At 40.4% G+C, this 54,361-nt stretch carries 44 protein-coding genes, 2 pseudogenes and 1 riboswitch; of the genes and pseudogenes, 26 read left to right on the top strand and 20 right to left on the bottom strand.

Annotation, left to right across the window (positions count from 1 at the left end):
* The first annotated feature begins 340 nt into the window (after nucleotides 1-340).
* Together ftsH and ACE1B6_RS13620 are read left to right on the top strand one after the other, a co-directional pair.
* Complete coding sequence (gene ftsH, locus ACE1B6_RS13625; RefSeq protein WP_413257782.1) at nucleotides 341-2,245, top strand: ATP-dependent zinc metalloprotease FtsH; 1,905 nt, start codon at nucleotides 341-343, stop codon at nucleotides 2,243-2,245.
* Between the two features lie 121 nt (nucleotides 2,246-2,366).
* Nucleotides 2,367-3,383 carry a tetratricopeptide repeat protein gene (locus ACE1B6_RS13620; RefSeq protein WP_413257781.1) on the top strand — a complete coding sequence of 339 codons (1,017 nt, stop codon included), beginning with the start codon at nucleotides 2,367-2,369 and terminating at the stop codon, nucleotides 3,381-3,383.
* Nucleotides 3,384-3,448: 65 nt separating this feature from the next.
* On the opposite strand, the gene ACE1B6_RS13615 is transcribed toward ACE1B6_RS13620, so the two are convergent.
* On the bottom strand, nucleotides 3,449-4,438 hold the full coding sequence (locus ACE1B6_RS13615) for a glycerophosphodiester phosphodiesterase (RefSeq protein ID WP_413257780.1): 990 nt from the start codon (nucleotides 4,436-4,438) through the stop codon (nucleotides 3,449-3,451).
* Between the two features lie 6 nt (nucleotides 4,439-4,444).
* The gene (locus ACE1B6_RS13610; protein ID WP_413257779.1) at nucleotides 4,445-6,178 is read right to left on the bottom strand and encodes a serine/threonine protein kinase; all 1,734 of its coding nucleotides are present in this window, start codon (nucleotides 6,176-6,178) and stop codon (nucleotides 4,445-4,447) included.
* A 222-nt stretch (nucleotides 6,179-6,400) separates the two neighbouring features.
* On the opposite strand from ACE1B6_RS13610, the gene ACE1B6_RS13605 reads away from it, so the two are divergent.
* A complete protein-coding gene (locus tag ACE1B6_RS13605; RefSeq protein ID WP_413257778.1) occupies nucleotides 6,401-8,296 on the top strand; it encodes a glycoside hydrolase 5 family protein in 1,896 nt (631 codons plus the stop codon).
* Between the two features lie 6 nt (nucleotides 8,297-8,302).
* Here ACE1B6_RS13605 and ACE1B6_RS13600 read toward each other — a convergent pair whose 3' ends face one another.
* From ACE1B6_RS13600 to ACE1B6_RS13590, 3 genes are all read right to left on the bottom strand, one after another.
* Nucleotides 8,303-9,910 carry a peptide ligase PGM1-related protein gene (locus ACE1B6_RS13600; protein WP_413257777.1) on the bottom strand — a complete coding sequence of 536 codons (1,608 nt, stop codon included), beginning with the start codon at nucleotides 9,908-9,910 and terminating at the stop codon, nucleotides 8,303-8,305.
* A gap of 267 nt (nucleotides 9,911-10,177) precedes the next feature.
* A complete protein-coding gene (locus ACE1B6_RS13595; RefSeq protein ID WP_459563025.1) occupies nucleotides 10,178-10,732 on the bottom strand; it encodes a DUF421 domain-containing protein in 555 nt (184 codons plus the stop codon).
* Between the two features lie 14 nt (nucleotides 10,733-10,746).
* Nucleotides 10,747-12,036: an aminopeptidase P N-terminal domain-containing protein gene (locus ACE1B6_RS13590; RefSeq protein ID WP_413257775.1), complete on the bottom strand. Its 1,290-nt coding sequence runs from the start codon at nucleotides 12,034-12,036 to the stop codon at nucleotides 10,747-10,749.
* A gap of 134 nt (nucleotides 12,037-12,170) precedes the next feature.
* Between ACE1B6_RS13590 and ACE1B6_RS13585 the strand changes: the two genes are divergently transcribed.
* The gene (locus ACE1B6_RS13585) at nucleotides 12,171-13,352 is read left to right on the top strand and encodes an acyltransferase family protein (protein ID WP_413257774.1); all 1,182 of its coding nucleotides are present in this window, start codon (nucleotides 12,171-12,173) and stop codon (nucleotides 13,350-13,352) included.
* A gap of 75 nt (nucleotides 13,353-13,427) precedes the next feature.
* Here ACE1B6_RS13585 and ACE1B6_RS13580 read toward each other — a convergent pair whose 3' ends face one another.
* Together ACE1B6_RS13580 and ACE1B6_RS13575 are read right to left on the bottom strand one after the other, a co-directional pair.
* Nucleotides 13,428-14,243 (bottom strand): MBL fold metallo-hydrolase, encoded by an 816-nt coding sequence (locus ACE1B6_RS13580; protein ID WP_413257773.1) that lies wholly within the window; start codon nucleotides 14,241-14,243, stop codon nucleotides 13,428-13,430.
* Nucleotides 14,244-14,404: 161 nt separating this feature from the next.
* The gene (locus ACE1B6_RS13575) at nucleotides 14,405-17,539 is read right to left on the bottom strand and encodes an MFS transporter (protein ID WP_413257772.1); all 3,135 of its coding nucleotides are present in this window, start codon (nucleotides 17,537-17,539) and stop codon (nucleotides 14,405-14,407) included.
* A 387-nt stretch (nucleotides 17,540-17,926) separates the two neighbouring features.
* Here ACE1B6_RS13575 and ACE1B6_RS13570 point away from each other — a divergent pair, with 387 nt between their 5' ends.
* Complete coding sequence (locus tag ACE1B6_RS13570) at nucleotides 17,927-18,130, top strand: chlorophyll a/b-binding protein (RefSeq protein WP_413257771.1); 204 nt, start codon at nucleotides 17,927-17,929, stop codon at nucleotides 18,128-18,130.
* Nucleotides 18,131-18,344: 214 nt separating this feature from the next.
* On the top strand, nucleotides 18,345-18,551 hold the full coding sequence (locus tag ACE1B6_RS13565; protein WP_413257770.1) for a hypothetical protein: 207 nt from the start codon (nucleotides 18,345-18,347) through the stop codon (nucleotides 18,549-18,551).
* Nucleotides 18,552-18,565: 14 nt separating this feature from the next.
* Here ACE1B6_RS13565 and ACE1B6_RS13560 read toward each other — a convergent pair whose 3' ends face one another.
* Together ACE1B6_RS13560 and ACE1B6_RS13555 are read right to left on the bottom strand one after the other, a co-directional pair.
* Nucleotides 18,566-19,903 (bottom strand): ArsB/NhaD family transporter, encoded by a 1,338-nt coding sequence (locus tag ACE1B6_RS13560; RefSeq protein WP_413257769.1) that lies wholly within the window; start codon nucleotides 19,901-19,903, stop codon nucleotides 18,566-18,568.
* A 105-nt stretch (nucleotides 19,904-20,008) separates the two neighbouring features.
* The gene (locus tag ACE1B6_RS13555) at nucleotides 20,009-20,710 is read right to left on the bottom strand and encodes a universal stress protein (RefSeq protein ID WP_413257768.1); all 702 of its coding nucleotides are present in this window, start codon (nucleotides 20,708-20,710) and stop codon (nucleotides 20,009-20,011) included.
* 479 nt (nucleotides 20,711-21,189) lie between these two features.
* Nucleotides 21,190-21,347: riboswitch (cyclic di-AMP (ydaO/yuaA leader) on the bottom strand.
* A gap of 267 nt (nucleotides 21,348-21,614) precedes the next feature.
* On the opposite strand from ACE1B6_RS13555, the gene ACE1B6_RS13550 reads away from it, so the two are divergent.
* Nucleotides 21,615-21,872: a DUF1830 domain-containing protein gene (locus tag ACE1B6_RS13550; protein ID WP_413257767.1), complete on the top strand. Its 258-nt coding sequence runs from the start codon at nucleotides 21,615-21,617 to the stop codon at nucleotides 21,870-21,872.
* A gap of 569 nt (nucleotides 21,873-22,441) precedes the next feature.
* On the opposite strand, the gene ACE1B6_RS13545 is transcribed toward ACE1B6_RS13550, so the two are convergent.
* The 4 genes and pseudogenes from ACE1B6_RS13545 to ACE1B6_RS13530 form a co-directional block, all read right to left on the bottom strand.
* A complete protein-coding gene (locus tag ACE1B6_RS13545) occupies nucleotides 22,442-23,110 on the bottom strand; it encodes a response regulator transcription factor (RefSeq protein WP_413257766.1) in 669 nt (222 codons plus the stop codon).
* A gap of 19 nt (nucleotides 23,111-23,129) precedes the next feature.
* Nucleotides 23,130-23,369: pseudogene (locus tag ACE1B6_RS13540) on the bottom strand (putative dsRNA-binding protein); the annotation flags it as partial.
* Between the two features lie 81 nt (nucleotides 23,370-23,450).
* Entirely contained in the window at nucleotides 23,451-24,035 is a 585-nt protein-coding gene (locus ACE1B6_RS13535; RefSeq protein WP_413257765.1) for a Uma2 family endonuclease, read from the bottom strand.
* A 35-nt stretch (nucleotides 24,036-24,070) separates the two neighbouring features.
* Entirely contained in the window at nucleotides 24,071-25,498 is a 1,428-nt protein-coding gene (locus tag ACE1B6_RS13530; protein ID WP_413257764.1) for a sensor histidine kinase, read from the bottom strand.
* Between the two features lie 267 nt (nucleotides 25,499-25,765).
* Between ACE1B6_RS13530 and bchD the strand changes: the two genes are divergently transcribed.
* From bchD to ACE1B6_RS13490, 8 genes and pseudogenes are all read left to right on the top strand, one after another.
* On the top strand, nucleotides 25,766-27,742 hold the full coding sequence (gene bchD / locus ACE1B6_RS13525; RefSeq protein ID WP_413257763.1) for a magnesium chelatase ATPase subunit D: 1,977 nt from the start codon (nucleotides 25,766-25,768) through the stop codon (nucleotides 27,740-27,742).
* 84 nt (nucleotides 27,743-27,826) lie between these two features.
* A pseudogene (locus tag ACE1B6_RS13520) lies at nucleotides 27,827-28,036 on the top strand (amino acid ABC transporter permease); the annotation flags it as partial.
* Between the two features lie 102 nt (nucleotides 28,037-28,138).
* A complete protein-coding gene (locus ACE1B6_RS13515) occupies nucleotides 28,139-30,574 on the top strand; it encodes an McrB family protein (RefSeq protein ID WP_413257762.1) in 2,436 nt (811 codons plus the stop codon).
* The gene (locus ACE1B6_RS13510; protein WP_413257761.1) at nucleotides 30,552-32,147 is read left to right on the top strand and encodes a DUF2357 domain-containing protein; all 1,596 of its coding nucleotides are present in this window, start codon (nucleotides 30,552-30,554) and stop codon (nucleotides 32,145-32,147) included. The genes ACE1B6_RS13515 and ACE1B6_RS13510 overlap by 23 nt, the downstream gene beginning before the upstream one ends.
* On the top strand, nucleotides 32,148-32,330 hold the full coding sequence (locus tag ACE1B6_RS13505; RefSeq protein ID WP_413257760.1) for a hypothetical protein: 183 nt from the start codon (nucleotides 32,148-32,150) through the stop codon (nucleotides 32,328-32,330).
* A 22-nt stretch (nucleotides 32,331-32,352) separates the two neighbouring features.
* Nucleotides 32,353-32,823, top strand: coding sequence for a GNAT family N-acetyltransferase (locus tag ACE1B6_RS13500; RefSeq protein ID WP_413257759.1), 471 nt, complete (start codon nucleotides 32,353-32,355; stop codon nucleotides 32,821-32,823).
* A gap of 281 nt (nucleotides 32,824-33,104) precedes the next feature.
* Complete coding sequence (locus ACE1B6_RS13495) at nucleotides 33,105-34,103, top strand: coiled-coil domain-containing protein (protein WP_413257758.1); 999 nt, start codon at nucleotides 33,105-33,107, stop codon at nucleotides 34,101-34,103.
* Nucleotides 34,104-34,206: 103 nt separating this feature from the next.
* Entirely contained in the window at nucleotides 34,207-35,292 is a 1,086-nt protein-coding gene (locus tag ACE1B6_RS13490; RefSeq protein ID WP_413257757.1) for a coiled-coil domain-containing protein, read from the top strand.
* 38 nt (nucleotides 35,293-35,330) lie between these two features.
* On the opposite strand, the gene ACE1B6_RS13485 is transcribed toward ACE1B6_RS13490, so the two are convergent.
* Nucleotides 35,331-36,116, bottom strand: coding sequence for an RNA polymerase sigma factor SigF (locus tag ACE1B6_RS13485; RefSeq protein WP_413257756.1), 786 nt, complete (start codon nucleotides 36,114-36,116; stop codon nucleotides 35,331-35,333).
* Between the two features lie 332 nt (nucleotides 36,117-36,448).
* On the opposite strand from ACE1B6_RS13485, the gene ACE1B6_RS13480 reads away from it, so the two are divergent.
* The 6 genes from ACE1B6_RS13480 (at nucleotide 36,449) to ACE1B6_RS13455 (ending at nucleotide 40,872) form a co-directional block, all read left to right on the top strand.
* The gene (locus ACE1B6_RS13480; protein ID WP_413257755.1) at nucleotides 36,449-37,177 is read left to right on the top strand and encodes a Bax inhibitor-1/YccA family protein; all 729 of its coding nucleotides are present in this window, start codon (nucleotides 36,449-36,451) and stop codon (nucleotides 37,175-37,177) included.
* A 134-nt stretch (nucleotides 37,178-37,311) separates the two neighbouring features.
* A protein-coding gene (prfB, locus tag ACE1B6_RS13475; RefSeq protein WP_413257754.1) for a peptide chain release factor 2 occupies nucleotides 37,312-38,437 on the top strand; the annotation gives its coding sequence in 2 pieces (ribosomal slippage) (nucleotides 37,312-37,386 and nucleotides 37,388-38,437; 1,125 coding nt in all).
* 338 nt (nucleotides 38,438-38,775) lie between these two features.
* A complete protein-coding gene (locus tag ACE1B6_RS13470; RefSeq protein ID WP_413257753.1) occupies nucleotides 38,776-38,991 on the top strand; it encodes a DUF3285 domain-containing protein in 216 nt (71 codons plus the stop codon).
* Nucleotides 38,992-39,037: 46 nt separating this feature from the next.
* Nucleotides 39,038-39,529, top strand: a complete 492-nt coding sequence (gene ybeY, locus ACE1B6_RS13465) for an rRNA maturation RNase YbeY (RefSeq protein ID WP_413257752.1) — start codon at nucleotides 39,038-39,040, stop codon at nucleotides 39,527-39,529.
* A gap of 81 nt (nucleotides 39,530-39,610) precedes the next feature.
* On the top strand, nucleotides 39,611-40,162 hold the full coding sequence (locus ACE1B6_RS13460) for a diacylglycerol kinase (protein ID WP_413257751.1): 552 nt from the start codon (nucleotides 39,611-39,613) through the stop codon (nucleotides 40,160-40,162).
* Nucleotides 40,163-40,284: 122 nt separating this feature from the next.
* Complete coding sequence (locus ACE1B6_RS13455) at nucleotides 40,285-40,872, top strand: anthranilate synthase component II (RefSeq protein WP_413257750.1); 588 nt, start codon at nucleotides 40,285-40,287, stop codon at nucleotides 40,870-40,872.
* A gap of 166 nt (nucleotides 40,873-41,038) precedes the next feature.
* Here the strand turns inward: ACE1B6_RS13455 and ACE1B6_RS13450 are convergent, their stop codons facing one another.
* Nucleotides 41,039-41,605, bottom strand: coding sequence for a PEP-CTERM sorting domain-containing protein (locus tag ACE1B6_RS13450; RefSeq protein ID WP_413257749.1), 567 nt, complete (start codon nucleotides 41,603-41,605; stop codon nucleotides 41,039-41,041).
* A gap of 277 nt (nucleotides 41,606-41,882) precedes the next feature.
* Between ACE1B6_RS13450 and ACE1B6_RS13445 the strand changes: the two genes are divergently transcribed.
* A complete protein-coding gene (locus tag ACE1B6_RS13445; protein WP_413257748.1) occupies nucleotides 41,883-42,491 on the top strand; it encodes a nucleotidyltransferase family protein in 609 nt (202 codons plus the stop codon).
* Between the two features lie 128 nt (nucleotides 42,492-42,619).
* On the opposite strand, the gene ilvD is transcribed toward ACE1B6_RS13445, so the two are convergent.
* Nucleotides 42,620-44,293, bottom strand: coding sequence for a dihydroxy-acid dehydratase (ilvD, locus tag ACE1B6_RS13440; protein ID WP_413257747.1), 1,674 nt, complete (start codon nucleotides 44,291-44,293; stop codon nucleotides 42,620-42,622).
* Between the two features lie 399 nt (nucleotides 44,294-44,692).
* Here ilvD and ACE1B6_RS13435 point away from each other — a divergent pair, with 399 nt between their 5' ends.
* Nucleotides 44,693-45,529 carry a pentapeptide repeat-containing protein gene (locus ACE1B6_RS13435; RefSeq protein ID WP_413257746.1) on the top strand — a complete coding sequence of 279 codons (837 nt, stop codon included), beginning with the start codon at nucleotides 44,693-44,695 and terminating at the stop codon, nucleotides 45,527-45,529.
* Between the two features lie 213 nt (nucleotides 45,530-45,742).
* Here the strand turns inward: ACE1B6_RS13435 and sir are convergent, their stop codons facing one another.
* Nucleotides 45,743-47,773 (bottom strand): sulfite reductase, ferredoxin dependent, encoded by a 2,031-nt coding sequence (gene sir / locus ACE1B6_RS13430; protein ID WP_413257745.1) that lies wholly within the window; start codon nucleotides 47,771-47,773, stop codon nucleotides 45,743-45,745.
* Nucleotides 47,774-48,276: 503 nt separating this feature from the next.
* Between sir and ACE1B6_RS13425 the strand changes: the two genes are divergently transcribed.
* On the top strand, nucleotides 48,277-48,861 hold the full coding sequence (locus ACE1B6_RS13425) for a hypothetical protein (RefSeq protein WP_413257744.1): 585 nt from the start codon (nucleotides 48,277-48,279) through the stop codon (nucleotides 48,859-48,861).
* A 131-nt stretch (nucleotides 48,862-48,992) separates the two neighbouring features.
* Here ACE1B6_RS13425 and ACE1B6_RS13420 read toward each other — a convergent pair whose 3' ends face one another.
* From ACE1B6_RS13420 to ACE1B6_RS13410, 3 genes are all read right to left on the bottom strand, one after another.
* On the bottom strand, nucleotides 48,993-50,063 hold the full coding sequence (locus tag ACE1B6_RS13420; RefSeq protein WP_413257743.1) for a tetratricopeptide repeat protein: 1,071 nt from the start codon (nucleotides 50,061-50,063) through the stop codon (nucleotides 48,993-48,995).
* A 33-nt stretch (nucleotides 50,064-50,096) separates the two neighbouring features.
* Nucleotides 50,097-50,813, bottom strand: a complete 717-nt coding sequence (locus ACE1B6_RS13415; RefSeq protein ID WP_413257742.1) for a 16S rRNA (uracil(1498)-N(3))-methyltransferase — start codon at nucleotides 50,811-50,813, stop codon at nucleotides 50,097-50,099.
* Nucleotides 50,814-50,957: 144 nt separating this feature from the next.
* Nucleotides 50,958-51,413, bottom strand: coding sequence for an NADAR family protein (locus tag ACE1B6_RS13410; RefSeq protein WP_413257783.1), 456 nt, complete (start codon nucleotides 51,411-51,413; stop codon nucleotides 50,958-50,960).
* Between the two features lie 260 nt (nucleotides 51,414-51,673).
* Between ACE1B6_RS13410 and ACE1B6_RS13405 the strand changes: the two genes are divergently transcribed.
* Complete coding sequence (locus ACE1B6_RS13405) at nucleotides 51,674-51,790, top strand: photosystem II reaction center protein I (RefSeq protein WP_413257741.1); 117 nt, start codon at nucleotides 51,674-51,676, stop codon at nucleotides 51,788-51,790.
* A gap of 115 nt (nucleotides 51,791-51,905) precedes the next feature.
* Complete coding sequence (locus ACE1B6_RS13400; protein ID WP_413257740.1) at nucleotides 51,906-54,179, top strand: DUF3769 domain-containing protein; 2,274 nt, start codon at nucleotides 51,906-51,908, stop codon at nucleotides 54,177-54,179.
* Nucleotides 54,180-54,361 lie beyond the last annotated feature (182 nt).

The following is a 54,361-nucleotide window of genomic DNA, read 5'->3' as shown; positions in this document are numbered from 1 at the left end:
ATAAGATCGCAAACTGGTGTAGAAAGTTTTGATTTTTGAGTGAGGGAGAGTTTTGAGTTATTTGCTTGCCCCCTGCCCCTCCGCCCCACTGCCCCCCTGCCCCCCTGCCCCTCTGCCCCCCTGCCCCCCTGCCCCCCTGCCCCCCTGCCCCTCTGCCCCTCTGCCCCCCTGCCCCCCTGCCCCTCTGCCCCTCTGCCCCTCTGCCCCCCTGCCCCTCTGCCCCCCTGCCCCCCTGCCCCCTGGAGTGTCGTTGCTTGGTTACACTGGATGAAGAAGTATCTTTTCTTAAATTACTCAGAGGTAATCTGGGTAATCACAGCAACAAAAGGGCTAGCGCATTATGAAAAATTCCTGGATGAAAAAGTCGAGCAGGCAGCACCCAAAAAAAAATGTGTTTTTGACGGGAGCGATTACGGCTAGTTGGTTATTATTACAAAGTGCGTTGCCAGGAGTTCCTCCTGTTCTAGCTTCTGACCAGCAGGAAACGATAAGTTATAATGAGTTGCTGAAGAAAATAGATGCAGGCAAAGTTACGAGAGTTGATATTGATCCGACGCAGCGGACTGCCCGGGTGGAGTTGCGGGGCGCGGAAGCAGAGTCTCCGGTAACAGTAAATTTGTTTGAGGATAATCGGGAGTTAATTGAAAGGTTGCGATCGCAGCAAGTGAAATTTGCTGTTGAGCCAACTACAGATAACAGTGCGGCTTTAGGCTTTGTTGTCAATTTACTTTTGGTTGTCCTGTTAATTTCCGGCTTGTTGATGATCGTGCGACGGTCTGCTAATGCTTCTAATCAAGCGATGAATTTTGGTAAATCTCGTGCGCGTTTCCAAATGGAAGCGAAGACGGGGATTAAGTTTGACGATGTAGCTGGGATTGAGGAAGCGAAAGAGGAACTGCAAGAGGTTGTCACTTTCTTGAAACAGCCGGAACGGTTTACGGCGGTGGGTGCGAAAATTCCTAAAGGTGTATTATTAGTTGGCCCTCCGGGAACGGGAAAAACTTTGTTAGCGAAAGCTATTGCTGGGGAAGCGGCTGTTCCTTTCTTCAGTATTTCTGGTTCTGAGTTTGTGGAAATGTTTGTGGGTGTGGGTGCTTCCCGTGTCCGCGATTTGTTTAAGAAGGCAAAGGAAAATGCTCCCTGTTTGGTGTTTATTGATGAAATTGATGCGGTTGGGAGAATGCGGGGAACGGGGATTGGTGGCGGAAATGACGAACGGGAGCAAACTTTAAATCAGTTACTCACCGAAATGGATGGTTTTGAGGGAAATTCGGGAATTATTATTATTGCGGCTACTAACCGTCCTGATGTTCTGGATGCGGCTTTGTTGCGACCTGGACGTTTTGACAGACAGGTGATTGTTGATGCACCGGATCTTAAGGGTCGTTTGGAAATTCTGAAAGTTCATGCCCGGAATAAGAAGGTGTCCGATGAGGTGTCGCTGGAAACGATCGCGCGTCGCACTCCCGGTTTTACTGGTGCAGATTTGGCGAATTTGCTGAATGAAGCGGCGATTTTGACTGCTAGACGGCGCAAAGATGCGATTACGATGGCGGAAGTTAATGATGCTGTTGACCGGGTGGTAGCGGGAATGGAAGGTACGCCTTTGGTGGATAGCAAGAAGAAGCGGTTAATTGCTTATCATGAGGTGGGTCATGCGATCGTCGGGACTTTGATGAAGGGTCACGATCCTGTGGAAAAGGTGACTTTGATTCCTCGCGGTCAAGCGTTGGGTCTGACTTGGTTTACTCCTAATGAGGAACGGGGTTTAATTTCTAAAGCACAGTTAATTGGAATGATTTGCGATGCTTTAGGTGGTCGGGCTGCGGAAGATGTGATTTTCGGGGATGCGGAAATTACCACGGGTGCGGGTGGCGACTTGGAGCACGTCACTAATTTAGCAAGGCAAATGGTGACTCGATTCGGAATGTCGGAGTTGGGTCTGTTGGCTTTGGAAAATCAAGGTAATGAGGTGTTTTTGGGTCGTGATTTGGCGAATCGTTCGGAATATTCGGAGGCGATCGCGGCTCATGTGGATCAACAGGTAAGATTGATTGTGGCGAAGTGCTACGAAGATGCCAAAGCGATTATTGCTGGAAATCGCACTTTGATCGATCGGTTGGTGGATTTATTGATTGACAAAGAAACCATTGATGGTGATGAGTTGCGAAAAATTGTTTCCGAGTATACTGAGTTACCTGAATCACAAGTTAAGAATGATTGGTCTGTTGTCAGTAGTTCCTAACTATTTACCGTCTTAAAAATTAGATTTGCGATTGCCGGAGCAATTTTTGGCGATCGCAAATCTAATTTTTAGTATAAGGTTTGTATTAGGGGATTTAGTCCTAAATTAACCTGTTTAATATATGACTAAGAATAATAAGCAAGTAAAGGAAATTAACGAAGCAATTTCTCAATTGCTAGCGGCGATCGAAGATGATGATTTACGAGGCAATCTAGAAGGAAAAGCGGTTAAATTACATCAATTAGGGATTCTGAAGGCTAATCAGGGTAGGTTTGATGATGCGATCGCTTTTTATTCCCAATGTCAGGAAGTTTATCAAACTTTGGATGATTGGGAAGGGGTAGCTACGATTCTCTACCAAATAGCGGTAATTAAAACTAATCAGGGAGAAATTTCTCAAGCAGTGCCTTTGTTTGAGGAAGCTTTAAAAATCGCAGAAAGTATAGATGATTTGGCAACTCAAGGGGAAAGTTTGTACTCTTTAGGGATGATTAAAGCTAGTCAAGGTTTGGTAACGGATGCGATCGCTTTATGCGAAAAGTCTTTAGAACTAAAAGATAAATTAGCAGATGTAGAGGGAAAAAGTAAAATTATCCAACAATTAGCGATTATTAAAGCGAATCAAGGAGAACTTTTGCCAGCAGTTCAATTATTAAAACAGTCTTTATCGTTGAAAGAAACTTGTAATGATTTATCGGGTAAAGCTAATATTTTGCATTATTTAGGTGTGATTTATGCTGAATTAGGTGACGGAGAAGCGGCAATTTTATCTTATCAAGAATCCCTAAAAATTAAAGAAAAAATAGGTGATATTCAAGGTAAAGCTGCTACTTTACATCAGTTAGGTGATTTATATCAGAAACTCGATCGAATTGAGGAAGCGATCGAACTTTACCAAGAATCTGCCCAAATTAAAGAACAAGGTAACGATTCAGAAAGTAAAGCGGCAACGATGGGAATGTTGGGACAACTATTAGTTAAGAAAGGAGATTTTAAATTAGCTTTAACTTATTTACATGAAGCTTTAGAAATATTTGAAAAATTACAATCTCCAAATACCACAACAGTCAAACAAATCATTTCCGAAGCCCGCCATTTACAACAAGCAGAAACTAAACAAAAAAGAAAATGGCTGTAGCCCGCCTGGGAATCAATTCGCAGGCTAATAACTCAATTCTACTGAAGTGGACTGAAAGCTTTTGATTAAAATTTCCGTAGTCCTCTTAATGCAGTATCAGGAAAATCACTAAAAACACCATCTACACCTAAGCTAAAAAACTGCTCATATTCTGCTTCAGGATTATGGTTGTAATCAGGTGCTAAATATTGATTTTCGTTGCGAAAAGTGTAAGGATGAACTAATAAACCTGCGGCATGGGCATCAGCAATTAAAGAAGTAGGAGATAGTAATTTTCCGTCACTATCTACCGGAATAATCATTTGTTTATTAGGGCCAATTCCGGTGGCGTATTTTGCGATTTTAGCTAATTCTGGAGGTGTGGTTAAGTCTTTGTAGGTGCGTCGATCGCCATTCATTAACAGATCGAAAGGTTGCCCAAAATTTTCTAGTAACTGAATCAATGGTAAATCGGTTAATTGACTAAGTTTTTGTAAATTTCCCGTTTCAAAAGATTGTATAAAAATCGGATCGGTGGCAGATTTATATCCGTTATTATGGAGAATTTCAATTAATGGTTTTTCTAAAGGTAAACCAATAGAAGCAAAATAAGTTGGATGTTTTGTTTCTGGGTAAATTCCGATCGATCGCCCCATTTCGTTGCTTTTAAGTTTGACTAAATCAATAATTTCCTGAAAAGTCGGAATTGAGAATTGGTTGTTAAAAGATCGATCGCGAAAAGGCAAGCGTTCTTTAGCTTTTAAAGTTTTAATTTCACTTAAGGTAAAGTCTTCCGTAAACCAACCTGTAACTGATTTGCCGTCGATTAATTTAGTGGTTTGGCGATCGACAAATTCGGGACATTCGGCAATATTAGTAGTAGTAGAAATTTCATTTTCGTGACGGGCAATTAATATCCCATCTTTGGTAGAAACTAAATCCGGTTCAATATAATCAGCATTTAAGGCGATCGCTAATTCATAAGATGCTAAAGTATGTTCGGGGCGAAAACCGCTTGCGCCTCGATGGGCAATAATTATCGGTAGAGATGAATTAAGTTGTAAGTAATTTTTCATTTTCCCTTAACGCCAACCCAACATTCGCAAAACAGGTACAACAAAAAAGTGAGTTACGCTTAACCAAAAGCCGATCGCAATTCCCATAGTACTAAAAAATCCCAAGCTAAAAATAAAATTTGTCCAATTAAAGCTGTAAAGAAAAGTACCAGAAATTCCTAAAACACCGTTTAAGGGTACAAAAATTTTCATAATTAAAGCTAATAAACCTGCAAAAAAACTGGCTGTACCTACGGTATTTACTAAAGCATAAACTATTTGATGGCTTGGTAAACCTAAACCTAAAGTTAATAACCCACTTACTACTCCGGTCATTAACACTAAATCTTCTGGTAAAATAGCATTTGAGGGAACTTTTTGTACTAGAAAACAACCTAAACCATAACTAATTATTCCCATGATTGTTGCCATGAAATAACGCTGTTGTTGACCGATTTTTCCAGCTACCATTAAGCCTAAAGCAGTAGCTAACCCAGCGCAAGTAAATAAGATAATTGCTGAGTTTACGAACAGTGGCATTGCAGTTATTCGAGGCAAAGTGCGAGAAAGAAAATAGCCTAAATCTTGACCAAAAACAGTTTTGTAAGCTAACCAATAACCAATTATTGCGCCAAAAGCACCGCCTATTCCGCCTAAAGTCATTTGCCATACAGTACTTAAAAAGGCTGTGGTTAGGTGTGCGATCGTCTGAAAAAATAAAACTATTGTTTTGCTGATTAGTTGACCAAATAATCCTAAAATACCCAATGCAAATTTAAATAAATCTGCGGGTAACTTGCTAATAATTTTAAATAAAGCTTTAGCAACTGAAGATGTAATTGTTTGAGAATTTATTCTCCTTAATCGACTTAATAGTTCATTAGCGTTAGCTGGTCTTTTTTCAATATTTGGCTGGATCATATCATCCAGTAAATTAGCAAAACTTGGGCTGATTTTAGTAAATTTTTGCCAGTGTAAATCTCCCGTTTTCGGATCTTCTAAATCTAAGGGATATTTGCCCGTAAGTAAGTGAATACAAGTCATTCCTAAAGCATAAAAATCAGCATTTGGCCCAACTAGCGCCCCAGCAACTTGCTCTGGCGGACTGTATCCAGGGGAAAATAGCCTAGTTGAACTAGCCTGAGAATTAGCTTTTTTAGCATTAATTTGTTTGGCTCCACCAAAGTCAATTAATACTATTTGTTCTGTGCCTTCGCGTAACATTAAATTGGCAGGTTTAATATCACGATGAATAATTTGGCGTTGGTGTAATTCTCGTAAAATATATATAGCTTGTTTCAGCCAATTTTGTACCCATGCTTCCGGCAAACCTTGAGATTGATGATATTCTAAAATCTCTTCTAAAGTTTTCCCGGAAATCTTTTCCATTACCAAACAAGGTAAAACAATTTCTGGGGAACTTCCAAAACTAATCTGGAAATAACTATCTGATTCTACTTTTGGTACTCCCGGATGGCGTAAACTTGCTAAAACTGTAGCTTCTTGTTCAAATAATGCTAAAGCTTTGGGAGAAGTTTCCAGTAAAACTTTTAATACTCGCTCTTTCTTGGTTTTTTCATCCCAAACTGTATAAATAACTGCAAATCCGCCAACTCCTAATTTTTGTAGTGGAGTGTAGCGGTGCAAAAGTCGTAATGGTGCGCCACAAACATTGCAAAAATTATTCCCCATAGTCTGAGGATAAGGACGCGAGCAATGAGGATTAATACAATGGGCAGCTGTGGCAACAGTTTGAGGCACTGGTTTTTCCTTTCCGTTCACTTTCAGAGAAATTCATAATTGTTTGCTGCCAAACTGAGCTTGATTATAGCATAAGGAATCCTGGTTAATATCAACCAATAAATTTTTGATTGTCCTGGGAAGTAGTGAATCCAAGTATTTTTCGATATTTATTATTGTAAATTGCTAGAAAAGTATTTTCAGTTTATAATCGATCGCAATCAGTTGAATGAATTATTTCTTATGCGAGAAGTATTAAAATTTACTGTGATTTCTATCTTGATTTGCCTAGCAGTTACTATTTTATCCTTTCCTAGAGATGTGGTAGCACTGCAAAATAAAACTTTAGTTTTTGATAGTCAAACTATCAGCGAATACAAGTGGAAATTATCAGAATTACAGCCAAAACTGCCAAGTGATTGGTCGGATTTTCACTTTTTAGTTTTGGAAATGAAAGCTACTTCTCCACAACGGTTCCTCTTGCGTTTGCACACACCACAGGGAATTACTAGTACTTTTATTCATCCATTTCAAAATAGTTGGATTCGGGCTGCTATACCTTTAGAAATTTTCTCTAATGCACCCAAGCGGGGAAATGATATGGCATCTTTGTTGAACAATCAACGTGCTGGTTATTTTATGTTTAATTGGGGGCCATATTTACGACTTAATCAAGTTGATTCTATTAGTATAGCGATGCCAGAAGCGATCGCCAAGCCATCTTTAGAAATTCGCACAATACGTTTAACAAAAGAATTTCCGGGAGACGCAGTACTAGAGAAACAGCCACTTGTTGACAAATTAGGACAATGGAAGCGGGATAATTGGGCTGATAAAGTCAGCAATCTTTCCGAATTACAAACAATTTGGAGAAAAGAGGAAAAAGAACTAAAACCAGGTAATTTTGATTACTGCCAATATGGAGGTTATTGTGCCACAAAATTTAAGGCTACAGGGTTTTTTCGGGTAGAATTAATTGATGGAAAATGGTGGTTTGTCGATCCTGAAGGGCATTTATTTTTTTCTGCGGGTGTGAATGCAATTACCCCCACAATTACCACGCCTATTACTAACAGAAAATCGCTATTTGAGTCCATACCCCCGGAAAATACACAGACGGTGAAAGTGCAAAGAGAACAACCAGTTACCTCTTTTTACCAGTGGAATATTTGGCGACGTTTTGGGGAAAGTTGGCAGCAAGATTGGGTTGATTTGACTGTGCGGCGAATGCAAGCTTGGGGGATAAATACGATCGCTAATTGGTCAACTAAACTAGTAACTGATACCCAGAGAATGCCATACATAGTGCCGATAACTGGATGGGAAACAAAGCAAGCATATTTGAGATTTCCTGATGTTTATTCCCCGGAATTTTTACAAATTAGCGATTCTGTAGCAGCAAGTAAGTCTGCAATTCGCAAAAATGACCCTTTTTTGGTGGGATATTTTATTGGTAATGAACCAGCTTGGCCGAGACGGGAATTAGATATTATTAATATGATATTATCTGGGCCAGATACCGCAACTCGGCAGGAGTTACAAAAGTTTTTGGCGCAAGGAGATACACCAGAAAGACGCAAAGAGTTTTTCTATCGCGCTTACGAAAAATATTTGCAAGTCGTCACTAGTGCGATTCGGAAATATGACCCAAATCATTTAATTTTGGGTATTCGTTTTGCCGGATATGCACCAGATGAAATGGTAAAAGCAGGACGAATTTTCGATGTTTTTAGTGTTAATGAATATGAGTACATTTTGCATAAAGAAGAGATACAGAAATATGCCAAATTAAGTGGCAGACCTTTGTTAATTGGTGAGTTTCATTTTGGCACACCTGGAAGAGGAATGTCCGCAGGATTGAAACAAGTTCGCGATCGAGAACAACGAGGTGTTGCTTATCGTTATTATGTGGAAAATGCCGCAGCAATTCCCGAAGTAATTGGTACACATTGGTTTCAATGGGTAGATCAACCAAATACGGGACGTTTTGATGGGGAAAATTATAATATTGGGTTGGTTGATGTTACCGATCGCCCTTACCCCAAATTAATTAACGCCATGCAAGAAACTCATCGCAAATTATATGCAATTCATGCCGGAAAGGAAAAGGCGATCGACCAAAAACCCATCACTCATTAAACTCAATTATTCATGCCAAGTCATCGGTAAACAATGAGATGATGAATCATGAGAATCGATCGCTGTCTCCTTCGTTTCGTCATCTAAAACATTGACTACTTGGTTGTAAATATCTTTAGCTTGTTGGGGAGAATTAGCAATACAAGTTAACCCCAACTTGCCAAATTCCGAGAGACAACCCATTAAATGAAACACCGTTCCTGTCTCCGTACTCGTGTCAAAATGTAAGCGATGATCGGCGATAATATCCATCAAATCATTAGGCAACAAACCGCGATAACGTTCCTTTTGTAAGTTATCAGTTGCCATGTAATATTTTGGGCAACCTTGCTGACTATAAAATAAACCAGTCGCCATATCATAACGCCCAGTTGTTAAAAACTTCAGCGTCATAAATGGGTGAGTAGTACCGCCTTTTCTCAAGTTAATTTCAATTGCTTGTAAATTCCATTCTGGTTTACCTTTAGCATCAGGTTGATGTACAGCAATAAAGTCAACTCCGAACCTTTCTAATGCACCTTTTTCGGCAAGATTCCGCCCTACTTTTACTCCTAATTCTTGCAAACGTAAACGGTAAGATTCTTGGGCGGGGAAATAACAACCTAAGTAAATTTGACCCTCAGAACCACCTAAAATTTGGTCATGAGTTGAGAGAATTTCGACTTCGCCGCTAGGAGTAATTCTCCCTTGAACGCTAGGACTGTGTTTTCTTTCTCCTTCTATAAAAGCTTCGACAATTGCCCCTAATTCAGGGATGCGACTAGAAAAGTTTGACCATGTTTCATTTTTAGCTTGAAAACTCATGGAGTTAAAGCGATCGCTAATTGCCTTAACTCTTGCTTGATGGGAAACATTACCCGGTGTCATATTCGGAATTTCTCTTAAATCCAAAATAGCATTTCCTTCACCGGAAAACCCTTCATTTAGCTTGACAACCATCCGCTTTAAATTTGGTTGACGTTCCCAAAGTTCCGCAGCTGCTTCTGCTAAATCTTCAGCATTTTCTACCATTTCGCTACCATCAGGATGGGGTACACCACACTCAGCAAAAATTTGCCGACTCCCGCTTTTGCTACCCCAATAAAGTAAATCGGGATCTGCTGCTAACAAAGGTACTCGTAACTGCAAAGATAAATCTTTTTCTAACTGAGTAGAGTTATAACAAATCATAAAAGATTTATCCGGTCTTAATCCTTGGCGAATCCTCTGGATTAACCGAGGACGTTCTAATATTTTCTGGGTTAAAGGTTTTGGAGAAGAATCATAAACAGAAAATAACATTAAGCGATCGCGGGCATGAGAAAAAGGAATTCCCGGCAACAATTGTAAGTAATAATCAATTACTATGGGAGGCAAAGGTTGAGAAGTGACAAAAATAACTCTTGTTCGGGGATTTCGCAACCGAATCAAGGAGAAAAGTAATCGTTCTTCGTAATTCAAAAAACCTTCAATCTTCTGTAGTTCATGTTGATCTAAACTTACAGAAGGAATCACTACAATATCATAATCTCCCAGGTTAGCGCCTTCAATACTTTGCCAGCGATCGCGCAATTGATCCTGCAAAAATCTAAACTTTTCCCCATGAGAATCTACAGAAAAATCTACAACTTGCATTGCCCCGATCCTACCCTAATTTCACTAACAGAATTTATTTAATTTTCCAACTGTTTCAGACTACTTTTCCCGAATAGTAAAAAAAATTATTATCTTTTCTCAACCATCAAGTCCAATTATATGAAGTTAACTAACTTTTCCGCATCTATCTAGAAAGATAGTAAATTTTTACTTTCGCAGAGTAGTTAAGTAGAAGTACTTAACTTACCCTGCATTAGTAACAACGGAAAAAGTCTGTTTGCTGAAAACTTTCCCAGATCTAATTATTTATTCTGTCGCATAAGTGTCAGATTCATCCTTTAAGACTGGAGAAACATTAGATTTCGGCACATTAGTAATCACACTAATATTGCCATCTGACTCCATAAATGCCAACTTTACCTCACTCATTTTTTGTACTCCCTGTTGGCGAAGCATACTCATTAATTCATCCTGAGTAATTAATTGTTGTTCCAAATTTCGCCGCATCATTTTGCCATTAACAACCAATGGTACTGGTGAAGGATGTAAAAAGTGTTGAAACCGCGGAAATTTATAACCCAACCAATTTAAAATGCAACTCCAAAAAATAATTGTCATCACCAAAATTACACCATCAGTAATTGCAGTATAATTGCTTGCCATTGCATTTTGGGCAGCTTCCGCAAACAACACTACTACTAATAAATCAGAAATTCCTACCGTACCAATTTGGCGGTTAGGAAGAAAGCGCAGAATCGCAAATAACAACAAATAAACTAGCGTTCCGCGCACAACAAGTTCCGCAACAGAGGTACTAGGAACAAATACCTTATACCAATCAATCTTCCAAAATAAATCCATCATTTTAGGCGCTTTTATTTGGGTACACCAGCAGTCAAAATCTCATTTCCTGACTCGGTGACTAACACATCATCTTCTATACGAATGCCAATACCTCGCCATTTGTCATCTATCTCAGGTTGTCCTTCTGCTGGTTGATAATCAGGTGCAATATAAATTCCCGGTTCTACAGTTAAAACTTGTCCCGGTTGTAGAGTTTGCCAAACCTCTTCACCAAGTTTATAAACAGGCGAATCATGCACATCTAAACCTAGCCAATGCCCAGTTTTGTGCATATAAAATGCTTTGTACTTCTCTTCTTTAATTATCTCTTCAATGTCACCTGTTAACAATCCTAACTCTACCAAACCTTCAGTCAAAATTCTCACGGCGGTATCATGTCCTAAATTCCAAGGATTGCCCGGTTTTACTTGGTCAATTGCTGCTAACTGTGCCGTCAAAACTAAATCGTAAATTATTTTTTGTTCCGGTGTAAATTTGCCATTTACTGGAAAAGTGCGGGTAATATCACCGTTGTAATATTGATAGCAGCAACCCGCATCAATTAACAGCAAATCATTTTCTTGTAATTGCCGATCGTTCTCAATGTAATGTAAAATGCACGCATTTGCACCAGAAGCAACGATCGAAGGATAAGCAGGTCCCATACCTCCTCGCAAGCGAAAAATATGTTCCATTTCCGCTTGAATTTCGTACTCGTAACGTCCAGGTTTAGCAAATTCTCTCGCGTAATTATGTGCTTCCACAGAAATAGCGATCGCCTTTCGCATTAACTCCAATTCCGCGGCACTTTTTACCAATCGCATTGGATGAATGATAAAATTAGAATCTTCAATTGCGATCGGACCAGTACCCCGTTTTGGATAAGTTGCCACTAACTTTTGCCAATGAGAAAGGATAGTTTCATTAAACTGGCGATCGCGTCCCAAATGATAATAAATTCTCTCAGCTTTCTCTAAATATTGGGGTAACTTTTCATCTAATTCTGCGATCGGATAAGCTTCATCAGCACCATACTTTTCCTTCGCCGCATCCACCCCAACTCGATATCCCGTCCAAACTTCCTTTTCCTTATCTTTCGGTTGCACAAACAAAATAAATCGATGTTCTTCATGATGAGGTGCTAAAACTGCTACAGCATCCGCCTCATTAAACCCTGTCAAATAATAAAAATCGCTATCTTGTCGGTAAGCATACTCTACATCATTGTGCATCACTGCCACTGGTGCACTGCGAAAAATAGCTGTACCATTGCCAATTTTCGCCATTAACTCTTCCCGACGCTTTTGGTACTCTGTTTGCATAGCTACTGACTATCTAAAAACTATTATGATATTCTAACTTTAGCTGTATGTGCGTCAGATCAAAAACTTTTGCAGAATCATTAAATTTATCCTTCCCATCTACCCTACTACTTAATCTCATTAGCAACAAAAACTTGAAATATAATTTACTCTTTCCCGAATTTCCCCGAATTTTACCTAAAATAGATCCTCTGCTTTCCCTGCGAGGATTTGCTTGTTTAATGGTATTAATTGCACACTCTATCCCACCGAAATCAACAATTTTCTATCAGAATTATGACTTAACTTGGTTAATATTCAGTCCCGGAGGAGTAGCAGTTAGAATCTTTTTTTGTCTCTCCGGTTACTTAATTGGAAAAGCTTTTTATAATCAACGTTATACTACCCAATTAACGGGATTAATGAACTTTTGGCGCAACCGTGCTTTAAGAATTCTACCAGTTTACTACGTTTTTGTCATAATTTTAGGTTTAATTTTCTATCCGCAAATTTGGCAACCAGAAAACCGACAATATTTACTCAGAATATTAACCTTTACTTACGATCATACCTTACCTGTAGACTTTCATGGAGCATTTTGGTACATATCAACGGAAGTGCAGTTTTATTTAGTAATTCCGTTCATTTATATTTTTTTGCGCGATCGCCTACCCAAACTCAAACAAATATTTATTGCCTTCTTCAGCCTTACCCTCCTCTCCTTCTGTCTTCGCCTCTTAATTTGGATATTCATCATCAATCAAACTTCCCTTCCCCAACAACAAACCAACAATTTCATCAGTTATATTTACATCCCCTTAATTACCAACTTAGACTCGTTCCTTTGCGGATTTTTAGTCAATGCCATAATTATCAAACAAAAAGCCAAACCACCAATTAATCAGCCTAAAAAAACATTCATATCCCAGCCAAAATTAGCATTATTAGTAATTTTACTCCTCTACCTTTTCACAGCTTATTACAAATACTACCACCAATTCCACTTACTATTTATTGCCCCCACAATTACCGCCCTACTAACATCAACATTCCTTTACTTAATAGAATCAGATCCTTATCCAAAATCTTATCAATTCCCGCAAAAATCACCTTGGGAAATCCCCTTCATAATCTTAGGTTACTTCGGCAACTTCTCTTACGGAATTTACATTTGGCATTACCCAATAGTTACCAAACTAACCCCCATTTTATTCACCTCAAATCAACCCCTACAAGCCTTCCTCCTAAGATTCACAGAAACCCTAATCCTATCCACATTACTAGCAATAGTCAGCTATTACCTAATCGAACTACCCGCAACCAAACTAAAAAGATAAAACCGTAAGTTCGTAGTAGCGACTTCAGTCGTCCCCTGACTACAAACTTACAGAATCAATTAATCCGTAAATTCCTTAACTACTACTTCTTGGCTCAACAGGCACAGAACTAAACTGATAACTCAAAATCTTAACTGTAGAACCACTAGACGGCAAATCAGCAACACTAATAGTAACAGAATCGCTATTAATATTGCGGATAGGCATACCACTACCATCCGTCAACTTTAAAAACTCTTCCACACCCACAATATCGCAACTCTTATCATCAGCAGCCTGAGTCCGATAATGAGTAGGAATTACTAACTTTGGATTCAAAGATTTAATCGCGTCCATAGCTTGATTTGGACTATAAGCTTTCGGACCACCACCCACAGGAACCAACAACAAATCTGGTTTTCCCATCAAAATTTTTTGCTCAAGTTCAATTGGTGCCGCCGCCCCTCCTAAATGCAAAATATTAATTCCACCTTGAGTCCAACGCCAAGCTACATTCGTCCCAAACCTACGTCCGCCAACCGTATCATGATAAGTGCGAATCCCCTGAAACTGATTACCCTTAAACTGATAAACACCCGGTTCATAAAGTACTTTTGGATTACCAGGTAAACCTTCTACCGCACCTTCATCAAACAATTGACTACTGATTAAAACCAAATCTGCCTCTACTTTTGGCAAACGATAACCAGCAGTACAACCAATTGTGCGAAAAGGATTTACTAATACCCTTTGATTACCACTAGTAAATAAAAAGCAAGTGTGTCCTAACCATCGAATTGATAGCGAACCACCCGTTTGGGCTTGCGTTGCTTGCCATCCTGAAGCCCAAGCAGTGCCAAAAGCCGTAAGCAAACTCGCCCCTGTGTAACGCAGCAACTTTCGCCGTTTCATGATTCCCTACTTTTTACACAACGATAGAGATTTTAGCTTCTAACGGCAGAAGAAAGGGAATAGTATTTAAAAGTGAACCTAGCTCTTTAAAGAGCTAGGTTCACTTTTAATCCAATAAAGTATTTACATCCTGACAGTGAATTACTCTTACCCCTGTGCTGCTAGGGAGTGGGAACAGAGATGAAGCCAGCTACAGCGGCACAAATGGCAGAAACGAAGGCGGTGCCGAATAACCACCAAGCGGCATTTCTGGCGGCTTTGCGAGTTTCTTCGGCGCTTTTGGCTGCTTGTCGCTTCACTTCTTCGACGCGGCGTTGCGCTTCTAGTTGGATGCGTTCGGCGCGTTGCAGGACGGTGTTACGTGCGCCTTCGATTTGGTCGATAATGCGGTTAGCGTCGGCTTCGCTGATGTCGTCGCGGGAACTCATGATGGCGACTGCGGTATCGCGATTAAAGTGGCCCAGTCGATCGCGAATTGCATCAAATCCGGCTTGTGGATCGTCAAACAATTTACGCACATCACGCTTGATGCCATCGTAGTTGAGTTCTGGTCGATCGAGCGAGTTTAAATAGTTGCGAATGTTAGCAAAAATGCTATCAATCACATCTTGAATCCGGCGTTGAATACCTCGCACTTGTTCGACAAATTGATCGCGAATCGAGAGAATTTGATCGACAACTCTTGCTGCTTCCGCTTCCGTCATATCCTGACGTTGCGCCAACAATTTAATTAAGGTATCTCGATCGACGCGAGAAATTCGATCGCCTAAACTATCCATTCCGGTGCGCGGATCGTGCAGCAACAAAGTTAAATCTCGCTTGATACCTTCGGGATTTAAAGCTTCTTTGCCAGTGTTCCGCAAGTAATCTTCTAAAGTAGCTTGGAAATCCTCTACTTTAGCTTGAGTTCTTTGTGCTAATCGTCGTGGCGATCGCACAATGCTGCGAATACTATGTTGGATTTGATCGATGACTTGATTTACTTGTTCTTCGCTCAAATCTCGACGTTGACTAAGCAGTTTTACGAGTGTATCTCGATCGACTTGAGATAATCTTTCTCGCAGTGCGATCGTCCCTTCTTGAGGATGAGCAAATAATGTGGAAAAATCTCTGCTAATTCCTTCAGGATTTAGTTCATCTTTGCCAGTATTTCGCAGATAATCAGCGATCGCATTAATGACGCGATCGTATTGTTCTTTTGTTTTATCTGCTGCTATTTGCGGTGCATGAACTACACCACTCCAAGTTGACTGCACTTGATCGATAATTTGATTTACTTGCTCTTCGCTTAAATCTCGGCGTTGGCTGAGCAATTTTACCAAAGTATCGCGATCGAAACGTGACAATCTAGCACGAACTAAAGGTAATGCAGCATTGGGATTACTTAACAACAGATTTAACTCGCGTCTAATCGAATCAGGATTCAATTCTTCCTTACCAGTATTCCGTAAGTAAGATTCTAAATTTAGCCACAATGCTTCAACTTGTGCTTTAGCTTGTTCTTGAGTTTTTTGTGCTTGAGAAAGTACGTTATCACGAGTATTTTCTAAGTCGCTAACGATTCTTTCTGCTTCCTCTTGACTCATATCTCGTCGCTGACTGAGGAGTTGCACAAAGGTATCATGGTTGAAGTGAGAAAGGCGATCGCGCAATTGTTCATATCCCGCTTGTGGATCGTCAATTAAAGTGCGAAAATCGCGCCTAATTCCTTCAGGATTTAACTCTTCTTTCCCAGTATTTCGCAGATAATTTTCTACTCTGGTACGAACATCTTGCTGTTGTTCTGCGCCTTCAACTGTTTGCACTTGATTCAGCACATCCAGCCGAATTGCTTCTAATTGATCGACAATTTCATTTCTGCGAACTGGAGTAATATCATCTCTTTGTTGCAGCAAATTCATCAAGTCCGATCGACCTAATCTTTCTAACTGGCGACGCACTGCACCCGGATCGGCTTCCGGATCGTAAATTACCTGTCTAAATTCATGCTTAATTGTTTCCCTGTTTAAATGCCAAGGATAGGAATTTAACAGATAATTTTCTACGTCCATCCTAATAGTATTAGGAGTACCAGAAGGAAGTCCGGGAACTTGAGAACTAACTTGATTTGCACCACTAGCAACTCGATCTCTAGCTTGTTTCAACCGCTCCAAAATTGTTTCAACATCCAAATCGGAAAGGTCTGTTCTAGCTAATAGTATTCCCATTAAAGTGTTAAAACCATATTGGGCTGCTTGCTGCATCAAACCAGGTGTTTTTTCGGTTTGTTCTTCTGTTTCTCGCCTTTGCAGACGCATTTCTTCAATTAATGCGTCAAGTTTTCTATTTAATTCTGGCGATCGCAATTCACTACTTTGAGCAGATTTCAGATAATTGATTAATTCACCCATCAAATTACCCTGGGGAGTTAATCTATTAACTGTTTGCTTCCAAGTATCTTCTAAAGTATCAACAATCCGATTCACATCTCGTTTGGAAAGTGCAGTATTATTTCCTACCAAATCAACGAAAGTTTGGCGATTAATTCTGCTTAATCCTTCGCTACTAGCAACAGCGGCTAATCTGGGATCGTTGAATGTTTTTTCAACTTCCCGGCGTAGTTTTCCTAAATCTAATTCTGGCGGACGTAAGGTGTGCAAATAATCTTCTAGATTTTCTCTAATGGTGATCGGATCGATCGCATTCCCAATTTGTCTGCTCACAGCAGCAGCAGCAGCTTCAGCAGTGGAAACTACTTGGCTAGAAGTAGCTTTTGCACCCAAAGCCGCCGCCGCAGTACCAACAATTGCTTGAAAACCAGAAGTTGCTGTATTAATTACTGAACCAATTAAAGAACCTACCGCACTAGAACTAGCCCAAACTAGCAATAATAAGTAAGCTCCCCAAATTGTTAAGCCAATAATTGCTCCTAGAATTGGATTAGTTACTAGGCTTAATTTAACTGCTAAAAAAGTCCCAACTAACAGAGCCAAACTCACAGTTATTAAGGTAGCTAATCCAATCATCCAGCTAATCTTTTTCACTGTGGTTCCCAAATCATCTGAATCATCGCGATCGCGATCGGAATCAGAGCTTGAGCCACGCCCTAATATAAAGGCTACACCGAAGTTAGTTAACAGAAATTGAAAAGCAAAAGCAATTAATACCCCAGAAATTAAAGCCGCAAAAAATTGTGGTCCTGAAAATACTAATGCTGCTCTTTCTGGAACAACTGTAGGTGTAGTTGGTGTTAGTATTTGAGCCAAGTAAAATGGCAGCTTATTTAATCCCAGCTGCATACTCAAAATTTCAATCATAGATAGTATTTACCTCTTCTAATGAAAGCTATTCCACCGAGATCAAGGTGACACAGCTAAAAGCTTTATACTTTAGCAAAAAGTAATGCCATATCGCTTAGATTCGCTGAATCCGAGTATCAAAAGCATCTCTCTCAGGTCTGAAATTTAGTAGCTGAAGTGAATATAGAGATAAATTGCCTAATCTTTAATCGATAAAATTGTAAATTAAAATACTGTGACGTAAACTTTCTATTTTCTCACTTTCCATAGGTAGAGGTTTCTAATAAGAAATAACTCTTTAAGATCGACCCTGAGATAGCCTAATCTCTGTGTCTAAAGACAGACTACCCGCTATTTTGCAGTAGATACTATGAGTGTGTAAGCAATTATTAAGGACTGTTAAGCATGGAAACTCGCACTCCTACAGATTTACCACCAGTAGCTACCGCATACAACGGTAAAGACCGTAATGCTTTCTTATTTGGCTGGAATCCCCAAGCAGAACTGTGGAATGGTCGTTTAGCAATGATTGGCTTTTTAGCATACTTGCTGTGGGATTTAGCTGGATTTAGTGTATTGCGCGACGTGCTGCACTTCATCGGATACTAAGTTTGAATTTGCGGCCTATCCTATTTTCATTTGCTCATTAAAATCTAACCTCCTCTCTTTTACTGACGACTAAATTAGGCAAGTCGTCAGTTTTTTTGTTGACTATTTAGAATAACATCTTCTGCAAGATATATCACCGTTGATAGTTTTCTCAAAGCTGATAATAGATGAGAATAGTCGTATAGGAGGTAAATAAAATTGAGGTGATTTGAAGGTGAAATTTCCTTGGTACAATTCCTTACCTACTAATGACTATGCCAAAAGTAGGGTAGTGGTTTACTATTATACAGGGCAATGGGTTCCCATTATGTTTCATCAACTAGTGGATGCGATCGCCCTACATCGCAAAGCCAAACAACAGGGAAAGGAACTATTTATTTTTCCCCCTGATGTTAACCCTAGAGAAATGCAAGACGCTTAATTTAATATTTAGTTTTAAACCAAAAACCGGATAATTACATATAAACCCGCAGTAACTAACTGCAACATCATCACAGGAATACCATAATGCAAAAACCTTTTAAAAGAAATCCGACGACCATGTAATTCGGAAATTCCCGCAGCCACAATATTAGAAGATGCTCCAACTAAAGTACCATTTCCTCCTAAAGTCGCACCAAACATCATCGCATAAAATAATGGCAAAACTTCCACGGGAAATTGTCCACTAAAATCTGCTGACAGTATCTCTGGTCCAGCTAAACCCACATTAACCAGATATTGTTTCAGTAATGGCACCATTGCCACTACTAAGGGAATATTAGGAATTACGCTGGATAATAATCCCACTAAAATGAGGATAATTATTGCACCAAAAGCAATATTTTTCCCTAAAATTGCAGCTAAAATCTCCGATAAATTATCAACTACCCCCGTTTTTTCCAACCCACCAATTAGCACAAAGACACACATAAAAAATATTAATGTACTCCAGTCTACATCTCGCAGAATATTGTTTACCGTGTCAATCCTACTATGATGAGAAAGTAGTAAAGCTAAAGCTGCACCTAACAAAGCAACTGTAGCTGGCGAAAGCGGAATTGGTAAACTTTCCCCCACTACGAAAAATATTAATACAAATGCCATAATCAAACTCCCCACTGCTAAAATACGGGGATGATTAATTTGTGGGTGCGGTAATTCTTCCAAATTCTCTAACTTTTTGTGCCAAATTTTGCGGAATAAAAATGGTAAGGTAGCTACTACTGTTAGTACAGCAATTACACCGCCTAAACTTAAGCGAGTTAGGTAATCTGTAAAGCTAAGATTTACGGCATCACCTACAATAAAAGTTGCTGGATCGCCAACAATAGTTAATAATCCCGCACTATTAGCAACAAACACCATCAAAATTAACAAAGGCACAAAGTCTACGCCTAATTCCTCTGCCATTGGTGGGAGTAAAGGTGCTAGTAACATTACCGTTGTGGCGTTTGGTAAAAAGGCACAAATAGGAGTAGTAATAGCAACAATACCTATCAATAAACGATTGCCTTTCCCTTTAGCAAACAAAACAATTTGAGTGGCTAAGTAATCAAAAACTTTTGTCGGTTCAAATGCTCTGACTAATACCATAACGCCGAAGAATAAACCCAAAGTTCCATGACTTTTACTAATATATTCAATGGCTTCTGTTAAAGTCATGACATTAAACAGAACTAATAGTAATGCACCCAAAAATGCTACAATTGTTAGGTGTATCCACTCAGTCATGATTAAAAGAATGACACCCACAAATGTTGTCGTAGCAATCATTGCTTGCCAGCTTTCCATAAGTTACCTTTTTTGAAGATAGATGCTAGTTGAGTTCTACAGAAAAACCCACCTTCTTGAAAGGTGGATTCTCTAAAAAATGAATATAAGTAAGTTGAAACTCAGTTAATTCTCAGCAATAGAATTAGGAATTCCCAGTACAGGACAAGGAAATTTAGCACCGAGTTTTTTCACTAAAGAATGATTCGCGGAGTGACAACCTAAAAATAGTAAATCTGCTCCTTCAGAGGTGACAACCTTAGTTAATTCTTCTGCAACACAACCAATGCGTAAATGAGCGATAAAAGCATCTCCCCATTCTTCTACTAAATAACGTGCTTGCCACAAAATTTGTTCGGCTATCTCAAAGACAGAATTGGGAGAACAAGTAGTTTGTACAGAGCGAGTTTTAGTGGATGTTTGCCGATCGCTCATTGCCAAAGCCTTAACTTTTGTTTTAGCTAACTCAGTCGTGACTGATTTTAATACTGATGCTGTAGAAAATTCCCAAGAATTATTAGCAACTGTGCAATTCATTGGCAAATATCCTACTTTATCGTACCCCTCTTCATCAATCACATAAACAATTTTTACAATCACTTCTTTGTTGGTGGCTAACCTAGTTTGATGGGCGATTAACAAGGTAATATCTAAAGCTGTATGACTGCTAGGAGAGCCATTATAACCAACAACAAAAGTTAATGAATTAGGAGATTTACTAGTTGGTAATACTGAAGGTTTTTTCCCGGAGAGCAGTATCATTTGCTCAACCAAATCATCTCGACCAACTGCGCTTTGAAAGCGTGCTAACATTGGCTTGATATTCACCAGCTTTACCTCTCGTAAGTGAATTGTTTTACTTCTGTTGCGTACAATAAGCTGTTACGCATTTAAAAGTCATATTGTAGGGTGCGTCAGATTTAAATATTTTCCTTTCTACATAGGCTTTACCGTCTGACGCACCCTACTCGTTAATAAGTGATTTAAATGCGTAACAGCTTAACGATCCAAAAAGTTTTCCTTGTGGTTTAATGGTTTAATAATCTTGGTTAGTAGGCGATCGAAATTAGCAAGAAGTCCTTGTAGTGGGTTAATCGTTAATTCATAGTTGACAAAGGCAAAAACCCACCGTAGGATAATTATTCCTAAACCAATTGTGACACATCAGCAGATAGCCTGTCTGCCAGAGGTAATTGCAGACCATTGTAAAGTTTATAGCCATAGTGTTATAAGCAGGTACACAAATGCTGAGCAGTACCAGCCAGGAACACCGACGAGTTCAGAACACAATAAAAATTTCTGACTCTTCAGCCTCCTCTCTGTGCCTACGAAGTTAGCTGTCGGGCTAGGACTGAGAGTTATCCCTCTCTGCCTCACCTCCTCACAAAAAAACGGCAGAAATGCGCCCCAAAAGTTGGTTCCTCCGCTCCAGGGTTTACAAGCCTGGATTAGGCTGACTTACTCAAATCTCTCGGATTTTAACATTCTAGATTAGAGAAAGCAAGCTTAGTTTCTCTATTAAGTTTTGCCATTAATTGTCAACTAGAAACAATTATGGTTATATTTAATGACTAAAATTAAAAATACTTAAAGTTTCCGGTATTGTTTCTCTAGTTACTGTTTAATTTAATATTGACCTCTACCCTTAGCTAGATTCTAAGCTCAATAACGAGTTGTTAACTTAGCTATGGTATGTTTTAACTCTTGTTTACCTCTTTTTTTTGCCAAAATTATGATAGAAACTTGTGAAACATCATTAGTAAATGCAACGGAAGAAGTTTTGTGTTTTTATACCAATACTACTACTGAAATCCAGATTATTCGGATTGAAAATAACTCTAACTCTAAGTTAGAACGCATAGTTTTTCCTAGTGAAAAATTATTATTTGTTGGTCAACCAAAAGCCCAGTTAGAAATTTATACTGGCAGTAACGGAAAGGCAATTTTGTCTGATATTATCTCTTGCGCTAACTTACTCGTAGAGAAATAGTTCTTTTGATCGGTGGAATGGTGCGTTACGCTGTTGTTGACGCACCGGAAAAACTAAATTTTGTACTCCGTTTACTTCGCTTCTTTGACTAATTGCCTATCTTAATTTTTGATCTCTCAGAAATCCCATACCCAACAAAAAAACAGGGTTTAACCCTGTTATTTGTCAACGGCTGAAAACGTTTTTGTTGGAGTGCTAGTTAAACTAGTGTTTTGTCCATGTACGCTTGCATTTTTTCATGGTCAAACTTTAAGATTTCATTAGCAAAACCGAAGTCTGTATTTGCATTTCGATATTTAGTTATAGCCGTTTCATCAGCAACGCTGATATTTTGTTAAGTATGATAGCTTTGTGTCTCAGAGTAGCCCTCTCTGATTGGCTATCATCTTTAATTTTGCTTGTCGTTTTTAAGATATCTATGAGAAGTAGATGAGAAAGTTCTCATGAAATCGATCGCCAAACCAACCTCACCATTGCCAGGGATTATCTTTGTCGCGTGCGTCAGAAAACCAAAATTCCCCTTAATTTAAAGATTATAGTCTGACGCACCGGAAAATTTTCCGAAAAATTCAAGTACAGAAGCGATACCCCATCCCCCGAACGGTTTCAATTTTGTCGCTACCTAATTTTTTGCGAAGATAGCCAACATAAACATCGACAATGTTAGAATTTGGGTCATAGTCGTAACCCCAAACGCTACTTAAGAGTTGTTCCCGACTTAAAACTTGTCCGGGATGACGTAAAAAAGTTTCGGCTAAGATAAATTCACGAGCAGATAATTCGACGTGACGATCGCCTACAGAAACCTTACGCGATCGCAAATCGAGTAAAATATCACCAACTTGTAATATTAAATCATCTTTTTTGGCAAAAGTATTGCGATCGCGCAATCTCACCCGCACTCGCGCCAACAACTCCTCAAACCGAAAAGGTTTAGTCACATAATCATCCGCGCCACCTTCCAACCCCGCCACCTTATCCGCCACATCATCCCGCGCCGTCAGAATAATAACGGGGAGAGTTTCACCCCTTCCCCGCAACTCCGCCAAAACTTCTAAACCATCCTTCCCCGGTAAACCCAAGTCCAGAATTAACAAATCAAAATCCTTACTATCAGCCATTCTAGCTACGGCTTGCCCATCATCTACTATGACAGTAGTAAAGCCATTAGCCTTTAAACCTTTCTCCAAAAAAGATGCAATTCGCGGTTCGTCTTCAGCGATGAGAATTCTATTCATTAGGATTGACAATCAATTTCTAGATCATCCCTCGTTTTTTCAGCTTCACTAAGGCATCTTCAGCAGCGCACTTTTCCGCATCTTTTTTGCTGCGTCCCTTGCCTTCTCCATACTTTTCCTCACCTACATAAACTTTGGCAAGGAATTCTGGAGCATGAGACTCCCCACCTGCTTGAACTGTAACATATTTAGGCAGTAAATTTGTGCCAAGATTAGCCATTACCCATTGCTGAAACTGATTTTTAGCATCTACATTCGATCAAGTCACTACTAACTCTGTGTTCCCAGAAACCAGGTTTCTCCAAAAAACCGGGTTTCTTTAGTTTCTTTGCAGTATTTCCTACTTCTGCTTTGGCGGAAAAACCCTACTTAAATCCAAAGATAAATCAGGGAAACAAGGTAATGCTATAACTTGATTTGGTAAAACAATTCTCCGATTCTGATAACCAAAATTTCCTTGACTATTTTGAAAAGGTTCGTTGTGAGCTTCTAACTGATTATCGAATACATTAAATATCCAATAATCAGAGATTCCGGCTTCAGCATAGAGAGATAATTTCACTTCTCGATCGTAATTCAAAGTAGAGTCTGAAATTTCAATTACCAATAACACATCATTTGGTGCAGGGTGAGCAGATAAATAGTCATCCGGTGTGTTTTTTACGATCGCAAAATCCGGTTCAGGTTCGCTGTTGTTTAGTAGTAAGATAGGAGATTGACAACGAAGAGTTGCGGCATCTCCTAAGAGTCTAACTAATTCTCGAAGCAATTTAGAAATACAAGTTTCGTGAGCCGTACCTTTTGCCGCCATCTCAAAAATTTCTCCTCTGATTAATTCTATGCGATCGCCCTCGTGAAAAAAGCCAATCTCTGTAAGTTCGTGATATTCTTCTAAAGTAAAGCGTTTCGGTTGAGCAATTTTCATAAATTTCGCCTCCATTCAGCAAATGACTGCTATTATTATTTGAGATTAGAGCTAACTTGAATCGGCAAAATCAACATAAAAGTTGCACCTTTACCCAACTCACTTTCTAATTCTACTCTTCCTTCATGAGCTTCGACAATTGCTCTAACAATTGCCAAACCCAAACCGTAACCTTCGGAACGTCTGCGGCTATTTGTCACCCGTGCGAACCTTTCAAAAATTCGCCTTTGTTCTTTTGGTGCAATGCCTTCGCCAGTATCCCTTACCCAGAAACAAACCTCGTTATTTTTCACAGTTGAACCTAAGAAAATAGCATCTTCTCGCTTAGTATGTTGCACGGCATTTTGGGATAAATTCATCATAGCTTGAGTTAGTCTTTGGCGATCGGCTACAATCCAACAAAAAGCTTGATCTTCGATTTGCCAATAGCGATCGCCTAAAGCCTTTGCCTTCGCCAACAACTCCTCAGTGAACAATGCCACATCAACCGTTTCTAAATTCAAAAAATCTGGTCTTTCCGCCTTTGCTAATAATAATAAATCATTCACTAACCGACTCATTCTGTCTAATTCATCAGTGACGATCGCCAAAGTTTCCTTTTGCTCTTCAGGATCGTCCCCTAACAATTCTAAATGACCGCGAATAATAGTAATTGGCGTTCTTAATTCATGACCTGCATCATTAATAAAATTGCGCTGACTAGTAAAAGCCGCCTCCAACCTATCCAACATCGCATTAAAAGTCATCGTTAATTCAGCAATATCATCTGAACCTTGCACCTCTAATCTTTCGCCGACATTAGAACCACTAATTGACTGCGCTGTTGCCGTTAATAAACGCAAAGGTCTTAACACCCTTCCCCCTACCGCCCAAATTACCACCGAAGCAACAACCAAGACCATTAATGTTACTAAAACCATTACAACTGTAACTTCATTTAATTTTTCCAACTCGCTTTCTGTCGAGTGCATAACAATAAACACTCCTGGTTTTTGACCATCGATATTAACTGGAAGCGCAAAATATCTAATATTATCGTTAGGAGTAATCTTCTCCCCCCTTTCTGGTTTCCTTAATCTAGACCAACGGTTAAGCAATCTTTTATCTCGTGCCAATGATTGTGGTAACGCTGTGGGACTAGCTTTATAAAATTTACCGTTAATAAAACTCAGCATAAATTGCCCGTCAACTGGAATATTGCGCGACAAGAAATCATCAAATAAATCATCGACTTCACAACAACCAAATTCACGATATCCTTCAAATAATTGGCGGAACTCTTTCACCTCTTGCACTAAAATTTGTTTGCTGCGTTCTTCTAACCTGACAGAAAGCACCTGACGCACCGCAAAAACAGTTAAAGTCGTAGAGCAAGTCATTAACAGCACGTACCACATAATGATCCGGGTACGAAGTCCGTAGAAAACTCGCCGCCATCCCGCAAAATTTTGAGTGTTAGCCATTGGATTTTAGATTTTAGATTTTAGATTTTAGATTTTTGAGCCGAATCTAAAATTGATTGGTCTGAAGTCGGAAGAGTTGTAGTTGTAGGGTGCGTCAGATCGTAAATCTAAGCGACAACATCGGGGTTTTAGCTTCTGACGCACCTTACTAATTGTCCCCCGGTTTAGTTGCTGCCATTAAAGTAACCCCCAACCCCACTAATTACAAGGGAAGAAGTTCTCATTTGCTGCTATGCTAAAAGATCTGGATGTGCAAACTCGGAAAAAATGCCTGCGTCAACTCTGCCTCAAATTACCGCTTTTCCTTTAGCTGCTGTTGTCGGACAAGAAGCAATCAAGTTAGCATTGCTGTTGGCAGCGGTCGATCCTGGTTTGGGAGGAGTAGCGATCGCAGGTCGCAGAGGAACCGCCAAATCAGTTATGGCGCGTGCTTTACACTCACTTTTACCACCAATAGAAGTCGTCAAAGGTTCCTTCTGTAACGAAGCACCTTCACCAAATCAGTCTCAACACACCCAAATCATCCCTGCACCTTTCGTACAACTTCCCTTGGGAACCACCGAAGATAGATTACTCGGTTCCGTAGATGTGGAAAAATCTGTTAAGCAAGGAGATACTGTCTTTCAACCAGGGTTACTCGCTTCCGCCAACCGAGGAGTTCTCTACGTTGATGAAATTAACCTCCTCGATGACCAAATTGCTAACCAACTTTTATCAGTATTATCCGAAGGACGCAACATCATCGAACGGGAAGGAATTAGTTTCGAGCATCCTTGCCAACCTTTATTTATTGCCACTTATAATCCAGAAGAAGGGCCATTGCGGGAACATTTGCTCGATCGCATCGCTATCACTTTATCAGCTGACGGGGTTTTAGGGTTGGACGATCGTGTACAAGCAGTCGAACAAGCATTAGAATTCTCTCGTTCTCCCCAACAATTCCTCACCCAATACACCGAAGACATCGACAACATTAAAACCCAAGTCATCCTAGCGCGAGAATGGCTTAAAGAAGTTATCATCACCAAAGAACAAATCACCTATTTAGTAGAAGAAGCAATACGCGCCGGAGTAGAAGGACATCGCGCCGAACTCTTCGCCGTCAGAGTCGCCAAAGCAGCAGCAGCATTCGACGGAAGAAACACCGTCAACTCAGAAGACTTACGCCGCGCCGTAGAATTAGTTATCGTTCCTCGCGCCACAGTCGTTCAAACTCCACCCGAACAACAACCACCCCCACCACCTCCCCCACCTCCACCACCAGAAGATCAATCTGAAGAAGAACAAGAAGAAGACGAAGAGGAAAAAGAAGAACCCGAAGAACCCGAAGAACAGGAAATGAACGTTCCTGAAGAATTCGTTTTCGATCCTGAAGGAACAATACTCGATCCTTCTGTGCTTTACTTTGCACAAATGGCGCAACGTCGCGGAAAATCAGGAACTCGCAGCAAAATCTTTTCCGACGACAGAGGTCGTTACGTTAAACCCATGTTACCCAAAGGTCGCGTGCGCCGCATAGCAGTAGATGCCACCTTACGCGCAGCTGCACCTTACCAAAAAGCAAGGCGGGAACGTCAACCTGACAGAAAAGTAATTGTTGAACAAGGAGACATTCGTTCTAAACGCCTAGTCCGCAAAGCCGGATCTTTGGTAGTGTTTGTAGTAGATGCCTCTGGTTCAATGGCATTAAATAGAATGCAATCAGCAAAGGGCGCGGTAATGTCGCTACTGACCGAAGCTTACCAAAACCGCGACCAAGTGGCGTTAATTCCTTTTAGAGGAGAACACGCCGATGTGCTGTTACCGCCGACTCGTTCCATTGCTTTAGCAAAGCGGCGCTTGGAACTTTTGCCTTGTGGCGGTGGTTCACCCTTAGCACATGGTTTAACTCAAGCGGTAAGAGTGGGAATAAATGCCCAGATGTCGGGAGATATTGGTCAGGTTGTTATTGTAGCGATAACTGACGGACGTGGCAATATCCCGCTGGCACGATCTTTAGGAGAACCAATTCCTGAAGGCGAAAAACCGGATATTAAGGCGGAATTGTTGGAAATTGCGGCGAGAATTCGCGGTTTGGGAATTCAGCTGTTGGTAATTGATACGGAAAATAAGTTTATTTCTACTGGTTTTGCTAAGGAGTTGGCAAAGAACGCTGGTGGAAAGTATTATCATTTACCGAAGGCGACGGATCAAGCAATTGCTGGGGTGGCGAAAAGTGCGATCGCAGATCTAAAATCTCGTTAGCTTTGCAATATCAATTGCTTGAAATGAGCAAGCAAATCTGCGCCTTTTGATGCCTCAAGGTCAGTTCTTAATTGATAATATTTAATAGGGTTATTTAAAGATACCTCTTTATTAGCAATTTTTGCCTTGTTGGAATTGATGGGGATGGTGCGATCGATCTTAGCGCAACCCGAATTTCTCGGAAGATATGCCGAGGTTTACTTATTTGTGAGAGTGATTTATTGGGTATTTTGTTATTCCACGTCTTTAGCGAGTCGGAGGTTAGAAAAGCAATTAGGTGTAGGACAGCGTTAAGTGTGGGGTGAAGAGTGTAGAGTGCGATTACAATTTTAATATTATTGAATTTATGATCTAATCAGCTTTCAGGCGCTGCGAGAACTTGAGTATTTAGGAAAAATGCTAGACAAAATTTCCCATTCGGGAGCCGATATTCTTACATGGAGCAATTTAGATTACATTGCTGAACTTGCATTTTGTGAAATCGATGATCAACTAGAAATAGAAGAGGGATCTTGGGAATGGATAGAACAAGCATGGGAAATAATAATCCAAGCAGGAATGGCTAGTTATTCGACTGAAATTGAACATTGTCAAGTAGTCATACGTTTTCTGGCTCTTTTTGCCTTTTATATTGAATTCTATGGCATGGTTTGCGGGAAGGATGCTGAATTTAACTATTTAGTAAACTCTTGGGAAGAAACTGGTATTACTACTTCTCATATTCGACAGCTTGTATGGTCTAAATATGATAATAACCAGGCTGAGGGTCAAGATAATCTGAATGTTAGGGCAATTCAGTACTTGGCAAACAACGAGCGCAAGAAAATACTTGCTGCGCTGGTAGAAGGTTTTGGCAATTTATCAATGCTTTTTGTTTCTCTCTGGCAAAGCAGTCTACCAGAGATTGAGGAAGATAACAGAGAGTATGGAAACTACGAAACTGATGATGAAATCGTCAACTATCTAACCAATGAAGAACTAGCAGTATTTAAGTGGTTATTTTTACAATACGAAAAATATTCAGCGAAATCTTATGAAGATAAGACTCTTCTATCAAAAGCTTCTTCGACTTTGTTGTTTAAAGAAACATGGCTTGAGCAAGTGACAGAGAATATTATTGATAACGAATATTCTTTTTCACTTAAGACATTCGAGTTTACTGCCCAATTGCATAAGGAGCAAACACAAAATTTGTATTCTATTTACAAAGAGCAATTTATCAAGTATGTAGAAAAGCCATTTTTGTCCATATTCTTTAAAATAGTTTCTGAACTACCTAAAATAATTACTGAAAGACTGGATATAGAAAGAAAAATTTTGCATAAACCGCCAAGAAATTTGTATTACGAAATAAGCTGGTATCCTAAAGGAGCAAAATTATCAGATGATGCACATTTATTTATAAGTTTAGGTAACGAATCTCTTAATTTCGGTTTTTTCATCGGTGCTGTAAATCCTGACAATGAGCGATTTTTATTTAATTGTTGTACTTATCCAGAAGCGAGAGAACTTCTTATTAAGCATGACCTAGCTAATAACTGTACGCTTAGTAATACTACTTTGTATTCTTGGTTGCACAATCCTGGTTCCCGTAAACAGTTAAATCATCAAATTATTAGAGCCGATTTTTCTGTAGAAAAGTACAGAGCTATACATTGGTCACCTAAAGAACTAAGCTTTCATATAGCCCAAAAGTTTGAAGAAATTTTCCCCCTAATTTTACTGGCAACTTCTTACGACCCTATGCCAGCAATTAGAGAATTTCTTGGCTGGCGTAATCATCGAAGTATTCCTGTAAATAATCAGATTACTCAAAAACTTGAAACAAGTCAACCAAAACCTAATCATACCTTGAATAAAAACCATCACCAACTAAATCTTGGTATTTCCTCCCTATATTTTGAACGTTCCCTTACAGAAATTTGGCAAACGCTTTCTTCTAAAGATCAGGTTATTTCTAAACTTATTCTCCGTCGCTATTACTTGGCGTTAAAAACTAGAAAATTTGTGATACTTTCAGGAATTAGTGGCACTGGTAAAACATGGCTTACAAAAGTTTATGCTGATGCAATCGAAGCTGAATATTTATTAGTTCCAGTTGCTCCTAACTGGACTACTAATGAAGACTTATTAGGCTACTTCAACCCAATTGATAAACAGTATCATTACACAGCATTTAGCTCCTTCCTAAAACAAGCAGCCGAAGAGTATAAAAATGCTCAAGCTGAGTGTCGCACACCCCTACCTTACCACATAGTTTTGGATGAAATGAACTTAGCACGAGTGGAGTATTACTTTGCCAAGTTTCTTTCAGCAATGGAAGTGCGAATGCGTGACGGATTAGCCGAAATAGAACTTGCACCTCATGAAACAGTCTTACTACCTCCCAACCTTTATTTTATTGGCACAGTCAATATGGATGAAACTACTCACGGCTTTGCTGATAAGGTTTACGATCGAGCACAGTTAATTGAGCTTGAAGTTTCCCGTCAGGATTTATACGAGTATTTAGGGGAAGTAGAATATCGTGAAATTTTAATGCAGATTTGGGACAAAGTACACGAAGTCGCCCCTTTTGCTTTTCGCGTTTTAAATGACATTAAAACCTACGTGAGAGAAGCAGCAAAGTTGAATATATCCTGGGAAGAAGCCTTAGATGAACAATTATTGCAGAAAATTCTACCCAAGCTAAAAGGTACTGATGAGAGACTAGAGCAAGCCCTTAATGATTTCATTATGATTGCTGAAGAAAATAGCTTTCCCTTGAGCCTTGAAAAAGCAAAAAAAATGCTAGATAAATTTAATAATCATGGTTTTACCTCATACTTCTAAACTAAGCTTTATCAGCAGTTCAGGTCAACCACTGAATGCTCCAAGAGAATGGGAACCTGCTCATTTGGAACTGAAATTTCCCCCAGATCAGTGGGAGCAAATAAAGGTTTGGCGAAATGGTAATCACCTCGATCCTTACCTCAAAAAAATCAATGGTAAAAAGCACATTATTGCGGATTGGCAGCGATCTAATCCAGGTAACTATCGAATAAAAGTTGAGTGCAATGGTGAAATTGAAGAACAAGTAATTACTGTATTACCTCGAAAAATTAGTCCCGAAGCTTTCACTCAAATGCTAGAGGATCTTGATACTCGCTTGCCCATTTCAATAGCGATAGCTTTGCAGAGATTACATAAAAATAGTCCTTTAGCTGGTATTCAACTATCCTCAGCAAAAGAAAATCATTGGGAGCAAGAAGTAATTCGCCTAAGTCGGGCTATTAATGGCACAAAAAAACAAATAGGACTAGTTGAAATTCTCAATAGACTTGCTCAAGACCCGCACCAAATTTTTAAAACTAATGAAATATGGGTGCAGCGAGAAAACGTTCGCAGACCTTCGCCTAGTGGATTAATTCAAGCTGTTAGCCGAGGACATAATTTAGATGATAAAAGTCAACCAATTTATCTGCCAGATTTACGAGTTCAACATACTGTAGATGTTTACGAAAACCAGATAGTCAAAATGTTTTATGAACTGGTTTTTCAAAGGACTCTCCGACTACGCAATATCTTTAAAGATACTCCAAAGGGTAAACCATTAGATGAAGTAGAATTGCTACTTAAACAACTTAAAAAAGCTCGAAAACAGGCAACTTTTATTGATGAAGTAAGTCAACTTAAACAAGAACCTAATAATTTGACGATGGTTTTATTAAAACGCCCTGTATATAGTGCTGCTTTAGAAGGATATCTAAATTTTCGGAAAAATTTCACAGTTAAATTAGAGGAATCAGACCTAGATACACCTTTAGAAAAACTATATAACTTATATCAGCTTTGGGCAAGTTTATGGCTCATTGAAACACTCTTAGAAGTGGCAATTCAGCAAGGATATCAAGTTGAAAAAAATTGCTTGCTAGTTAGAGATAAAACAGGAATGAACGTCAGAGTTTTGCCAGATGGAAAGCCAGCAGTAATTTTAATCCATCCTGAGCATAAAACAAGAGTAGGATTAATTCCCGAAAGAACTTATGGGAAATATGGTGAACTTCGTAGCACCACCGATTTTCAACATAAGCCCGATCTAGTATTGGAAATTACATTATTTGATGGATCTCAGCAAATTTATCTTTTTGACCCGAAATATAAGCTAATTCATGAAGAAAACGAAACCCGTGATTGGGATGGAAAACCAAAAAAATCGGATATCGACAAAATGCACGCTTACCGAGATGCTATTGTAGACAAAAAAGAAAACTGTGTAGTTCGCTATGCTGCGATTCTTTATCCTGGTTCCTTTATGTCTGATTCAAGAGCAAAAGTTCAAGCTCTCCCAGCTTATCCAGGAAAAGAAACAGAACTAAAAGAACATTTACGTCGTATTTTAGACAAAGCTCTCAATGTCTTGTAATTGCCTACGGTACGCTACGCGATCGCATCCCACAAAAACCAATATCAATATCTGCGTTTATCTGCATTTATCTGCCTAAAAAAAACCATGTTGGTGCGATCGGCTAGTGATGTGTCTGCGACGGTGAGGCGATCGATCGTTTTCACCACAGGCATACTTTCACCCGTTAGCGCGATGAACTAGTAGTGTTATCCTATTTAAATTGATGGATGAAATTTCTCTTTCTTTACCTACAGAATGTATCCTCCGTCCAGCTAACGCCAGCGATATTTGGGAAATTCGGAAGTTGGTTTTTAGTGCTAAGTTAGATCCAACTCAGTTACGCTGGCAACAATTTTCGGTGATTGAATGTGATAAGAAAATTGTCGCTTGTGGGCAATTGCGTTCTTTTTCTGGGGCGCAAGAATTAAGTAGTTTGGTGGTTTTATCTGCTTGGCGAAATCAAGGTTTAGGAAGTTATTTAGTAAAACATTTAATTCAGCAAGCGAGTCAACCTCTGTATTTAGAATGTGCTAGTTGGTTAGAACAATTTTACACTCAGTTTGGTTTTGTATCTATCTCTTGGCAAGAAGTTCCATCACCGCTGAAAGAGAAATTTCGGTTTACTCAATTTGCAACTAAGGTAATTCCTATAATTTCCTTAAAGGTGATGCAATATCGTGGTTCTACTGAGTAAGCTAGACAGTCTTAATTCCCTCAACACCCTATACATGAATCCTTATAGCTTTTGAGTCTCCTTGCCGCTTCTAATCGCGGTATGTGACATTTTTTTTACATACCGCTGACAAATTAGAACAAATGTACTATAATAGAGATCAAGTTCGATCGAGCTAGAAAATCCTCTCAAAATACCTTTTCCCTGTTCAGTCTTTGTGTTCCTAATCAAATAGAAGTAGGCATTCTAATCAAAAGCAATGCCTAGTCTCAGCTTGTTAACCTAAAAAAAGGACAACCAGCATGAATAATGTTGCCGTAAAAGACAGCAAAACCAAAATTTTAGAAGCATTTCAACGCCTCCTTGCAGAAAAGCAAAAAATTGATTCCAAAGTCGCCACCAAAGAAGAGGAAGCAGAGAAAGAAAAGAACAAAAGAACCATCGAAGTTGCTTCTACCTATACAGTTGATAGCATTGTCAAAGGTTTAGCTGATTTACAATTAGAATTTGGCAGCATTATCACCGGACTTTCTACTAAATTAACCACAGAAACAACGAAACTTGACGAACTTAAAAAAGCCATTGAAATTGAAAATCAGCATTTACAAGAACTGCAACAAGTGCGAGTTGTCGCTGATGCGCTGCACATTTTAACTCAAGAACATCAAGAACAACTTAGAACGATCGAAGAAAATGCCACCAATCAACGAGAAAATATAGATAAAGAAATCAGCGAAACTCGCAAAACTTGGCAGAAAGAACAAGAAGAATTTACCGCAATAATCAGCGAACAAACCGAATTATTAACCGCAGAACGCCAGCGTCAAGAAGCAGATTATCAATATGAATTAGAGCGAAACCGCAAAATTAAAACCGATGAATATGAAGAGTTTCGCCGCAAATTAGAGCGAGAATTACAACAGTCTAATCAAGAAAAAGAAAAAGATTGGACAGAAAGAGAAAGAATTTTAACTGCTAATCAAACATTATTTGAAGAATACCAGAAAAAAGTTGCAGCTTTTCCCGCAGAAATGGACGAAGCGACTAAGAAAGCTTACGGCGAAGGTATTTCGGAAGTTAACCAAGAAGCGAAAGTCAAATCCGATTTGTTTGAGAAAGAATGGGAAGCAAGCAAACAATCTTATGAGTTAAAAATTCAAGCTTTGGAACAAAAAATTCAGCGCCAAACTGAACAAATTACTGAACTTACTAGTCAGCTACAAAATGCTTTGAGACAAGCTCAAGACTTAGCAATGAGAGCTTTTGAGAGTTCTGCTGCTAAAACCAACAAAGCTCAATAATACCAATTCCGGGTTAATTATCTCCCTCTTTCCTCTGCGTTCTCTGTGCCTCTGCGGTTCAATAAAAAAGAGGGTTCATATTTGCAATTTTTGGAGTTGAATAATGGCAGTAAGAAAACCTAACGAAAAAAATACCAAAGCGGAGATTTTGACAGCTTTTAATCAATTGTTGGAAGAGAAAAAAGCGATCGAATCCCAACTGACACAATTAGCCAAAGAACCAAAACAAGTTATTGAAGTTAAGCCAGCGACAGAGACAAAATCTATGAATTCCACATTAAATAATGCCGGAAAACAAAAAATTCAGCAAACAATTGAAAGTCTCGCCAGTTTGCAATTAAGCTTTGGTAGTGCTGTTAGCGATTTATCAGAAAATTTGACCTTAGAAGCTGCTAAATTACAAGAAATTCAGCAGTTGGTGACTACAGAAATTCAAGAACTGCAAGAATTACATAGTTTAGCAGAAATTGATGATGATACTCTCGATGAATTAATTACCCAACATCAACAAAGTGCCAAACAATTCGCTGAAGAATTTAGTCAACGTCGAGAAACTTTAGAACAAGAAATCCTCGCAGCGAAAAAAGCTTGGACAAAAGAACAAGAACAGCAACAACGAACTATTAAAGAACGCAACGAAACACAAACAAAAACTCGGCTGCGAGATGTAACTGAGTACAAATATGAATTAGAATTGCAGCGCAAGTTAAATACTGACGAATATGAACAAGCGCAGCAAAGTTTGTATAAACAATTAGAAGAGTTACAAAAAACTCAAGAAAAACAATGGGCGGAACGAGAAAAAACCATTTCGGAACGGGAAGAACAATTTGCAGAATACAAAACTAAAGTAGAAGCATTCCCGAAAGAATTGGAAGCTGCGGTGAAAAAATCTAAAGAAAACGGTAGAGGATTAGGGCATTATCAAACTAAGGTGAAAGCAGATTTACGCGCCAAAGAAGTAGAAGGTGAAAGACGAGTTTATGAATTGCGAATTCAATCTTTAGAAGAAACAATTCAAAACCAAGAAGCGCGAATTAATAATTTGGCGAAACAACTTGATTCTGCATTAAAACAAGTGCAAGATTTGGCGGTGAAAGCGATCGAAGGTTCTGCCAGTATCTCTTCCTTCCAAGCTGTCAAAGAAATTGCTCTAGAACAAGCTAAAACCAAAACTAATAATAAATAAACTTTTCTTAAATTAAGGTGGGCTAATACCCGCCTTAATTAGCTTGCTAAACCAGCAGCTTGAGGAGATAACATACAAATTAATTGATCGAGTCCTTTTTGTAAATGTCTGCTTACAGTCATCGGGCTAACGCCAATTTTTTTAGCTGCTTCTTTGCGGGGTAATTCCCGGAGAAATACACACTCAATAGCTGCTCTAGTTTTTTCTTCTAATTGATTCATTGCACCTTGTAATTGCTGACGATCTTCTTCTAAATATTGGAAAGCTTGATAGCGAGAATCAGCCAAAGTATCTCCTAAACTAATAGGAACATCTACTTGATTACCAACAGTAGCATCTAAACTTAAAGGTTGACGATTTTGAGCAGCTAATTTGCTTTCTTGCCATTCTTGGATAGACACATCAAGTGCTTTAGCTATTTCTGTATCAGTTGCCGATCGACCAAACTTAGTAGAAAATTCCTTTTGAATTTTTTCGCCATCACTGTAAAGTTCTTGCCAACGACGAGGCACTTTCACTACGCTACTTTTATCACGCAAAAAGTGGAGCATTTCGCCGCGAATATAAGGAATAGCAAACGAACTAAAAGCACAACCTTGATGGGGATTGAAGCGTTCGATCGCCCTAATTAAACCAATATATCCAATTTGTTCTAAATCTTCATAAGGTTCAGCACATTGATGTGTAAACCGATGCGCCACCTTACGAACTAACCCAGCATGAATTTGAACTAATTTATTTCTTTTAGTAACTGAAGGATTATTGTGGTAGGAAATTAGTAATTCCATTCCATAAGAACTAAGATCAATTTGAGTTGCTGACATAAAAATCCTCTGTGGGAAAACCCTTTCTTTAAGTACAGTTCTTAGGCAAGATCTCGTAGGGCAAGAATTAGAGTATTAACCCTATCTGAATTTATTGTCTTTAGTTCAACTCAGATTCACCATCGTTCTTCCACGGAAATCTGTGCAGAGTTGATCTCAGGATTCCGCAGAAATACGTAAGCACTAACGCTAAAGATGCGCTAAAATCCCCACTTTTTTGTCACAAGTTAAACTACCCGCGATGCCCCTTCTAGCTGACAAAGGAAAATCTGGGTAAAAATAGAATTAAATTGCCAAGCTCACTGATTAATCAATAAACATAAACAAGCCAAATGAGCAGTACTAGCAACTTCCGCGAAGCAATTCGCAAATCTCAAGGTCAAGCACTTATAGGCCCTAATGTGATCGCTAACGCCCTCCCTTATGTCGGCGCTGGTTTAGTTTTAACCGCATTAGGCACTTACGGTGGTTTGGGAGTAATCAATAACTTCCCAAACTTATTCTTCCCAACTTTCATCGCCGCAATCATCGTCGAGCTAATTCTTTTTTTTGTAGCCCAAGGTGTTGCACAAAAAGGCAACAATACTGTGGCACTCCCGCTGCTGGCTGTCTATAGCCTGCTAACTGGCTACACTTTGAGTGGATTAGTTTTTGTAGCACTGGGTACCCAAAACGTCGGTATTCCAGGCATTGCTATGGCTGCCCTTGGTTGTGGCGTTACTTTCATCGCTGCCCGTCAAATTGGTTCTAATTTATCCGATACTGACGGCATGGCTTTGGCAAAAACAGTCAGACTAGGCATCATTGCCTTACTGGTAGTCGTTCTTGCCCAATTCTTGTTTGCCATGTTTGGTGTATTCACACCCAGTTGGCTGGAAATTGCGATTTCCGGTATCGGTGTATTTCTGTTTGTCGGTTGTGCTGTGGTAGACTTCTACGTTCTGCCTCGCAGCTATCGCGACGATCAGTATTTACCCGCTGCACTGTCAATGTACCTAACCTACATTAACCTGTTCATTTTCATCCTACGGCTAATTATTGCTATCAATAGTCGCGACTAATTAAGCAGGAGACAGGGGAGCAGGGGGCAAAAAGTAAAATTCCCCTTGCCCCCAATCCCCAATCCCCAGTCCCTTTCTTTCCTTCTGCCTTTTGCAGTTAAGATAAAAAATAGTCGATCGCCACGCAAAAAACCATGCTCGAACTAGTAGACATCAAACGCGACATCGAAAGTTTATCTCATCGCCTGGGTAAAACCCAGGACTATCTTTGACATACCTGCTCTCACAGCTAAAATTCAAGATTTAGAGCAGATAGCGTCTCAACCAGAATTTTGGAACGATCAAGACTCGGCTCAAAAAATACTGCAAGAATTGAATGATTTAAAATCACACTTACAGCAATTTTATGATTGGAAAAGTCGCATTGAGGATACAAAGGCGATCGTAGAATTGCTAGAGTTAGAAGCCGATACTGCATTATTAACCGAAGCCCAAACAAACCTAAGTAACCTGAACCGAGAACTAGAACGCTGGGAATTACAACAACTACTATCCGGGCCTTATGACAATCAAGGCGCAGTGTTGACAATTAACGCAGGTGCCGGAGGTACAGACGCGCAAGACTGGGCAGAAATGTTGCTGCGAATGTATACCCGTTGGTCAGAAAATCAAGGTTACAAAGTACATTTAGCAGAAATGTCCCAAGGCGATGAAGCCGGAATTAAATCTGCCACTTTAGAAATAGAAGGACGTTACGCTTATGGTTATTTAAAAGCCGAAAAAGGCACTCATCGCCTAGTAAGAATTTCGCCCTTTAATGCTAACGGAAAACGACAAACCAGCTTTGCCGGAGTCGAAGTCATGCCAATTCTAGATAACTCCGTAGAATTGGAAATCCCCGAAAAAGACTTAGAAATTACCACCTCTCGTTCTGGCGGAAAAGGCGGGCAAAACGTCAACAAAGTAGAAACAGCCGTACAAATTAAGCACGTTCCCACTGGTATTGCCGTCCGCTGTACCGAAGAACGCTCTCAGCTACAAAACAAGGAAAAAGCCTTAGCTAGACTGAAAGCCAAACTACTAGTTATTGCCCAAGAACAACGTGCCCAAGAAATTGCCGAAATTCGCGGAGATATGGTAGAAGCTGCTTGGGGCAACCAAATCCGTAATTACGTTTTCCATCCCTATCAAATGGTCAAAGATGTCCGTACCAGTGTGGAAACTACTGCCATTACAGATGTGATGAACGGCGAACTCGATCCTTTTATTCAAGCCTATCTCCGTCAAGAAAATCAATTGGTAGAAAGTAACTCTGTTTAGGCAGAAGGGGACTGGGGACTGGGGACTGGGGACTGGGGACTGGGGACTGGGGACTGGGGACTGGGGACTGGGGACTGGGGACTGGGGACTGGGGACTGGGGACTGGGGACTGGGGACTGGGGATTAGGGAAAAACTCCCCCTGCCCTCTGCCCCTCTGCCCCTCTGCCCCTCTGCCCCCCTGCCCCTCTGCCCCTCTGCCCCTCTGCCTAATTTCCGTGTTAACTGTCCTAAATAAATTCTCAGAATCAGTAATCATATCCTGTAAGGGAGTAATTAAAGTTGTTACATTGAAATGGAAAAATGGTAGCTGGTATTTTCTCTAGAATTAAAAATTGGTATGAGCAACCCAACTTCACCCACCCAACCACCGGAAATTTCCCCAAGTGAAACTACTAAGCCACCCGCAGCGACTACTGGCGAACCACAGCCAAGTTATGTGAAACTAGCGATGCGGAACATGGTACGGAAGCGGGGTACTTCTTTGAAACACTTTTTTGTGACGACGATTACCTTGTTAGGGATTTTGATTGGTCTTTCTTATCTAACTCGTTAATTTCACAGAAAAAGTTGATTGGGAATTCGGAATCGGAGGACTTGGTGTGGAAGTAGAACTGAATGTACAGGATTATTTTTCGGAGTCATCTCTAGTAACTGGGGTTGATGAGGAAACCTGGCAGAATTGGTTCTACGCTTGGCTAGAAACTTTGCAACCCGACAATTCCGCAGCAAAAAGCTATGAACTCAGCCTCCGCCTCACTGACGATGCGGAAATTCACTCTCTTAATGCTCAGTATCGTCAGCAAGATAAGCCAACTGATGTGTTGGCATTTGCGGCTTTAGAAGTAAATGTTCCTCAGCCTGATGAAATGCTAGAGTCTTTGCCGCTGTACCTTGGTGATATTGTAATTTCTGTCGATACCGCTCAACGGCAGGCACAACAACAAGGTCATTCTTTGCGAACGGAGTTAGCTTGGTTAGCTGCTCATGGCTTACTTCATCTTTTGGGATGGGATCATCCTGATGATGAGAGTTTGAGGCGGATGCTGCATCAACAAACTAGCTTGTTGGAAACTATTGACCTTGCTATTTAGACAAAATAAGTATCTCTTATTTATTTGTGCAGGCAGTAGAACGGGTTGATTTTAATTTATTCTTTTCCCTGTGTGCTAGACATGAAACTGAATCAACAGCTGATGCCATCAAAAAATTCTAAGTCCTCAAATCGCCATATCGTAGCTACTACTTCCGCTTCTGTGCCTGATGATGTTTCGCCGTCAACGAATAACTTAAAGGAACAGGTGGGACAGTCTAAGCGTGAACTTGCTTGGCAGGTTGCTTCTAATTTGGTAGTAAGTTTTAAGTATGCTTGGGCCGGACTGAGATATGGTTTTGGTACCCAACGTAATTTTCGCATTCATGTTGCGATCGGAATTCTGGCAATTTCTCTAGGCATCTTTCTCCATCTTAGTCCGGTGGAAATGTCTCTGATTGGAATTACGATCGGACTAGTTCTAGCAATGGAGTTAATCAATACGGCTATTGAGTCGGTTGTTGATTTAACTGTAAAGCAAACTTACCATGAGCTAGCTAAAATTGCTAAAGATTGTGCGGCGGGTGCTGTACTAGTTTCTGCGATGGCAGCTATTTTAGTGGCAGGTTCTTTGTTGTTGCCTCCTTTGTTTGCGCTGATGGTGCAATCCAATTTATTTTCAATTTTTGATTAGCAATTTTTAGCAGTAAAATTTAAAATTGTTTTGGTTTTCTCGATCCTTAGCTTTAGCGATCGGGTGAATCTAAAATCGACAGTCGGAAAGCGAAAATTGGTTGGCTAAAGGAGTATAAAAATTTGATTCTAGTAATTGATAATTACGATAGCTTTACTTACAATTTGGTGCAGTATTTAGGAGAGTTAGCTTCTGAGTTTCCTGTAGCTGCTGACATTCAGGTTTACCGCAATGACCAAATTACTTTAGAGCAAATTCGCGAACTTAAACCAAATGGAGTGGTAATTTCTCCGGGCCCAGGAAGACCAGAAGATGCAGGAATTTCTCCTGATTTGATTCGAGATTTGGGTGCAACTTTACCAATTTTTGGTGTATGTTTGGGACATCAAGCAATGGGTTTGGTGTTTGGCGGTAAAATCGTTTCTGCACCTGAGTTAATGCACGGTAAGACTTCTCCGGTTTATCACAAGGGGGTAGGAGTTTTTCAAGATGTGGAAACTCCAATGATTGCTACTCGATATCACAGTTTAGTTATTGAGAAAGCAACTTGCCCAGAAGTTCTGGAAATTACCGCTTGGGTGGAAGATGGCACAATTATGGGTGTCCGTCACCGCGATTATCCCCACATTCAAGGAGTGCAGTTTCACCCAGAAAGCATTCTTACCCATTCGGGAAAACAATTATTGCGAAACTTCCTGAAGTCCCTGTAAGGGTTCATATCATGTCCGATCGATTACCCTCACTGTAGAGACGTTGTATCGTCTCTACAGGGTTTTTGATTAAGGATATTAATCATAGTAAAGTAAAACACCCGCTTTGTATTTTTGTGGCGGGTGTAGCTATTGTTGATTTCAATTAGGTTAGCAATAATACTTTTTAGTCAAGCTCTTCAGCTTGTTTTTTATTCTTAGCAACCAACGCTCCCAAAGATAAACCTAATAAACCCAAGATGGTACTTGGTTCAGGAACAGGGGTAACATCTGCCTGTACTATCCCCTGGTAAGTTCCAAAATTAGCTCCTGAAAAATAAAGCGATCCGAAACCGGGTTGGAAACTTAAAGAATTAGTATTTAGAAAATCGATAGACCCTCCGAAGGGGCCACCTGAACCACCGAAGTTGACAAAACGATCGCTACCATTAGTTCCAATGTTTACAAGAATATTAACGAGTGGCGTTGCAATATCCGTGTTTGTAAAGCTGTTTCCACCAATATTAAAGGAAAAGTTAAAGTTTGATAAAGACGTAAGTGCGAATGTTCCATCTCCAGGATCTCCGTCAAAACTAAATGTTCCTGTTCCTACGAGCGGATCGGTGACAGTGGCATCAGGTGTACTATCAAATTTAAAGTCAAAGGTTAGTGCTTCTGATTTAAGAGTTAAAGTGCCGATCGCAGTTACGGCTACTAAGCTTGATGTTAAAACAGTAAAGATGTTTTTGTTCATTTTTTTCTGGTGTAGTCCACTATCTCAGATGTACTAATATAGATATTAACCTTATGTATATATTTAAACTGTAAAGAAGCTTTTATAGGTCATGAAGATTTAATGAATTTCTAAATTAATGCTTCCAAATCATTGGCGAAATCAACTTGCCCTTGACTAAACTAACTTCAGAATTAAAAAGGCTTGACTCAGCTAACTACTGAGCGATTCTGTTTGGGATTCTGGAGTTGAGACATCGCCCCTGCGATACGATAGTCTAAACTCCAGTAAATAACAAATGACCAAAAACCAAAACTTTGCTATCATTTTAGCTGCCGGAAAATCCACCAGAATGGGAACTTGTAAAACTTCCCTTCCCTGGCACAACAATCAAACACTTCTGCAATATCAAGTAACAGAATTTCTCAAAGCAAACTTTATCCCGATCGTAGTTTTATCATCACAAAATGCTGATTTCCAACCGGAAATTACCCCAGAAACTCAAACAATAATTAACCCCGATACTAGTCGCGGTAAAACTAGTTCTATTCTCACAGGATTAACTCAACTTCCCGCAGATTTCACAAGTTTAGCAATATCAGCAGTAGACCAACCACGACCTAGAGAAGTTTACCAAAAATTGCACTGTTACCATTTATCAAATAAAGCGTTAATTACCGCCCCAGCTTACCAGAATCGCCTTGGACACCCCCTACTATTTTCTCCAGAAATGTTACCTTACTTAAACTCAATTTCCGAAGCAACCCAAGGATTAAGACAAATAGTTAAACAATTCAATTCAAGCATTCAAAAAGTAGAATTTAATCACCCAATAGTTTTAACTGATTTAAATACACCTGAACATTATCAAAAATGGTTTAAATCTCCACCTCTACTAAAGATTTAACTAAAAAATATCTGTGTTTCATCTGTGGTAAAAAATAATCCCCTGCTTCCCACCAAAAAGCCCGATATTACTCTTGATTCAAGAAAGGTGCGTTAACACAGTGTAACGCACCCTACAAAAGCTAATTACTAACAAGTAACAGCGCCCATACTACTAGAAGAAACTAACTTAGCGTACTTAGCTAAAACGCCAGTTTGATAACGAGGTTCTGGGGGTTGCCATTCAGCACGACGACGAGCTAATTCTTCATCAGAAACGTGCAATTGTAACAACCTAGCATGAGCGTCTATAGTAATAGTATCTCCCTCTTGGACGAGAGCGATCGCACCCCCCACAGCCGCCTCTGGTGCAACGTGACCTACCACCATTCCGTAAGTCCCACCAGAAAACCTGCCATCAGTAATCAACCCAACCGAATCACCCAATCCAGCCCCAATAATAGCCGAAGTTGGTGCTAACATTTCCCGCATTCCGGGGCCACCTTTCGGCCCTTCATAACGGATCACAATCACATCTCCAGCCTTAATTTGATTACCTAGAATTGCCTGTAAACACAACTCTTCAGACTCAAAAACTCGCGCAGGGCCAGTAATTTTCGGATTCTTAATTCCGGTAATTTTTGCCACCGCACCTTCAGTCGCCAAATTACCTTTTAAAATCGCCAAATGTCCTTGCTTGTACATCGGATTATTCCAAGGACGAATTACATCTTGATTAGCTGGCGGTTCTTCGGGCACATCTTTTAAAACTTCGGCAATAGTTTGACCTGTAATTGTCAGACAATCACCATGAATTAAATCATGTACTAAAAGCATTTTCATTACTTGAGGAATACCGCCAACTCGGTGTAAATCAATTGCCACATATTTACCCGATGGTTTCAAATCGCAAAGTACAGGAACCTTGGCGCGGATAGATTCAAAATCATCCAAAGTTAACTGTATACCAGCGGCGCGAGCGATCGCCAAAAAATGCAACACCGCATTCGTCGAACCACCGATAGCCATAATTACAGCAATCGCATTTTCGATCGACTTCCGCGTAATAATATCACGGGGAAGAATCTGCTTTTTAATCGCCTCCACTAACGCATAAGCAGACTTTTCCGCACTATCCGCCTTTTCCTCATCCTCAGCTGCCATCGTCGAAGAATAAGGCAAACTCATTCCCATAGCCTCAAAAGCAGAAGACATCGTATTTGCCGTATACATTCCCCCACAAGAACCAGCACCTGGACAAGCTTTGCGTTCAACCTCAACTAATTCCGTTTCATCAATTCTCCCGGCGCTGTATTCTCCCACAGCTTCAAACGCACTCACAACAGTTAAATCCTTACCATTGTGATGACCAGGCTTAATCGTACCACCATAAACGAAAATAGCCGGAATATTTAAGCGTGCGATCGCAATCATCGCCCCAGGCATATTCTTATCGCAACCACCAATAGCCAGAACACCATCCATACTCTGACCATTACACACAGTCTCAATAGAATCAGCAATCACCTCTCGTGACACCAGGGAATACTTCATCCCCTCCGTTCCCATCGAGATACCATCGCTAATAGTAATAGTGCCAAAAATTTGCGGCATTGCCCCCGCAACACGAAGACCAGCTTCCGCCTTCAGTGTTAAATCATTAATACTCATATTGCAGGGCGTAATCGTGCTAAACCCATTAGCAAGACCGACAATAGGTTTAGTAAAATCTTGATCGCCAAAACCAACAGCACGTAGCATAGCGCGATTCGGGGTTCGCTGTACGCCTTGGGTAACAACTTGGCTTCTCAGATTATCGGGCATGGGAAATCCTTATGTGCTTTATCAATACTCATTGGTCAATAGTCATTAGTGATTGGTCATTGGTGAGCAAAATCGTGAAACAGGGGAATATTAAGAGTAATGGAAGTGCAGAATGGGAAAATTGATCTTCCCCCCTCTTAATGCCCTTTCATCCAGTGACCAACAACTTCTCATCTCCCATGACCAATGATGCTCCTATCTGATTCTCTCAAATGCACTGTAATTTGGACGCACAAGATCAGGAAAGTTTACCAAAATGATCCGTTAATTGGGAATTATCTATAGGAAGAGATCCTAAATCCCGGAAGTAGAGCATAGAGTTTTTGCAAATCTCTGGTAATTCGAGAGAATTTTTTCTAAGGTAAGTGCTCCGCTGTTAAATTTACGAGGCAAAGAATAATGAATGCTGATGAACTTTTAGAACGATATGCTGCCAACGAGAGAGAATTCTTGGATCTCAATCTGCATGGTATATCACTGATAGGCGTTGACTTGAGCGAAATTAACCTGCGTGGCTCAGATTTAAGCGAGGCTAACTTAACCGGAGCTTGCTTAATTGGGGCGAATTTGCGCGAAGCTAACTTAAAAGGAGCCATCCTCCGGGCTAACCTTTGTGAAGCTAACTTGATTGGTGCCAACATCGTGGGAGCCGATTTAAGTGCCGCTAACCTCAGTGGAGCTAGTTTAAGAACTGCTCAGTTAGAAGATAGCAAGCTGATGGGAGCTAACTTAAGCGAAGCCAACCTAAGTGAAGCCAACTTGCGCCGTGCCAACCTCAGCGGTGCTAAATTACTTGACGCGCCCATGAGTCGAGCCAATTTAATTAATGCTGTTCTCAGCGGTGCAATTTTAGAGGGAGCTAACCTAACTAATGCGATTCTCAGCGGAGCTAACTTGGAAAAAGCTAAATTGGTGCAAGCTATCCTCAACGGAGCAGTTTTAGAAAGAGTTAACTTAAATGGCGCAGATTTAAGCCGCGCTAAAATGATTGGCTGCAATTTAGCTGGCGCGGATTTGAGCCACACGAATATGAGAGGTGTCAGCATTAGTTGGTCAACCTTGCGTGGTGTTAATTTACAAGGAGCCAATCTCTACCGAGCTAAACTTACTTGGTCTAATCTGACTGGGGCTATTTTACGAGGAGCAATTTTGATTGATGCTAATATCAATCGAGCAAATCTGAAAAATGCTGAATTAGATGGCGCAATCATGCCTGATGGCAGAAGTTATGAGTAGATGGTTGCTGTAATTAAAGGGTGCATCATATCAATTTTAGATTTTAAATTTTAGATTTCACGTTGACCCTAATTCTACTGTTTGGTTCTGGAATTAGATTGTTGGAACGAAAAAGCCAACCCCTAATACTGCTTTTTAATACTAGAGGTTGACCTTAAAGGGGTGAAATAGCTGCTAAATATTACTTTTTAGCATTTGTCCCCTTTGAGCCGTTCAGGAGTCCCCATTCTCCTTTAAGTAGGCTTCTATAGCTTCGGTTGCTAACTGAACCAGTGGCTTACCTTGACGAGCAGCCGTTTGTTTGAGACGGTCGTAAACATCATCGCGGACACTGATACGACGGCGAACTTTGTTTGGGGCCGTACTTTGAGAGGTTGCAGTTGTTTCGGTTGATTCCACGGGCGTTAGAACTTCTGTTTTCTCCATACCAGAATTAACTAGATGACCATTGGCTAACTCTACCTTAGTTGGTGCAGTCTGGTATGAGGTGCTAAAGCTTCTCAGTGCTTCAAATCCTACTCGGTGGCAAAAATCTCCGAAGCTTTCGGGTTTTTCTTGTTGTAATTGTTCTTTGCGGAAGTAAACTAACAGTGGTTCTAAGGCTGTTTCTAGATCCTTGATGTTCAGCTTGTCCATGTAGGGTTCTGCTAACCGCGTTTGATTTGGATCTCCGCCTAACCAAATCTGATAGGCATCGGGTGCTTGACCAACGAAGCCGATTTCTGCTAAGTAGGGACGGGCGCATCCGTTTGGGCAACCTGTCATTCTGACTACGAAGTGTTCTTCTTTGAGTCCGACTTTGACGAGTAATGCTCGCAGTCTTTCGAGGATGCTGGGGATAATTCTTTCGGATTCGGTAATTGCTAAACCACAGGTGGGAAGGGCGGGACAAGCCATTGAGTAGCGAACTAGGGGATCGATTTCGGTTTCGGTTTTGATGCCACAACGATCGAGTATTCCCTGAATTTCTTCCTTAATTTCTGGCTCAATGTCTGCCAAAATTAAGTTTTGATGGGGTGACAAATACATGGGTAATTGGTATTTCTGCACGATTTCTTTCAATGCAGTTTTTAATTGAAAATCCCCTTCGTCTTTAATCCGTCCATTTTCAATGGAAATTCCTAAAAATAGTTTCCCATCTCCCTGTTCCTGCCAGCCTAAGAAGTCTAAATATTTGAATTCTGGCAGGGTTTTAAATGGTTGTAATGGTTTTCCAAAGTAACCTTCTACGACTTTTTTAAATTTGTCTAATCCCCAATCTTCGATCAGGTATTTCATTCTGGCGTGACGGCGGTTGGTGCGATCGCCATAATCCCTTTGCGTTGCTACAATGGCTTTTACTAAGTCGTAAACATCGGCTTTGTCTACATAGCAAATTGGATCGGCTAATCGGGGAAATGTTTGTTCTTGGTTATGCGATCGACCTAAACCACCACCCGCAAAAACATCAAATCCGGTTAATTCTCCCTGAGAATTAGTAATAACAACTAAACTCAAATCTTGAGAATACAAATCAACTGAATTATCCCCTGGAACAGTTACAGAACATTTGAATTTACGAGGCATATAATGAGTCCCGTAAATTGGTTCTTCTTTGTCTTCAAAGTTTGTGCCGTTGGTGTTGCGTTTTCTCGCTGCTACTACTTCCGGGTCTTCTTCTGCGGAAATGACTTTTTCCCCATCTAACCAAATTTCGTAGTAAGCTCCACTTTGGGGGGTGAGTAAATCAGCGATGTTGTTGGCATATTCCCAAGCATATTTGTACTCGGGGCGATTTTTGTAGGGGGCGGGCGGTGCCATTACGTTACGGTTCAGGTCGCCACAAGCGCCAAGGGTGGAACCGAGATTTTTGACTATGGCTGCGATCGCTGCTTTCAAATTTTTCTTTAAAATGCCATGTAATTGAAAACCTTGGCGCGTAGTGGCTCTAATTGTCTGATTGCCATACCGATCTGATAATCTGTCTATGGTCAAATAAAGCTGTGGCGGAATAAATCCCCCCGGACTACGGGTACGCAGCATAAACTGATAGTCCTTTTCCTGACCTTTCACCCGATTATCCCGATTGTCTTGCTGATAAGACCCGTGGAATTTTAAGATCTGGTTAGCATTTTCGCTAAAAGAGTTTGTATCTTCTAAAAGTTCAGTGGCAACTGGTTCGCGCAAATAATTACTCTGTTCTTTTAAACCTTCTACTTTAGAAAGTTTCTGAGTTGTGGCTGTTGGTGTGGCAGGCTGGGTCATGGAACTATTCTGAAATTGTACTTAGGAATTTACCTCAGATTTTCTTTCCCACCCTTAAGTCTGGATGGCGAAACTCTGATTTTTTTAATCCCGGTAATCCGGTCGGAATTATGGATATTATCATATTTTATCACAGTGGTGAGGCAAAACTTTGTTAGTATAGAAACTTTTAGTAGTTACTAATTTTCTTAATATTTTCCGTACAACTACTCAGGAATAATTACCTAGCAGAATTTAGGGAATTAGCGGCAAGATATTAATATTTCTTAAGGAATATCAAAAAATCTTGCAAATTGTTACTTTATAACTTGATAATTAAACTTTAAGGACGACAAGTTCTAATTTTTTTAATGTCACAGTTTGAAAAATGAAAACTGTGGAGTGATCTGCCTATCTTTGCGATCGCGCTGATTTACAAATTAAAATCGCACCTCAGCAAAGATTTTTCCCCAAACTTTCCCAATCATACCAGTCCATTTACATCATTTTCAGGAGTACTCCTAATGTTTGGTTTTATCAAAAACATACTCTCTTCTGACAAATCAGACTCAACCGCACCCAAAGCGAAAAAGCAAAAAGGTTACTTTTTGGAATTAGACGATTCAGCAACTCCTCAAACCACTAATGGCAGTAAACCAGCAGAAACCGCCAAAGCTGAACCAGCACCAGAGGCGAAAGCTGAACCCGCTAAAGCTGAATCAGAAGTAGTAGTAATTGAACCAACCCCAGCAGAAACCAAAGCTGAACCAGCCCCAGCGGAAACCAAGCCGGAACCAGCCGCAGCGGAAACCAAAGCGGAAACTGCTCCCGCAGAAACCAAAGCTGAACCAGCTAAAGTGGAAACCAAGTCAACCAAAACCCGAGCTAAAAAAGCAAAACCTGCACCCACACCCAAGCCAGAAGCCAAGCCAGAAGCAGCACCAACTCCTGCACCAGTAGCGGCTACTCCACCAAAGGCTCAAACTGAACCAGACAAAACCTTTGCGCCCAAGTATCTCATGTCTACTGGCAACAATGGTCGTCGTCGTCCAGGTGCGAATATGAGTTCTTTCTTGGAAATGGCACGTCAGGTCAAAACTTCTAAGTAGTAGTTAATTTGGTGAAAGGAAATGAGGATGGGAACGGAGAGATGGAGAGATGGGGAAATGGGAAGTTCTTGAATTTAAAACTTTCTCTTTAACTCAAAACTCCGAACTTTCCCCTTCTGCCTTGGAGCCTTTTACAAAGATTTAAGGAAAGCGAGGCTACTGTACAACTGAAAAGCTGGGTCCCAGTGGGTTGGCTGTCTGCGGAATAAAGTAATGTGGGATGGAATGCGGTTTAGAAGTTCAATGTGGTCGAGTACAGTTTCAGCAAAGGCGGTGAAATCAGACCAGACTTTTGCTTGTGGCGTTTGATGACTCAAGAATTCGAGTAAACCGTTCCAGTTAATTCTAGTGGTAGCTTGCTCTGGATCGGGAATAAAGGTAATACCTTGCTGAAACTGGTAGTTACTATCCCACAAACGCAGAATGCAGTTTCTCGCTGGTAGGTGTAAGTCACAAAATTGGGCGTAGTCTTGAGTTTGTACTTTGCGCTGTAGCCTGTTGCGGAAGTCGAGGTCTACGACTTCTTCAAAAATCGGCAGTTGTCCTTGGATTAGTTGCGTGATTTCTTGCCAGTCGAAAGTTAGGGAACCTAGCTGACCTTGTTGGTTGTAACAAACTACGGTGGCGTGAGGATAAATTGATTGGAAGTAGCTGATGCGGAAGACGTTGATTTTCTCAATATCGGCTAATTTGATCCAAAAGCAGGGAATTTGTGCCTTAAGTAGCTGTTGACCGTAAAATCGCAGTTCTCCGATCGCACCCGTTCGCAACAACCGCCAACCTCTACTTTGTAATTTTAATCTGGCACTGTAGGGGTCAATATTCATAATTTGGGCAAAGCTTTGGGCGGCTTGTTGTTTAGCCTCGTTATTCACTGGTTCTAAAATTAATACGCCGGGTTCGGTGTCGCTAGGATCGGCTTTTGCTTTAGCGATTTCCTCTCGGCGTTTTTCTTTTTGGGTTTTTTCAAGGTTTTGTAGTCCTTGACGGGCTTGGGAGACAATTTTCGGGTTGCTGGTATCCCGCAATAGCTGACGATAAATGGTTTCGGCTTTTTCCAGTTTGCCTGTGACTTGGTGCAAATGGGCGGCGTACAAGTGTCCCCAAGGGTTTTGGGGCGATTCTTTGAGTAAAAGTTTGAGTAAACGTGCGGTTTCCCGGTAGTCTTTGCGGTCAAATGCGGCGGCGACTTGGTTAATCATTGATTTCTAAAAACCTTTTTTATCTAATATCTCTTATTTAATACTTCCCATTTCTGTGGTTGCTGTTACTAGGGAAAGGGCAACTATTGGGGCGAGTGTGGCGGTGAGAATCCGCTTTCCTAATGATACTGTTTGGAATTCGGCGGCGATCGCTTCTTGTATTTCCTTTTCTGTCCAGCCTCCTTCGGGTCCTGTAGCGATCGTAATTGCTGTATTGGAAGGGGGTATTAAATAATTAAGTAAATGGGGCGAGTTTCCCCTGGCGTAACAAATATATTTTGGTTGATTAACTAGGGAAAAACTATTTTTAAATGGGATTGGTTCGCGGATTTCGGGAACGATTTGGCGTTCGGATTGTTCGGCTGCTTCGTTGGCAATTCGTCGCCAGCGATCGATTTTTTGGGGGCTGGGTTTGAGGATTGTGCGATCGCTAATTACTGGGATAATTTTAGTTACTCCTAATTCCGTTATTTGTTTGACTACTTCATCAAATCCGTTTTTCGGTAAGGCAATAATTAGGGTAACTGAAATCGGTAATTCGGTGTGAATTGCAATTGGTTCGATAATTTCTGCTTGTTGTCCTAATAGTTTTGCTAACCACCATTGTCCTTGTCCGTTCATGGCGATGAAGCGATCGGATTTTTGTAACCGCAATACTCGAATTAAATAATGATATTGTTCCGATGTAAGAGTGATTTTTTGATTTTCAATTTGGTCTGGCGAAATGGTTATTCTTTGAAGTTGATTCATTTTAGAACGCAGATAAATGCAGATGTTTATAATGGTTTATGGTAGGAGTCGGAGGTTAAGGATTTTTTACCACAGATGTCCACAGATACACACAGATGAACACAGATGTAAATATAGCTTTACTGTTGGGAAGTGGAAGTTTTTTTAAGTTTGGATATTTTCGGGATTAGCGCGAATTACTTGTCTCACTTCCATTAAAATTACTCCTAGTCTGTTTTTACCACTACCGTCAGCGCCACAACCCCAGTAATAATCAATTGGTGAGTTTTCTACTATTTCTTCTTCTCCTGTTCCTAGTAATATTTCCCGAATATCTGCATGGCTTTGAAATTTTTTTAATACGGCTTTTCCCATAATTTCTTCTTTGACTTGTTCCCAATCGGGACGCAAAGGACGTTTTCTGTCTCGTCCCATTTTGGCAGCATCTTTGGGGGTTTTTACTTGGCGAATTTGCTCACAATGAGGTGTTTCGGCAAACTTTTGGGCTTGAAAATAATGTTCGGTTGTTGACCAATAAACTCCTTCTAATTCAAATCCGTGAGGTGAAAAATTGGAAAAGCAGCCATAACGATCGCGAGTACTGTAAAAATAAATAGTCATGATTTTTCGCTTGGGACAATTTTCCAGATTTAATAGCAGTGTGAAAGTTAAGTTTTGCCAATTTCCGGGCATCGGGAACAAAGGTTCACCAGCAAAGTCAATCCCTTGAGAAATTATTTCTCCCAGTCCCCAGTCCCCAGTCCCCAATCCCCAATCCCCAACTCTAATGAAAAAAGAGGACGATCTTTCGGTATTATAGAGAACTGTCTTACCTAGTTGACCGATAGGTTCGGCTGTTCACACCTTCTGGAGATACCGCAATGTTAACCCTGAAAGTAGTTGTCAATGTTGTTGTTGCCTTCTTTGTCTTACTGTTCGTCTTTGGATTCCTATCTAATGATCCTTCTCGTAACCCAAAACGTCGCGATTTGGAATAAAACGCAGTTAAACCACCTCCTAGCTTCTCTGGGCGGGGTTTTCCTCGCCCTAAAAGCTATTTATGCAGTTGGGGCTGTGCGTCTGGGTTGTTCGATCGCTTCGTTGGGGTGAAAAATGCCCTACCCAGATTTGCCACCGGAACAGCCTGCGATCGTGCAACATTTACCAGCCCAAAAGCTTGTCCCTAAAGACTTGGGCAAAAATTCCGATCGAGTTGCACCAAATGCCGAAATAGCGGCTAATTCGCCAGAAAAAACTGATGCTGCACCGCTTCCTGCTAGTACGGCTACTAGCGCCGCTTTGTTGGGTGAAACTCAAGGTTTGGGAATCTCGCAACCAAGGGAAGTGGTAGTTAGCGATTGGAAACAAGAACCAGCTTTTCCTGAAGCTACAAGTTTGAGTTTTCAGAAACAAACCGCTGAGGAATTAAACTTCCTCTTGGAAGGACATATCGCCCCGACGATTGGCCCAATTGAAATTCAGTCCCCAACTTCCCAATCTCCGGGAAATGTTCCGGCTTTGGTGGGAATAGTTGAGGTATCGTCAGATCGCCAAGAGTTCGATATCTTTCGCCAAATTTTTACGGCTGAAGGTAATGTGGTGGTGCGCTACCAAGGGGGGGTACTGGATGCCGATCGCGTACAAGGAAATTTGGCAACTCGCGTCACGGTAGCAGAAGGTGATGTGGCTTTTCGCCGCGGAAATCAGCTGTTGCGTGGCGAACGTTTGGTTTACAATTTTGTCCAAGATACGGGGACTTTGGAAAAAAGTCGGGGGGAAATTTTTGCCCCTACTAGTGGTGTGGAGTTGACTTTTGACTCGGAAACTGCTTTGGCGAATCCGGCTTTAGTGGTCGATCGCCCGTTGAGCGATCGCCTCCTAGAAGACCAACCCGCGCAGCGCGTCACAGGGGCAGCTGGGTTGACTTTTTCTGTTGGGGGTGGGAGAGCAAATGTTAATTTACCCCCTGTCAGAAGCGGTCGCCAGGGTCAAGTAAATCGCATCCGCTTTGAGGCGGAAAATCTGGAATTTTACCCTAGAGGTTGGACGGCGACCAATGTTCGCATTACAAATGACCCATTTTCACCTCCAGAGTTGGAAATTCGGACACCAAGGGCGGTATTAACTCAGGAGTCGCCGTTACGCGATGTGGTAGATACGGTTAGACCGCGGATCGTTTTCGATCAGGGTTTTTCCCTACCGCTTTTACAATCGCGCTTTGTGTTCGATCGCACGGAACGAGAACCACCAATCGCCCGTTTTGGTTATGATGATGGCGATCGGGGTGGTTTGTTTATTGAAGCACCTTTAACTTATTTTTTGGGCCCAAAAGTTAGATTGCGTTTAACACCTCAATTCTTTCTCCAAAGAGCAGTTTTTGAGGGTTTTGGTAATCCCGCAGAATTGTTTGGTTTAAGAACTATTATGACCGCAAGTTTAACGGAAAGAACTGCGGTTGTAGCTTCGGTAATTGTGAAAAATTTTAACTTTTGGGATGAACCAGAAGATAAAATTCGGGCTTCTTTAAGGGCACAACAAATTATTGGTACTACTTATCCTCATCGGTTATCGATCGAGTATAGTTTTCGCGATCGCTTATTCAATGGTTCTCTAGGTTTTCAAGATGTTCACGAATCTTGGGGCGCTGTCTTACTTTCTCCTGTAATTCCTTTGGGAGATACCGGAATTAATCTCACTTATCAATTAGGCGCACAATATATTACGGCAAATACCGATCGCTTAGATTTATTACCACCTGTATTTACCAATGTTCGCACTCAATTAGGTCGGTTTCAAGCCGCTGCTACTGTCAGTCGCGGTATCTTTCTTTGGCGCGGAAAACCTTTACCAGCAACTCCAACTGAAGGGTTAAGATATACTCCCTATCCGGTAATTCCTTTTGTCCAAGTAGTACCAATTTTGTCTGGTAATACTAGTTTTTATACCAGTGGCGATACCCAAAGTTCTTTAAGTGCAAGTATTGGTTTACAAGGTCAATTCGGACATTTTTCTCGTCCTTTTTTCGATTATACTGCTTTTAATATCCGTTACACTCATGTACTTTTAAATGGTTTATCTCCTTTCTTTTTTGACCGCATTGTTGACGATCGAGTTTTATCTTTTGGACTGACTCAACAAATTTATGGGCCATTTAGAGTCGGGTTTCAATCATCAATTAATTTGGATACTAGAGAAAGCATTAGCACCGACTTTTTCTTAGAATATAGTCGCCGTACTTACGGGGTGACTGTTCGTTATAACCCAGATTTACAATTAGCTGCTGTTGTCCTGCGTGTCAGCGATTTTAATTGGAATGTTGGCGCTGAACCTTTCCAAGGTTCTGGGGTTCGTTTTGTTGATACAGGTGTGATTCGGGAAACAGATTAGTTGCGGACTGGGGACTAGAAAATTCGATCGAGATACTAGATTTACCGAAAAAATTGGGTCTAAAGCCCCGTCCTTGCAGGACGGCTTTATTTATGATAGGATATTTGCGTAGGATTTTTCCACGCAAATGATTGTCCTAGAGTTTAAGGCTAAAGGAAAAACAACTCAATACACTGCTATAG

Origin of the sequence: Floridaenema fluviatile BLCC-F154 (assembly GCF_041929135.1) — a bacterium.
Classification (GTDB): Bacteria; Cyanobacteriota; Cyanobacteriia; order Cyanobacteriales; family Aerosakkonemataceae; genus Floridanema; species Floridanema fluviatile.
Note: the sequence above shows the minus strand (reverse complement) of the source record. Positions and strands in the feature narration are given on the sequence as shown.

Excerpts from the sequence above, each read along its gene's own strand:
- ACE1B6_RS13515 (WP_413257762.1), top strand. The coding sequence starts at position 28,139 with ATGCTAGACAAAATTTCCCATTCGGGAGCCGATATTCTTACATGGAGC.
- ACE1B6_RS13485 (WP_413257756.1), bottom strand. The coding sequence starts at position 36,116 with ATGTCAGCAACTCAAATTGATCTTAGTTCTTATGGAATGGAATTACTA.
- ACE1B6_RS13535 (WP_413257765.1), bottom strand. The coding sequence starts at position 24,035 with ATGAAAATTGCTCAACCGAAACGCTTTACTTTAGAAGAATATCACGAA.
- ACE1B6_RS13590 (WP_413257775.1), bottom strand. The coding sequence starts at position 12,036 with ATGCAAACAGAGTACCAAAAGCGTCGGGAAGAGTTAATGGCGAAAATT.
- ACE1B6_RS13470 (WP_413257753.1), top strand. The coding sequence starts at position 38,776 with ATGAGCAACCCAACTTCACCCACCCAACCACCGGAAATTTCCCCAAGT.
- ACE1B6_RS13405 (WP_413257741.1), top strand. The coding sequence starts at position 51,674 with ATGTTAACCCTGAAAGTAGTTGTCAATGTTGTTGTTGCCTTCTTTGTC.
- ACE1B6_RS13550 (WP_413257767.1), top strand. The coding sequence starts at position 21,615 with ATGATAGAAACTTGTGAAACATCATTAGTAAATGCAACGGAAGAAGTT.
- ACE1B6_RS13605 (WP_413257778.1), top strand. The coding sequence starts at position 6,401 with ATGCGAGAAGTATTAAAATTTACTGTGATTTCTATCTTGATTTGCCTA.
- ACE1B6_RS13420 (WP_413257743.1), bottom strand. The coding sequence starts at position 50,063 with ATGATTAACCAAGTCGCCGCCGCATTTGACCGCAAAGACTACCGGGAA.
- ACE1B6_RS13620 (WP_413257781.1), top strand. The coding sequence starts at position 2,367 with ATGACTAAGAATAATAAGCAAGTAAAGGAAATTAACGAAGCAATTTCT.
- ACE1B6_RS13460 (WP_413257751.1), top strand. The coding sequence starts at position 39,611 with ATGAAACTGAATCAACAGCTGATGCCATCAAAAAATTCTAAGTCCTCA.
- ACE1B6_RS13450 (WP_413257749.1), bottom strand. The coding sequence starts at position 41,605 with ATGAACAAAAACATCTTTACTGTTTTAACATCAAGCTTAGTAGCCGTA.
- ACE1B6_RS13480 (WP_413257755.1), top strand. The coding sequence starts at position 36,449 with ATGAGCAGTACTAGCAACTTCCGCGAAGCAATTCGCAAATCTCAAGGT.
- ACE1B6_RS13615 (WP_413257780.1), bottom strand. The coding sequence starts at position 4,438 with ATGAAAAATTACTTACAACTTAATTCATCTCTACCGATAATTATTGCC.
- ACE1B6_RS13500 (WP_413257759.1), top strand. The coding sequence starts at position 32,353 with ATGGATGAAATTTCTCTTTCTTTACCTACAGAATGTATCCTCCGTCCA.
- ACE1B6_RS13580 (WP_413257773.1), bottom strand. The coding sequence starts at position 14,243 with ATGAAACGGCGAAAGTTGCTGCGTTACACAGGGGCGAGTTTGCTTACG.
- sir (WP_413257745.1), bottom strand. The coding sequence starts at position 47,773 with ATGACCCAGCCTGCCACACCAACAGCCACAACTCAGAAACTTTCTAAA.
- ACE1B6_RS13445 (WP_413257748.1), top strand. The coding sequence starts at position 41,883 with ATGACCAAAAACCAAAACTTTGCTATCATTTTAGCTGCCGGAAAATCC.
- ACE1B6_RS13570 (WP_413257771.1), top strand. The coding sequence starts at position 17,927 with ATGGAAACTCGCACTCCTACAGATTTACCACCAGTAGCTACCGCATAC.
- ACE1B6_RS13545 (WP_413257766.1), bottom strand. The coding sequence starts at position 23,110 with ATGAATAGAATTCTCATCGCTGAAGACGAACCGCGAATTGCATCTTTT.
- ACE1B6_RS13510 (WP_413257761.1), top strand. The coding sequence starts at position 30,552 with ATGGTTTTACCTCATACTTCTAAACTAAGCTTTATCAGCAGTTCAGGT.
- ACE1B6_RS13595 (WP_459563025.1), bottom strand. The coding sequence starts at position 10,732 with ATGGATTTATTTTGGAAGATTGATTGGTATAAGGTATTTGTTCCTAGT.
- ACE1B6_RS13495 (WP_413257758.1), top strand. The coding sequence starts at position 33,105 with ATGAATAATGTTGCCGTAAAAGACAGCAAAACCAAAATTTTAGAAGCA.
- ACE1B6_RS13400 (WP_413257740.1), top strand. The coding sequence starts at position 51,906 with ATGCCCTACCCAGATTTGCCACCGGAACAGCCTGCGATCGTGCAACAT.
- ftsH (WP_413257782.1), top strand. The coding sequence starts at position 341 with ATGAAAAATTCCTGGATGAAAAAGTCGAGCAGGCAGCACCCAAAAAAA.
- ACE1B6_RS13415 (WP_413257742.1), bottom strand. The coding sequence starts at position 50,813 with ATGAATCAACTTCAAAGAATAACCATTTCGCCAGACCAAATTGAAAAT.
- ACE1B6_RS13575 (WP_413257772.1), bottom strand. The coding sequence starts at position 17,539 with ATGATTGAAATTTTGAGTATGCAGCTGGGATTAAATAAGCTGCCATTT.
- ACE1B6_RS13435 (WP_413257746.1), top strand. The coding sequence starts at position 44,693 with ATGAATGCTGATGAACTTTTAGAACGATATGCTGCCAACGAGAGAGAA.
- ACE1B6_RS13600 (WP_413257777.1), bottom strand. The coding sequence starts at position 9,910 with ATGCAAGTTGTAGATTTTTCTGTAGATTCTCATGGGGAAAAGTTTAGA.
- bchD (WP_413257763.1), top strand. The coding sequence starts at position 25,766 with ATGCCTGCGTCAACTCTGCCTCAAATTACCGCTTTTCCTTTAGCTGCT.
- ACE1B6_RS13560 (WP_413257769.1), bottom strand. The coding sequence starts at position 19,903 with ATGGAAAGCTGGCAAGCAATGATTGCTACGACAACATTTGTGGGTGTC.
- ACE1B6_RS13490 (WP_413257757.1), top strand. The coding sequence starts at position 34,207 with ATGGCAGTAAGAAAACCTAACGAAAAAAATACCAAAGCGGAGATTTTG.
- ACE1B6_RS13530 (WP_413257764.1), bottom strand. The coding sequence starts at position 25,498 with ATGGCTAACACTCAAAATTTTGCGGGATGGCGGCGAGTTTTCTACGGA.
- ACE1B6_RS13425 (WP_413257744.1), top strand. The coding sequence starts at position 48,277 with ATGTTTGGTTTTATCAAAAACATACTCTCTTCTGACAAATCAGACTCA.
- ACE1B6_RS13410 (WP_413257783.1), bottom strand. The coding sequence starts at position 51,413 with ATGACTATTTATTTTTACAGTACTCGCGATCGTTATGGCTGCTTTTCC.
- ilvD (WP_413257747.1), bottom strand. The coding sequence starts at position 44,293 with ATGCCCGATAATCTGAGAAGCCAAGTTGTTACCCAAGGCGTACAGCGA.